The organism is Rhodococcus globerulus NBRC 14531, assembly GCF_001894805.1.
Lineage (GTDB): Bacteria > Actinomycetota > Actinomycetes > Mycobacteriales > Mycobacteriaceae > Rhodococcus_F > Rhodococcus_F globerula.
In genome coordinates, this window is sequence record NZ_BCWX01000007.1 from 1 (window position 1) to 56,911 (window position 56,911).

Genomic DNA, 56,911 nt, shown 5'->3' on the forward strand with positions numbered 1-56,911 from the left:
CCCGATCTACCGATCGTCTGATCTTCTGATCTTCTGATCTCAAAGGGACTGAACATGATCACACTCAAAGCAGCGGGAATGCTCGACGTCGACAGCGGCGAGATCGTCCGGCCGGCCGTCATCAAGGTCGACGAAGGCAAGATCGTCGGAATCGGCGGAACACCCGAAGGCGAAATCGTCGACCTCGGCGACCAGATTCTTCTTCCCGGACTCATGGACATGGAGGTAAACCTGCTGATGGGTGGACGCGGCGAAAAGCCGGTCTACTCAACGGTTCAGGATGATCCGCCGCTCCGGATGCTGCGTGCCGTCGGCAACTCACGTCGCACTCTGCGCGCGGGTTTCACCACTGTGCGCAACCTGGGACTGTTCGTGAAAACCGGTGGCTACCTGCTCGACGTGGCTCTCGGCAAGGCAATCGATGCGGGTTGGGTCGACGGACCGCGAATCATCCCGGCCGGCCACGCGATCACTCCCACCGGTGGCCACCTCGATCCGACGATGTTCGCGGCGTTTGCTCCCGGCGTGTTGGACCTGACTATCGAAGAGGGCATCGCCAACGGTGTCGACGAGTGCCGTAAGGCTGTTCGCTACCAGATCAAGCACGGCGCTCAGTTGATCAAGGTCTGCGTTTCGGGTGGAGTCATGTCACACACCGGACTACCTGGTGCGCAACACTATTCCAACGAAGAACTGCGTGCGATCGTGGACGAGGCGCACCGACGCGGTCTGCGTGTCGCGTCGCACACGCACGGCGCAGAAGCAGTGAAGGCGGCAATCGAAGCCGGCATCGACTGCATCGAGCACGGCTTCCTGGTCGACGACGAGGCCATCGCAATGATGGTGGAGCACGGCACCTTCCTGGTGCCGACCACGCGCTTGGCCGACGCCATGGATACCTCCAAGGCCGCGCCGGAGCTACAGGCCAAGGCAGCCGAAATGTTCCCGCGTGCACGACTTTCGGTCAAGGCGGCATACGACGCCGGTGTGAAGATCGCCGTAGGCACCGATGCGCCGGCAATCCCGCACGGAAAGAATGCAGACGAACTGGTTGCCCTCGTCTCTCGCGGCATGAGCAATATCGCGGTGTTGCGGGCGGCCACCACCGTCGCCGCAGATCTCATCAACGTCACCGACCGTGGCCGTCTGGCCGAAGGTCTACTCGCCGACATCATTGCGGTACCCGGAGATCCGTTGGAGGACATCACGGTTACCCAGCGAGTCGGCTTCGTCATGAAGGGCGGAAAGATTTATGTCAACAACTGACGAGATCATGGAGATCTCGCAACTTCTCGCTCGCTATGCGGTCAACATGACCAAGGGCGATGTCGACGGTGTTGTCGCTGTGTTCACTCCGGACGGCACGTACAGCGCTTTCGGCGACAAGTACCCACTCGACGAGTTTCCCGCTCTGGTTGCGGCCGCTCCCCAGGGGCTGTTCATGACGGGGACACCCGTCGTCGAATTCACCGGTGCCGACACGGCAACCGGAAGCCAGACACTGTGCTTCGTCGATCATGCAACGCACGACATGCGGATCGGCTACTACAGCGATACGTACCTGCGCACCGAAGACGGCTGGCGACTGCACACCCGCGCGATGACGTTCCTGCGCCGCAACGGCGATCATGATTCGGGTATTCCTCACGCTTTCGATCGTCCGGGGGCATGAACGTCCCCGAATTTCGGTCGGCCGTTCAGACCTGGCTGGCCGAAAACGATCTCTCCCCCGGATCCGATCATTCGCTCGACGGTCAGGTAGAACAGCTCGGCCGCGTTCGAGGTGCACTGTTCGACGCGGGTTGGATGCGGTACGGCTGGCCCGAGGAGGTCGGCGGGCTCGGTGGGCCCGCTGTCCTGCGTGCGGTTCTCGGCGAGGAAGTTGCCACTCGCGACCTCGCCGAGCCCGGCATCTACTCGATGATCGAAGTCCTTGCTCCCACGATGATTTCGTACGCCCGGCCGGAGTTGGCAGCGGAAATGGTTCCGCGACTTCTCAGTGGACGTGAGCAATGGTGCCAGGGCTTCTCCGAACCCGGTTCGGGTAGCGATCTCGCGTCGCTGAGCACCCGGGCAGTCCGAGACGGGGAAAACTGGGTTGTCAACGGTCAGAAAGTCTGGACGTCGCTGGCTCAGTATTCGGCACGGTGTGTCCTGCTCACCCGTACCGGGCCGGGCCACGACGGAATCACCGCCTTCTTCGTCGACATGGACACTCCAGGCATCACCGTCCGGCCGCTGCGCACCATGCACGGAGTCGACGAGTTTGCCGAGGTCTACTTCGACGACGTCGTCGTTCCGGCGGACCGCATGCTCGGCAAGCCGGGCGACGGTTGGCGAGTGGCGATGGATCTACTGCCCCATGAGCGTTCCACGTGCTTCTGGCATCGGATCGCGTACCTGTTCTCCCGTCTGGATCAGCTGCTTGCCGAATCCGACACAGACGCAACAGATGACGCCGAACTCGGCGCCGCCTACCTGGCACTGCACACCGTGCGAGCCCGGTCCCTCGCGACACAAACCCGATTGGCGGAGGGCGCAAAGATCGGCCCGGAGACATCGATCGACAAGGTTCTGCTGGCGACCTCCGAGCAGCAGTTGTTCGATACCGTGCGCGACTTGTTGCCTGGCACCATCGAACTCGACGAGACGCCATGGCGGTCGGAGTTCCTGTACTCGCGTGCAGCCACCATCTACGGCGGTACAGCTGAAATTCAGCGCAACATCATCGCGCGGCGGCTGCTGGATCTGGGGAAGGAATGAGCATGCACGACGACGAGCTGAATCTGCTCACCGAAACGCTCCGCAAGACAATGCTCAGTGTGTCCGGCAGCAAACTCGATGCCGCCATGACCGAACTCGGTTGGACCGAGATGCTCACCGAAATGCCCGATGTAGCAGTGCCTCTGGTATTTCGCCTGCTCGGCGAGACCGGCGCCCATGCACCACTGGTCAACGACGTGGTGTTGGCCGATACCGCGCTGAGTCTGCCCGTGGGCGGTACCGTCGCGCTGCCGTACTCCGGTGGGCGCTGGGTCCTGTGGGAACGGAGCGAGGTACCCGGAACAACATTGGACACCGATGTTCCGCTACGCGTCGTGGAGGCCGGTGATACCGTCCCGCTCGCGGCGGGTCGCCGGGCACTCGGATGGTGGTTGGTGGGTACCAGTCGCGCAATGCTCGATCTCGCCCGCACCCATGCCTTGAACCGCATGCAGTTCGGTAAGCCGGTGGCATCGTTCCAGGCTGTTCGTCATCGGCTTGCCGAGACGCTGGTCGCCATCGAGGGCGCGGAAGCAACGTTGAATACCGCCACCGACGACCTCGGCTCGCTGCTGGCGAAGGCCGCGGCCGGCAAAGCCGCACTGACAACGGCCCGCCACTGCCAGCAAGTACTCGGCGGGATCGGTTTCACTGCCGAACACGACCTTCACCGTCACGTCCGTCGGGCCATGCTTCTCGACGGATTGCTCGGCAGTGCACGAGAACTCACCCGTGAGGCGGGGGCAACCATCCGAACCCAGGGATTTGCTCCACGTCTGACCCAACTGAGCTGAGCTCACACAAGTCAGGTCGTCGGCGGAGGCGCGTCACGGAAGAGCGCCTCCGCCGACACCGCCAGGTGCCCGGCCACGGTGATCTCACCGCGAGCGCGGGTCTTCTCGTCCGCATCGGTCATCTGACAACCGGTGATCACAACGTCTTCGAAGAGCGGGAGCGGCTGGTGGTAGCGCACCACCAGTTCCTCGATCAGGGCAAATTCGTCCGGGTGTGCCAGGGCGAGTACGTGATCGAGCATCAGAGCAGACATCCCGCCATGCACAAGTCCCTGCGGCCCTTGGTAGGGCAGGCCGAGCGAGCCGGTCGCCCGGACAGTGCCGTCAGGCAATCTCTCCATATCCAGGGGCGGTGCGAGGGCATTGCCTTTCCCACTCACAGGGTCACGGAACTCCGCGGGTCCAGCGTTCTGCTCGAGCGCCGCTTCGATGCGGTCGAGTTCGTCGGCTACCGCCACCAGAGAGGGATCGTTCTCGTCCACCCTCAGGAGAAGGTCAGTCAATCGCCGCAGTCCGTCCGCCGCGTCGTCGATCGGTGACGGGTTAATCACGTCAGCCCTGTCGATCCTGGCCACGAGCCCCTCCTTCGCGCGGAACGATGAACAGTCCTTCTGCGCTCACGCACAGGTCGTGTTCCCACCAGATTTCTCCACGGCACCACGACTTTCGGCCGTCTACATACACATGCCAGGCCCGCACCGTCAGGTCGCAGCACACCGGCATCGGGTGGTGGTAGCGAAGCGTCAAACCTGCTGTCATGGCGGGGACTCCTGCTGCCATGTTCGCTTCCGCGAGAGCAACGTCGAGGACCATCGCAGCAAAACCCTCATGCACTACTCCGAGGGAACCCTGATGCGCGACCGAAAAAGTGACTGTCCCCTCGTTACCGTCGCCGATGTGACGCAAGTGGAGCGGAGCTGCAAGCACATTGGCGGATCCGACTACCGGACTGTATCGGACGATCCTGCCGATAGTGTTCATCTGATTCACCCGCTCCGCGGCAGAGCAGGAGCGAGCCTCGAGATCGTCAGCGAGAGCATGTATCCGCGAGGCCACGGCAGAGAGCCCCGGCATGTCGGAGCGGGCGGCCGCTACAGCCGCTGTCAGCCGCCGCACGGACGCAACAGCTCGGGCAACCTCATCCGAATCCTGCTGTGTCACCGTGTCCACGTCGTACCTCATTCGGTTCCTCCCGGAAGTTACCCTGTTACCGGAGTTGCCATTTCGGCGAGAAGATCAGTGGTCCGGCGGACGGATTCCTTCCGGTCCGCACCGACGGGGAAGACGGCAGCCCAGATATCGGTGGCGCCGGCGTCCACCAGGGACTGCAATTGTGCGCGCACCGATCGAGCGTTGCCGACAATCGCCACATCCGCTGGGCTGCTTGCTCCGCCGGCGTCGAGAACGCGTTGATAGTTGGGCATTCCGGCATACGCGGTGGCATTTGCAGCAACAGCGGCGCGAGCTTCGTCGGCATCGTCGTGAACCGCCACCGGCAACCCGGCGACAATTCGAGGCGCTGGGCGACCCGCAGATTCCGCAGCAGTATGGAGCGCGGGAGCGATGTGGGACTCGATCACCTTGCCCGACGCCATCCATAACACCGTGCCATCGGCGTATTGTCCTGCCACCCGCAACATGCGGGGCGACATGGCGGAGAGCAGCACCGGGACGTCGTGGACGACCTTGGCCATCCGGCCGGCACTGCGCGTCGACCAATCCGCGCCGCGGAAGTCGACGTCTTCCCCGCGAAGCAGTGCGGTGACGATCTGTACATATTCTTCGGTATTGCGACCCGGGCGGTCGTAGGACAAGCCGTACACGTCCCGGACCAGCGATTCGTGCGAAGGTCCGAGCCCCAATGTGAATCCCTTGCGTCCCATGGCCTCTGCTACGGCAGCAACGCGATTCGCCTGCAGCAGTGGATGGCACGGATAGGTCTGCAGAACAGCAGTTCCGAGTTCGATCGACGTCGTGGCCCGCCCGGCTACCGCAAGTGCAGTCAGCGGATCACCGGCGACCGTGCTGGCGTACCAGAGTGAGGTAAAACCGTCTGCCTCTGCTCGTTGTGCTTGCTGGACAATTTTGTCGGTGGACGAAGCGCCGCCGGTCAATCCGATTCGCATGATTCCTCCAATGTTGGAGTGGCTGATCCCGGCCACCGTCTGGCGCGAATAATGCTGCCAGAGAATTGGGTTGGCCTCGACGGAGACATATGACCGCCGGTCGAATCACGCCACGATTGGACTATACAACTGTATAGTCCAATGCGTCTATCGCGGCAGACTTCCCACCGACATCACATCAGCTGAAATGAGCAGAGGATGACCCTCGACAACTCCACCGAGACCCAGCAGCTCGAGACACTACAGAAAGATGTTCGCTATCTCATGGATCGCACCGCGATCCTGGACTGCATCAGCCGGCACGCCCGCGGATGCGATCGACACGACATCGATCTCATCACCGCCGCGTACCACGACAACGGCGTCGACGAACATGGGTTCGCAACCAATACGGGTCCCGAATACGGTGAATGGGCGAACACTGCCCACGCCGAAACCTCGCAGGTACACACGCACAACATCACCACGCACTCGTGCGACATCGACGGCGAGGTCGCACATGCCGAAAGCTACGTCATCGTTGTCCTCGTCGGCAATGACGGCAAGAGCGCGCAATTCATCAGTGGACGCTATCTCGATCGCCTGGAACGGCGAGAGGGTCAGTGGCGCATTGCAGTTCGGAGATCAACCGTCGAGGCAATGTTCATCGCCGACGCACGGGTGCTGCAATCGCCCTTCTTCACAGAAAAGGGCTACCTCGTCGGCACCCGCGACCTCGAGGATTTGTCATACGAACGTCCGCTGACGTTGGAGAAGCCTGCACCCGCAAGGTGGGAATAATCCTGTGCGCCTTTCCGGTAGCGCGAACTACCAGAAAGGCGCACAGGGCCGAAGGCCCTACTTGATCTTTTCCTTCATCTCGTCCAACTTCACCAGGATCGGGTAGCCCGAAACGCTGAGGGCATTGCCGTGACCGGTCTGGTGGATGTCGAACACGGACTGCACGGCAGCATAGAAGCCCTGCACGTCGAGTGTCTGGTTGACTGCGCGCTTGGCCTGACGGAGGCCGAATGACGGCATCTCGGCAATCTGCAAGGCCATGGCGCGCGCCTCGGCATCGAGCTGATCGCGCGGCACAACCTTGTTGACCATGCCGGTCTTCTCAGCCTCTTCGGCCGTCACCGGACGACCGGTGAAGAGGATTTCCTTTGCCTTACGGGCGCCGAGTTCCCAAGTGTGACCGTGGTATTCGACGCCGCCGATGCCCATCAGCGCAACCGGGTCGGAGAACAATGCGTCCTCGGAAGCAATGATGAGGTCGCACGGCCAGCACAGCATCAAGCCACCCGCGATGATGCGCCCCTGAACCGCTGCGATCGACGGCTTGGGAGTGTTGCGCCAGCGCAACGTGTATTCCAGGTATCGACGGCTTTCGGCGCGGTAGATCCATTCCAAGGTGATTTCCTTGGGCGAGGGCCAACGATCATTGAGGTCGTGACCGGCCGAGAAGTGCTTGCCTTCGGCGCGAACTACGATCACCGCGACGTCGTCGTCCTCGGCCGCACGGGTCCAGGCTGCGTCGAGTTCGTCGAGCAACTGCATGTTCTGGACGTTCGCAACTTCGGGACGGTTGAGGGTGATGGTCGCGATCTTGTCGGCCACCTCGTAGAGAATGTACATGTCAGGCTCCTCAGCTTCGGGGAAGGCCGAGCACGCGCTCGGCGACGATAGTGCGCTGGATTTCGGAGGTTCCACCGGCGATCGTGCCGGCGAAGCTTCGTGCATAACGTTCGAACCAACTCGAACTGAAGGCCTCGTTGTCCATCGGGTTGTACGCCGACGTCAAAGCCGGATGAACCAAACCTTCGGGTCCGGCGGCGATCAAGGCTTCTTCCGAAGAGCGTTGTACAGCTTCGGAACCGAGCAGTTTGAGTATCGACAGGGCGGCCACGTCCTGTTCACCGCGAGCAGCGCGCGCCAACGCTGCCGAACCAAGCAGACGCAGCGCCTGATGGTCCATCACGAGCGTCGCGTAGTGATCCCGGTCGATGTCCGTCGCCGGATGGAAGTCCGCCATCAGATCTTGCAGGCGATCGGCAAAGCTGAGCCACAACAGGTTTCGCTCGTGTCCGAGCGAACCGGTTGCCACTGACCACCCCTTGTTCAGTTCACCGATCAGGTTCTCTGCCGGAACTTTCACATCGGTGAAAAACACTTCGTTGAAATCGAGATCATCGTCTGCGCAGATGGATGCAAAGGGCCGGCGAACCAAGCCTGGTGAGTCGGTGGGGATCATCAGCACACTGATGCCCTGATGCTTGGGGGCGTCGGGATCGGTGCGGACGAAGGTCAGGATCACGTCGGCGTCATGCGCGCCGGATGTCCAGACCTTCTGACCGTTGACCACAAAATGGTCTCCGTCACGATCGGCACGGGTGCGCAGCGACGCAAGATCCGAACCTGCGCCTGGCTCGCTCATGCCGAGTGCAGCGGTGATCTCAGCACGCAAAATCGGTGCGGCCCACTGCTTTTTCTGCTCCTCGGTTCCGAACGAGAGCAACGACGCGGCGATGATGCCCAGTCCTTGCGGATTGAAGCTGTGATAGATCCGCCGCTTCGACAGTTCCTCCAGATGCACGTACTGCTCGAGGATCCCAGCATTGCGCCCACCGAATTCCGGCGGGTTGCCCGGTAACAGCCAACCGTTGTCGAACTGCAGACGCTGCCATTCGCGCGCCCACTGCGGAATATCCGCGCTGGATCCGGCGCGCTCCGCGGCCTGCGCCTCGCTGGGAAGATTCTCGTCCAGGAAAGCGCGGAACTCTGCCCGGAATTCCTCGACGTCGGCGTCAAAGTTGAGTTGCACGGTACTCCTCGGCGATCAGCGCCCGATGCTGTGCCGCACCGCCGAGCAGTAGCTCACCGGCTTTGGCACGCTTGAGCGCAAACTGTAGGTCGTTTTCCCAGGTGAAGCTCATCGCTCCGAACAGCTGCATTCCGTTGCGGAACACCAACGATTGGCACTCCCCGGCTGCAGCCTTGGCCATGGACGCGGCCAGCCGCCGTCTCGGGTCGTTCTCGGCAATCGTCAGCGCTGCGTAGTACGCGAGGGCACGGGCACGCTCGATTGCGAGGTGCATGTCGGCAGCTTTGTGCTGGACAGCCTGGAACGATCCGATGAGGGAACCGAACTGCTTGCGGTTCCGCACATGGTCGAGTGCAAGATCAAGGACGCGCTGACACGCTCCGACTGTCGTGAGCGCCATTCCGGTGAGCGCGAGGTCCATGGCCCGTGCCGGATCTGCGCTACTGCGCTGGTCGACGCCGACCCGCACGCCGTCGAACGACACTTCCGCAACATGAAGTACCGGATCGAAAATCGGACTGCGCGTCGCTGTGACGTCCGCGGCCGGAACAACAAAGACTCCCGCCGACGTGACGACGGCCAACTTCTCGGCGCGATCACCGTCGAGTACGCGGTGCGCCGTGCCGTCCAGACGCCACCCGTTTCCGTCACGGCTGGCACTGACGCCCTCGAATACTGCCGTTCCCGGCTGCTCAGGATCGATCGGCTCACTCGAAAGTGGAGCAAATTGTGTCATTGTCGCCAGGTAGGGAGTGGGATCCGTCGCTCGGCCCAACTCTTCCAAGACGATTGCCAATTCAACTGCGGTATCAGGATCGGTCAACTCGGTCCAACCGAGCGAAACGTAAGTTTTCCAAATTTGTATCGGGTTGGCGTCGTTGTCGACGACCTCCCGGATCAGCGACGACGGGCATTCCTTTGCCGTCACTTCGCGCACGGTGTTTTGCCATAGTCGCTGATCGGAGTCGAACTCGAAGAGCATCCCGAACTGCCTCCCTGTCGGAGCTGCGGTGCATTATTGTTTGAGAATAGCATTCTCGCTTAGCGATAGTAATAGTCTCGAAAATGTAAATAACACTTGGTCGTTCCACTGTGACACAGACATCTCCGGTACAGTGCAAACATGTTTTTGACAATCGGAAGGGGGCTGGTGCAGTGGTGACCACGCCCAGCGAAGAGCCGGCATGGAAGCAACGGTCGGTCGAGCGTTCCATCAAGACCGCAAAGCTTCGCGCAGAGCAACGCGTGCAGCGATTTCTCGATGCGGCACAGTCGATCATCACCGAAAAAGGCACCACCGACTTCACCGTGCAAGAGGTGGTCGACCGGTCCAAACTGTCCTTGCGTAGCTTCTACCTCCAATTCGACGGTAAGCACGAACTACTGTTGGCATTGTTCGAAGACGCCCTGAGCCGTAGCGCCGAACAGATCCGTGCAGCGACCGCCGGTACATCCGAACCGATGGACCAACTCAAGATCGCCGTCGAGCTTCTTTTCGAGTTCTGTCGCCCCGACCCGGCTGCGCAGCGTCCGCTGTTCACCGATTTCGCCCCCCAGTTGTTGCTGTCGCATCCGGCCGAGGTCAAGGTTGCCCACTCCTCGCTTCTCGCGTTCTTCGTCGAACTGATGGAAAAGGTGAGCGAAGCAGGACAGTTGCGCGAGGGCGTCAACCCCCGCCGAATTGCCGCCATGACCATGCAGACGGTGATGTTCATTGCGCAGTCCAGCGGCGCCCCGGACGACGCGACCGTCCATCCCATTTCCTCCGACGAGGTCTGGGCCTTCTGTTCACAGGGGTTCGCACACAAGGGCTGAAAAACAGGATTGAGAACTTCATTCTCAATTGAGGAAATTTTATATACACTCGGCCGATGTCCGAGTTATGGAACGACCTCCTCGCCTGCCTCGACCTGCAACCGCAGACCGGACGAACTGATACCGACGAGAATGCGACAACCCTCGTTTTCGAGGGTCCCAACCTGCATTTGACGTACCACCGACTTTTCGGCGGGCAAATTCTCGGTCAGTTCGTCCGCGCGGCCGAATTGACCTGTCCGAACAAGAGCATCAAGTCGCTTCATTCCCTGTTTGCCAGGGAAGGCAGCGCCGACGAAACCGTCCGCTATGAAGTGACGCGTCAACACGAAGGCCGTTCCTTCGCAACATTGACCATCATTGCGCGCCAATCCAAAGGCGTCATCGCCACGTCCCTGATCTCAATGCATGCTCCCGAGGACGGCCCGGATCGTCAGTCAGAGAACACAATTGCGTCGCCACTCGGCGAAGAGTTCCGGACCGACGTCGACCTGATCCCGTGGGAAATACGCACCGACGTCGACCTCAACTCCACCGACACCGGCGCGCCCGAGTTCGAAATGTGGATGCGCACCCCACCGGTCAGCCAGAACCTCGCGCCCGCCATCGCCACCTACGCCACCGACCTCACGCTGATCGGCACCGCCCTACGCCCGGTCGACGGATTGAGCCAACTCGGCAACGGAACCACCTTCACGTCCGCAGTCACCTCACACAATCTGTGGTTTCACCGACCCTTCACGACCGACTCGTGGCTATTGCTGCGTCAGGACAGCCCCGTGACTGCTCACGGGCGCTGCTTCGGCCGCGGCGACGTGTACTCCGAGGACGGCAACCTCGTTGCCTCGTATGCACAGGAAGCCCTGCTCCGCCTACCGTGACAACCGATTCTCGGTAGCACCGACCGATCAGTTAGGTGTGACATGAGTTCAAATACACTGTCCGACAGCTCTGTTCAGAGAATCTCTGCCGTGAGACCCTACCGGGTGGTTCAGTGGGCGACCGGCAACATCGGCACCCGCTCGTTGCGCGGCGTCATCGAACATTCAAATCTGGAATTGGCCGGGGTATACGTGCATTCGGCTGACAAGGCCGGTCGAGACGCCGGTGAACTGTGCGGTATCGACGACGCCGGGGTGGTGGCCACCAACAGCATCGACGACGTCATCGGACTGGCCGCGGATTGTGTGCTGTACATGCCACGCCAGTTCGACGCCGACGAAGTATGCCGCATTCTCGCGGCCGGCTCGAACATCGTCACCACTCGTGGAGAATTTCACTACCCTGCCGGCATGGACCCAGCACTGCGCGAGCGGATCGAAGCCGCGTGCCGAACCGGAGGAACGTCGATCCACAGCACCGGCAGCAGTCCCGGATTCGTGACCGAGGCACTCCCCCTGGTGTTGAGCTCGATTCAACGTCGCCTGAACCACCTCGCGATCAGTGAATTCGCCGATCTCTCCCAACGTAATTCACCCGGGATACTCTTCGATGTCATGGGATTCGGGCTCACCCCGACCGATTTCGACGAGAACCGAATCGCACACGTGAAGTCGAACTTCGGTCCGTCTCTCCAGCTGGTCGCCGAGTCGATCGGTATGCCACTGGACTCCGTCGACGCCCACGGCGAGCTGGCCACCACCCGAACTACAGTCCAGATCGCAGCGGGAACCCTGGAGGCGGGCACCGTTGCCGCTCAACGGATCACCGTGAGCGGCAAACATGCCGGCCGAGAACTGCTGAGCTTCTGCGCAACGTGGTACTGCTCGAGCGAACTCGACGTGGATTGGAAGATTCGTGACACCGGCTGGCACATCGACGTCGACGGCGATGCGCCACTCGACATCGATCTTCGTTTCCCCATCCCCTTGGAGAGGATGAGCGAGACCGCCCCGGCCTACACGGCAAACCGGGCAGTCAACGCCATTCCTTCTGTCTGTGATGCAGCTCCGGGAATTCGTACGACACACGATCTTCCGCAGATTGTCGCGCATCTGAGCTAGCTGGCTTTCCTACGTTCCGAGCAGTCGCGCCGCAGCGGTGTACGCATCGCTGCGGCCCGCTGCGACGGCAGCGGCAAGTTCGTCGAGGTCTGCGTGGGCACGCAACCTCGATTGCGCCAACGACAGAATCTGCACCCTTGCCCGAGCCGTTCGCCGGGCAAGGGTGTCTGCACGCTGGTGAGCGTCGATGGCATCAGCCAGTTCTTCCGCACCAACACCTTTGGACGCAATCAGCTTGAGAATGGGGACGCCGGCCTCGGCGCGCAAGTCCCGGACGGTCTGATCCGCGCCCTCTCGATCCGCTTTGTTCACTACCAGGATGTCGGCAACCTCGAGCAGTCCGGCCTTGGCCGCTTGAACTGCATCCCCCGCACCGGGATTGAGAACGACCACTGCGGGATCGGCGATGGCCGAGATCTCGATTTCGGACTGCCCGACGCCCACCGATTCGAGCAGAATCAGATCGTAGTCGAGCGCCGCGAGGAGGCGGATCGCTGCGGGTACGGCAACGGCCAGACCGCCCAGGTGACCGCGAGTGGCCACCGAGCGGATGAGGACGTCGGCGTCGTCGATGTGCTCTGCCATCCTGATTCGATCGCCCAACAATGCCCCGCCGCTGTACGGCGAGGAAGGATCGACCGCAAGAACGGCAACCCGCAGTCCGCGCTGACGGTAGGCCCGCACGAGGACTGCGATGGTGGTCGACTTGCCTGCGCCCGGCGGACCGGTCACTCCGACCACCCGCACCGGTCGTGAGCCGACGATGTCGAGAACTTCTTCTCTCCGACTACTCTCGACCAGACTCAACAGCCGACCCGCGGCGCGCAGTGAACCTGAGCGCGCCGCGGTGACAAGATCCTCGATCGTTGCAACAGTAATGACCGTCATCGATTACTCGAATACCTCTCGGTGCCAGTCGATATCCGGAGTCGACATCACGGAGCCGGAACCTCGATGACAACCGCCGAACCCATACCGCCACCGGCGCACATAGCTGCCACACCGATTCCACCGCCGCGGCGTCGCAGCTCGTGCACCAGGGTCACCAGCATGCGCGCACCGGTGGCTGCCACGGGATGCCCGAGAGAACATCCACTGCCGCTGACATTTACACGATCGGCATCGATTCCGAGCATCTTGATCGTCGCCACGCACATAGCTGCGAACGCCTCGTTGATCTCGAACAGATCCACGTCGGCCAGCGACATTCCCGCGCGTGCCAACGCCTTCGGAATTGCCTCGACAGGAGCCAGACCCGTGAATGCGGGATCGACCGCGACGGATGCCCACGACTTTACCGTTCCCAGTCCAGGCATCCCCAGATCGCTGCTGGCGATGGTGAGAACCGCAGCAGCATCGTTGGCGCCGCTCGCATTTCCGGCGGTGATGCTGAAGCCTTCGATCTCGGGGTGCAGCACCTTGAGCGAGCCGAGCTTCTCCAGGCTCGTCTCACGGCGCGGATGCTCGTCGACGGAGAAGAGTCCGTGCGGTGTGCTGATGGGCACGATCTCTTCTTTGAACCGCCCCTCGTCAATGGCGCTCACTGCCTTCTGGTGCGAGAGCAGAGCCCACGCGTCCATGTCCTCGCGCGAGACTCCGGCCTTCACCGCGGCATTCCAGCCCACCGTGATCGACATGTCCTTGTTCGGCGCATCGGGGCGATCCGGGTGCGTCGGGGACATCCACGGCACAAATTCGCCGTCGACGCGGAACAACGACCGCGGGCTGGTCGACGAGGAGTTGACGCCACCGGCGATGATCAGCTTGTCCATCCCGGAACGGATGGACCCTGCAGCGGCCTGCACGGCGCCCAGGCTAGCCGCACAGTGCCGGTTCAGTGCCAGGCCTGGCACCGTAGTCAGGCCCGCGGTAATTGCCGCGTGGCGGGCGATCACGCCGCCGCCGTACAGTCCCTCGGCGAGCATGACGTCGTCGATCTGACTCGCGTCGAGAGTTTCTGCTGCCGCCGCGACGACATGGTGCGCGAGGTCGTGAGCGGTGGTGTCTCGCAACGTTCCCTTACCCGCGGTACCGATGGGGGTTCGCAGAGCGGAGACGATAATTGCTTCAGGCATGGGTGTTCTCCAATTCGGCCAGCAGAACGCGGCGCAGTAGTTTTCCGGTTTCGGTCTTCGGGAGTTCGTGTCGGAACACGACGATGTCGGGAGTCTTGGACGAACGCAGTCGTTCCTTGACCCACGCCTTGATCTCTGCCTGATCGACCTCACCGACGAGAACAGCAACTATCCGCTGTCCCCATTCAGGATCCGGAACGCCGATCACAGCAGCCTCGATGATGGCGGGATGCGCAAGAAGCACGTCCTCGATTTCTGCGGGGGCGATGTTCTCACCCCCTCGGATGATGGTGTCGTCCGCGCGCCCCTCGATGAACAGGAAACCGTCGGAGTCGAGTCGGCCGAGATCACGCGTGGCGAACCAGCCGTTCTCGTCGAGGACGCTCCGATTTCCGTACTCACCGGAAATCTGCTCGCCTCGAACGAACACCAGGCCGGTAACCCCGGCACCGACCGGATCACCGTCCTCGCTGCGCACCTCGATTTCGATGCCCGGCAGCGTTTTTCCGACCGATCCGAGACGATCACGCACTGCCGGATCGGTAGAGGCAAACGCAATCCGGTGATCGTCGGGGCCGAGAACTGCCACCGACGACGCTGTCTCCGTGAGTCCGTAGGCATTGACGAATCCGGTATCCGGGAAGCTTCGCAGCGCGTGCTCGAGTACCGGCCGGGGTGTTCTCGATCCGCCGTACGCCAAACTTGCCAGCGAGGGAGTATTTGCATCGTTCTCCCCCAATTCGGCGACAACACGCGCCAGCATCGTGGGAACGAGCATTGCGTGAGTGACGCTTTGGCTCCGGACGGTGTCGAGCCACACGTTGGCGTCGAAAGCGGCCAGATAGACGATCCGACGCCCGGTGTAGAGGTTCGAGAGCAGGTTCGTCAGACCTGCGATGTGGTAGGGCGGAACAGAGACCAACGACGCGTCGCTCTCGTCGGCCGACGAGAACTCCATGGTGTTGAGCACGTAGGCGAGTAGATGCCGATGCCGAAGTATCGCGGGCTTGGGATCAGCGGTGGTTCCGCTGGTGTAGATGATTGCGGCGATGCTGTCCCCGTCCCACTGTGGAGCCGGAGCATCGGATGGAGCCGGAGCTTCGGATTCGGCCGAATCCTGCTGTATCGCTTCGATGTCGATCAGTTCGTCGAGATCGTCGAGACGCAGCACCAGTGCACCGGGGTGGCGGTCGATCAGGGCAGTCAACTGCTGATCGCCCAATCGGTAGTTGAGTGGCACGAACGGAACCCCGGCCATCGCGGCGCCGAACAGCGCGACGGGGTACGCGAGGTGGTTGGTGCCGAGGTAGAGCACGGCAGGGTATTGCCGGAATCGGTCGGCGGCGCGGCGGGCAAGGGCAAGGAGTTGCGCGGCGGTCAATGACCGATTTTCGACGGTCACTACGGCCCGATCGCAACTCGATGCGGCCATTTCTGCAATCATGGTGATGTTCATGAGAACATTATTCTCTCAACAGAGATCAATACTTGCAAGAAGGGAAATCAAAATGCAGATCAACGGTTGTTCCGCCATCGTCGTCGGTGGCACCGGAGGGCTCGGCGAGGCTACGGTTCGCCGTCTCCACTCGGAGGGAGCCAAGGTCGTCGTGGCCGACGTTGCCGACGACAAGGGCAAGGAACTCGAACGCGAACTCGGCGTTCGATACGTCCGCACCGATGCCGGCGACGAAGACAGCGTTCTTGCCGCAATCGCCGAAGCCGAATCACTGGGTCCGCTGCGCATCTCGGTCGACTGCCACGGCGGCCCCGCCGGTGGCGGCCGCCTGGTCGGCAAGGACGGCAGCGCCATGAGCCTCGAGGCGTTCACGACCACGATCAATTCGTACTTGATCTCGGTGTTCAACGTGATGCGCCTGTCGGCAGCAGCGATGGGTCGTCAGGAGGCTCTCGAGAGTGGGCGCGGCGTCATCATCAACACGGCGTCCATCGCCGCGTACGAAGGCCAGATCGGCCAGCTGCCATACTCCGCAGCCAAGGGCGGCGTTGTCGGCATGACTCTTGTTGCCGCACGCGACCTCTCGCCGCTCGGCATCCGCGTCGTGACGATCGCTCCCGGCACTTTCCTGACGCCCGCATACGGAAAGGCCGGCGATCAGCTCGAGGCGTACTGGGGACCGCAGGTTCCGCATCCCCAGCGCATGGGCCGCTCGCCGGAGTACGCCACGCTGGTCTCCTCGATCGTGGAGAACGACTACCTCAACGGCGAGGTCATCCGCCTCGACGGCGCACTGCGGTTCCCCCCGAAGTAAATTGCCGGACCGCGACGCCAGGGGGCGTCGACGCCAGTGCGACGCCCCCGACCGTTCGCGAAACACTATGAAAACCTTTGTTCTGCAATAACAATCAAAGATTCTGGTTATCCGACAACTTGAATGCCAGTCCCATACTGTGTCCGCATGACTTCCATACATTCGACAACCAGCGGCCAGCGTAGGGCAGAAGCATGAAATTCTGGACCGGCACAGCCTTCATGAACACCGCCGAGATGCCCTCCGTCGCAAAGATGCTCGACGAAAACGGCTACCACGGCGTCCTCGTATCGGACCACCTCATCTTCCCGCGTGAACTCAAAACACGTTATCCGGCAACGGAAAGCGGCGTGCCGTACTGGCAACCCGACACCGAGTGGCCCGATGCCTGGGTTCTCATCGGCGCAATGGCCGCGGTGACGGAGAACCTGCATTTCGGCAACAACGTCTACATCGCTCCCGCGCGCCCCATCCTCGAGGTCGCCAAACAGGTGGGCACCGCGGGTGCACTGTCCAACGGACGCGTGTCCATCGGACTCTCAGCCGGCTGGATGCGTGAGGAATTCGAACTACTCGGCCAGGACTTCGACAACCGTGGACCACGACTCAACGAAATGATCCAGGCACTGCGGGCCCTCTGGAAGGGCGGCTGGGTGTCGTGGAAAGGCGAGTACTACGACATCCCGGAAATGATGATCGAACCGCACCCGCCTGCCCATGTCCCGATCCTCTGCGGCGGCGAATCCGCTGCCGCCCTCAAACGCGCAGCACGTTACTGCGACGGCTGGGTCGGGACCGCGTACACGCTCGAAGAAGCCACAGTGTGGATCGACCGAATCAAGGGCTACCGCCGCGAATACGGACGCGAAAACGAGCCTTTCGAGATCATTCTCGGATTGTTCGACGAGCGGACACCTGACCTGTACAAGCGGGCAGAAGACATCGGGATCACCGGCGTCATGTGCTCACCGTGGGCCAACTGGGACCTCCAGCACAGCGGAGACCACTCGCACCTGAAGGGAAGCGCGGAGCAGTACCGAGCGCCGATCGAGAAGTTCGCCGAAGAGATCGTCTCCAAGTGCCTGTGACGTGAAAGAAAAGGCTGGGCACAGATCCCCTGGTGCCCAGCCTCTTCCACTTTCTCCGATTCAGCTCTTGACGGCGGTGAGCTTCGCGATGTTGTCCCGGAAATCCTCGCTCTGGAATGTCAGCTCTTCGGCCGTCGTCGCAAAGTCGAGTGTCGCGAGAATCGCCCGCTCGAGGTGCATGTTCAGCAGTCGCTTGGTGCTCTCGACGGCCTGACGCGGCTGCGAGGCAATCTTTTTCGCGCATTCGATGGCGTCGGCAAGTGGATCGAGCGACACATGGTTGGCCAGGCCGAGCGTGCAGGCCTTCTCCGCTCCGATGCGCGTCCCGGTCAATGCGTATTCCTTTGCCAGCAGCAGACTGATCTGCAGCGGCCACGTCAGCGGTCCACCGTCGGCGGCAACCAGTCCGACCTGTACGTGCGGGTCGGCCAGGTAGGCGGATTCTGCGATGTAGACGATGTCGCTCAGTGCAACGAGGCTGCATCCCAGGCCGACGGCCGGGCCGTTGACAGCCGCGATCACGGGGACACGGCACCGAGCCATTCCGAGCACCAGATCACGACCGTGCGCGATTGTGCGAGCCCGCATTTCGGAGTCTTCGGCCAACTCTGCGAGGTAGGCAAAATCGCCACCCGCCGAGAAAGCCTTACCGTTGCCGGTGAGTACTGCGGCACGGGCGTCACGATCCGCGCTGAGCCGTGGCCACAACTCCGCCAAGCCGGTATGCAGACTGTCGTTGACGGCGTTGAGCGCGTCCGGTCGATTGAGAGTGATGATCCGCAACGAGCCTTCTGCGCGGACGTCGATCTCTTCGGGCATGTCGTACATGTCAAACTCCCAATCCGAGAATGCGCGAGGCAATGATGTTCTTCTGAATTTGTGATGTCCCACCCATGACGCTCTGGGCGCGGCTGTACAGGTACGAACCGAGCATCTCGGTGTCGCGGCTACCCGCCTCCGTCAACGCTGCGTGCCCGACGGCCTGATCCACCCAGGTCATCAGGAGCTTGTCGAGCGAGCCCTCAGAACCGTGGGAGAGTCCGTCCAACTGCTCGGACAACCGGCGACGCACGTGTAGCCGCAACATCTCCGTTTCCACTGCAGCCCAAGCTAATTCCGTCGACGGCGGTCCGTCGCTCCTGGCTGCGAGCTGGCGGACCAGTTTGCCGTAGCGCGCCGCATAGCCCAGCGTGGAGGGTTCACGTTCGTGCCCGACAACCGTCATGGCCAACGCCCAGCCTTCACCGGGAGCACCGACCATCTGATCGACCGGCACACGAGCACCGTCGAAGAGCACCTGGCCGAACTCCTTGGTGACACCGTTCATCATCTTGAGCGGACGCTGCTCGATACCGGACTGGTCCATCGAGACGATGAATGCGGTCAGTCCGCGGTGACGCTTTGCATCGGGTTCCGTCCGCGCCAAGAGCAGGCACCAGTCGGCGACATCGCTGTAGCTTGTCCAGATCTTGTGGCCGTGTATGACGTACTCGTCGCCCTCACGGACGGCAGTGGTCGTGAGCGAGGCAAGGTCCGAACCGGCACCTGGCTCACTGAATCCCTGGCACCAGCGTTCGGTGCCGTTGATCATTCCGGGAAGGAAACGACTCCGAAGATCCTCACTGCCGTGCCTGCCGAGTCCGTGTACCAGGTATCCGAGGCTGGGCCGAGGCGGAGCACCCGCTATGGCCAGTTCCTCGTCGACGATGACGTCGTAGACGGGCGGCAGTTCCTGTCCGCCATATTCTTTGGGCCACGATGCGCCGAAGAATCCGCCGCTGTAGAGCGCCTGATGCCACTCGCCCTGCCGTGCCCAGTACTCGTCTCCCGAGCTCGGGAATGTCTTTGCCCGCTCAGCTGCCCATGACCGCAGTCGGTCTCGGAAAGTGGCTTCTTCCGGCGAATCACGAAAGTCCAAGGTCGATCTCCTCCAGCCTTACGGGAAACAGTTCGGTGGACGTCAATGCCCGCCGCAGGTACACATGCACGAGGCACTCCCACGTGTTGCCGATTCCGCCGTGCACCTGCACTGCGGTTTCACACACGGTTCGAGTTGCCCGCGCGCAGTAGATCTTTGCGATCCGCGCCGCTGCGATCGCCTCGGTCGGCGGCAGCTCGTCCACGGCCCACGCCGCGTACCGGAGCACACTCACCGATCCTTCGATCAGCGCGAGGCCTTCGGCTAGCAGATGTGCAACAGCCTGGTACGACCCGATCGCCGTGCCGTACTGCTCACGGACCTTGGCGTACTCGGTCGCAACATGGTGAGCACCCCGCGCCGTGCCGACCAGATCGGCACAGGTAGCGACGAGCGCAAGTGCCTCCCACCGCGTCACGTCGTCCGTCGATATCTCCCCGAGGGAATCCGTCGGATCGAGCAACTCGGCAAAACCTCTGGTCAGATCGGCGCCTGCAGCTACCGGTCCGACGCGGCCGGCAAATGCCTTGTTCTCACGCAAGACGAGAGCGTGGTCGAGACCGGTCGCGTCGACCGCCTCGTCACCGACAGCTATTGCCCACGTGAGCTGATCATCGGCGACATGACGACGTAGATCGTCGGCAAGCACCGGTCCGAGAAATGGAACGTCGACCAGTCCGCGGCCGAATTCCTCTGCGACGATAGCAACTTCGACGCCAGACGCTCCGTCCGAGCGGAGTGAACGCCAGCCGGTTGTGGCCACCGCCTTCTCCAGACGAGCGATGCGAGAGCCGTCCTCCAAATCGAGGACCGAACCCGGTCCCAAATCGTCGGCCAGTTTTGCGGCAGCGTCACGCAGCTGCCGCTGTTCATTAGTCAGACGTACGTCCATAGCGCTCCTTGAGTTCTCGGCGCAACACCTTGCCGGAGGGCAGGCGAGGAATTTCGGGCACGAACACCACTCGCCTCAGGCGTTTGTAGCCGGCCATCCGGCCGGCTACGAGTTCCATGAGTTCCACTTCCCCGATCGAGCCGCTTGTCGCGACAGCCGCGACGATCGCTTCGCCGTCTTTCGGGTCGGGGATTCCGAACACCGCGCAATCCGCGACGCCGGGGTGTCCGTGGAGGACTGCTTCGATCTCGGCCGGGGCTACCTGGAAGCCGCGTACCTTGATCATTTCCTTGAGGCGGTCGGTGATTCGCAGCCAACCGCCGTCGTCGAGATGTCCGACGTCACCGGTGCGGTACCAACCGCCGGCGAACGCACCGGCGGTTTCCTCGTCGGGAAGATACCCAGCCATGACCGAAGCCGACAGTGCCTGGATTTCTCCGGTCTCGCCGGTGCCGAGCACCTCGCCGGTTTCGGTGGACACGATTCGAAGGCTCACGCCCGGTGCCGCACGCCCCACGCCGTCGAGTTGTGCACCCTCGACGGGGTTGCACGCGATGACGGGCAGCTCGCTGGCACCGTACGCCGGCATCCACCCGACACCTGTTCGCCGCGTGACTTCCTCGGCAACGCTGGGTGTCACCGGCGTTGCGCCCCACATGATGTAGCGCAGCGACGAGAGATCGTACGATTCGAGTTTCGGATGCGAGGCGATTGCCAGAGCGATGGGCGCCACGGCCATTTCGACGGTAATCCGGTCTACCTCGATGTGGTGCAGCATCGTATCGAGATCGAATCGGCGGTGAAGCCGCAGCCATGCACCGGACTCGAGTGCCGTCACGATGTTGAGCAGCCCGAGTATGTGCGAAGGCGGAGTCACGATCTGCATGCGATCGCGTTCCGTCAGCTCCAGCACGTCTCGCCACTGCTCGACGGCAACGGCAAACGACGCATGAGTGTGCCGGACTGCCTTGGGTAAGCCGGTTGTTCCCGAACTGAAGACGAGAACGGCATCCGACGCGGGATCGGGCTCGCCGAACGTTTCGGTATCGGCGCTGCACGTGACCGACTCGTCAAGGCTCAGCATCGGCATCAGTTCCGCTAGCACAGGATTGTCTCCGATTGCATACACGGGGCTCGTTGTCGCCAGTGCGTGCGCAACCTCGACGCTCTTCCACGCCGGACTGATCAGCACGACAGCGGCGCCCGCGCGCCAGATCGCAAGTACCGCGACGACAAACTCCGGACGATTCGACGACATGAGAGCAACGCGTTGACCAGCAGTGACACCATCCCGAACCAGCCGCGATGCAAGCGCGTCGGCTAGCGCCTCCAGCTCGTCTCGGCTGTATTTCTGTTCGTCGAACACAAGGACGCTCTGCCCGCTCATCCTTGGCTCCTCACTGGGGGATGGGGGCTAGCGCATCCCCCGTCTCGCGTGTACAAATGCTTCATTGAGAAGATCCTATCTCGTTTGAGAGAATAGTATTCTCAAACTTATAGAATCTCAATATCAGCAGGAGGTAGCCATGGCGAGACCACCGTTGTTCCAACGAGCGACCGTCACCCGGATCGTCAAAGAGAGCTCCGACGCGCGCACATTTGTTCTCGCTCCGGCAGACGGTCCGTTCACCTACAGCGCCGGGCAGTTCTGCACGTTCCGCGTCGAGGTCGACGGCACCGAACTGTTCCGCTCGTACTCGATGTCGAGCTCACCGGACACCGACAACGAATTGATGACCACCGTCAAACGTGTTGCCGGAGGCAAGGTCTCGAACTGGCTACACGACAATGTCTCCGAAGGCGACGAGGTGGTCGTCACCAGGCCGGCCGGCACGTTTCGCCTTCGCGAATCCGAGGCGCCGTTGCTCGGGTTCAGCGGCGGCAGCGGCATCACCCCGATCCTGTCGCTCGCCAAGACCACTCTCGCCACCACCGATCGCGAGGTTCACCTTCTGTGCGCCGATCGTGATCACGACTCGATGATCTTCGAGCGCGTTCTCTCGGAACTCGTCGACCGCTACCCCGGTCGACTCACCGTCACACGCCACCTCGACGACAAGAACGGATTCCTCGACAAGGCCGCAGTACTCGACTTTGTCGGCAAGCACGTGGGAGCCGACAGTTACCTGTGCGGCCCCGAACCCTTCATGGACCTGATCGAATCGGCCCTACCCGGACCGGGCCGCGTCTTCAGCGAACGATTCGGCAGTGCGGCCGAACCGATTGTGGCCGAACCGATTGTGGCCGAACCGGTGAGCACCGGTGAATCTGCCGCTACCGAACCAACTTCCACCGAAGTCACCGGAACAGTGACCATCGTTCTCGGGCGAAAGAAGACCTCGGTACCACGACACCCCAACGAGACTCTGCTGGAAAGTGCTCGGCGCGCTGGACTTACGCCGCCGTTCTCCTGCGAAGCCGGAAACTGCGCAACCTGCATGGCACACGTCACCTCGGGAAGCGCCGTGATGAGAATCAATGACGCACTGACCGACGAGGAGGTGTCGGACGGCTACGTTCTGACCTGCCAGGCAATACCCGACTCCGAGTCGATCACGGTGAAGTACGAGTGAGACAGGAGATTCCAGGCCAAAAGTCGTTGTAAAACAACAGAATTGACGCATTCGCTCGGGGCCATCAGCTCGCCGACATGAGCAACATCGCCGCGCCCAATTTCGGCAGACACGCTGAGGGCGCTACTTTGAAGACCCTCAATCCTGTTGAATTACAAGATCATTAACTGGAAATCAGCGAACGTCGAAATGCACCAACGGGAGTTCGATCCAGGTTTCTCTTGCTATTCGCAGCGATCATTGAATATATTACAACAAATCCAGGTGCGCCAAGAGTGCGCATAATCACACGCAAGCTTCGTAACAGTCCAAAATCTCTGCATACAAGGAACTTTGGCCGTGCTTGCATGATGAAAGTCGAGTTGGATGATTCTCACAATTACGAGGCGTGTAGGCCGCAGCTTGGTGGTCGTCTTGTTGGTAGCGGCAGCAGCTGTTCTGCTGTTGAGCCTGGCGCCCGGGTCTGCCGCCGAGGTGATCCTGGGTGAAAACGCTACCCCCGAGGCCGTTGCGGCGATGGAAGCAAAGATGGGACTCGACGTTCCCGTCTGGACTCAGTACTTCAATTGGCTCGGTGACGCATTCCGCGGAGACTTCGGAACCTCACCGCTCACCGGACAGTCAGTCAGCGAGGCGATCGTCGAGCGCCTCCCTGTCACTCTGCAGTTGGCCGCTATGGGCCTGATCATTGCTCTGGTTGTTGCCGTCCTGATGGCCGTCGCCTCCGCGTCGCGCCCAGGAAGCAAGCTCGACCGCGGCATCAATGTCGTTTCGGCTGTGTGCCTCTCGGTTCCCGCGTTCATCGCCGGCCCGGTCCTGATCTACTACTTCGCGATCAAATTCCAGCTCTTCCCGGTGACAGGCTGGTCGCGTATGAGCGAAGGCCTCGGTGCAAACCTCCAGAGCGCACTGCTGCCCGCGATCGCAATCGCGTTGACCGAGATCGCCGCATTCCACCGTCTGCTGCGCACCGACCTGATCGGAACCCTGCGCGAGGACTACGTGGCAGCGGCTCGGGCGAAGGGAATGCCCGGGTGGTACGTGATGTTCCGGCACGCGCTCCGACCGTCGTCGTTCTCCCTGATCACCGTTGCCGGCATCAGTCTCGGTCGACTCATCGGTGGCACCGTCATCGTCGAAACACTCTTCGGTCTACCCGGTTTGGGACAGCTCATCTCCTCGTCCATCACGTCGCGCGACGTGATCATGGTCCAGGGAATCGTGGTCTTCATCGCGATTGTGTACGTGGGTATCAACACCCTGGTCGACCTCAGCTACGGATTGATCGACCCACGGGTCAGGAAGGTTGTCGGAGCATGACGCGATCAGTAGTCGAAGACCGGACCGGCTCGCAGGACGAGCAACCGTCGGACCCGCCGGCACCTCTGGTGCCACCGGCGAAGAAGTCACGATCCATTCTGGTGTACCTCTCCTTCGGTTGGCTCGTCACTGTGCTTCTCGCAGCGGCGCTGGCAAATGTCCTGCCCATTGCTTCCTACTCCGTTCCGGTTGGCGCACCGCGCCTTTCACCGTCGTTCGAATCCCTCGATCTGCTGCTGGGGACGGACACCCTCGGGCGATCGATGCTCTCCCGCATCATCTACGGCGCCCGTGTCTCGCTCCTTGTCGGCACTGTAGCCGGATTGATCGGATTTGTGGTGGGCTCCTTCATCGGCCTGATCGGCGGCTACTTCGGTAGGCGTCTCGATTCCGGCGTCACCCTCCTTGCCGACGCGATGCTCGCATTCCCGCCGTTGATCCTGCTGCTGGCGCTGGCGTCCGTCCTGACACCCTCCATTCCGACCATGCTGCTCGGACTGACCTTGGTCGTCATCCCCGGATTCATCCGTCTGGCCAGAGCCAACACAATGGCGTGGAGCTCGAGGGAATTCGTCCGGGCCGCACGGAACATGGGCGCCGGCCACTGGCGAATCCTGTTCAAGGAAATCCTGCCGAACGTCCTCGCTCCCCTGGCTGCGTTCCTGCCGATCATCATGGCCGCCCTGATCGTCGCCGAAGGCTCACTGAGCTTCCTCGGCCTGGGAATCCCACCGCCACAGCCCAGTTGGGGCGGAATGATCGGCGACGGCAAGAACTACATTGCCGACTACCCATACTTGGTCTTCGTTCCTTCGTTGGCGATCTTCTTCACGGTGTTCGCCCTCAATCAGGCAGGTGACTTCCTCCGCAACAAGTTCGACCGCACTCTGCACGACTGAACCTCGAGGACTGCACGACTGAACGACCAAGACCGTTTTCCCGCTCGACACGACGTACTCATTTCCACGTTCCACCTGAGAGGGCTTTCCATGATCCGAAAAAGACGCTTACTGACAGCGGTCGCGATGGTGTGTACCGCAGCATTCGTGCTGACCGCCTGCGGCTCCGATTCCGGCAGCAGCAACGAGGGCACCACGGCTGCAGGCGATCCCGTATCCGGCGGTGCCGGCCGCGCGATCATGGCGGGCGAGCCGCGGTCCCTCGACCCGGCCACGCTGTCCAACACCTGGGCACACCAGGGCATCCTCGGCAACTCGCTGTACGGCACGTTGATGATCAACGACACCAAGACCCTCGATGTCACGTACACCATGGCCGAGGACTTCTCGACCGCCGACGGTGGTGCCACGTTCAACCTGAAACTTCGCCCGAACCTGAAGTTCTCGGACGGAACACCTCTCGACGCCGAGGCGGTCAAGTTCAACTGGGAGCGCCTCAAGGACCCGGCTCTCGGTTCGACGTCTGCTCGCTACGTCGCACAGATCGCAAATTTGAGCGTCGTCGATCCGGCCAACCTCGCGGTCACGATGGTTACGCCTACCCCGCACTACTCGCAGACCCTCATCGCCAGCTCGATGAACTGGATCGCCTCACCGGCCGCACTGCAGAAGGGTCAGGCCGGATTCGACGAGAACCCCATCGGTGCCGGACCGTTCACGCTCACCAAGTGGGCGCGACAGGACTCCATCGAATTGGCAAAGAACCCCACGTATTACGACGCACCGCGCCCGTACCTGGATACCCTCACCATCCGTGTGGCCGCTGACACCAATCAGCGTTACAACACACTCTCGACCGGTGGCGCTGATCTGATCAACGAATCGAACTGGCAGACGTTGGATACCGCCGAGACCGCGGGCTTCCCGACCGAAATCGTTCCGATGGGCGGCGGCCAGTACTTGTCCATGAACTTCCGACGCGCCCCCTTCAACGACGAGCGTGCCCGTCGTGCAGTGTCACTCGCAGTTGACCTCGACGCCATGAACACCGTCGTCTACAGCGGCAAGGGCGAGGTCCCGGAGACCCTGTTCCAGGAATCCTCCCCGTTCTACGCGGACATCAAGTTGGGCGAGTACAACAAGGCCGAAGCGCAGAAGCTCTTCGACGAGCTCGCCGCTGAAGGCAAGCCTGTCTCGTTCACCTTCACGTCGTACCCGACGGCAGAGAGCAAGACCGCCGGTGAGGCACTGCAGGCACAGTTGAGCGCCTACAAGAACGTCGAGGCCAAGGTCGACGTGGTCGACTACGCCGCCGCTACCGCCAAGATGGGCACCAAGGACTTCGACATGGTGATCTCCTCCGCGATCATCCAGGATCCGGATTCCATGTGGTCGACCTTCCACAACAAGTCCCCTGGCAACATCATCGGTGTCGACGATCAGGAACTGAGCGACGCACTCGATGTCGGCCGTACCTCGCAGTCGCAGGACGAGCGCAAGGCCGCGTACACGACCGTGCAGGAGCGCCTCGCCGACCTCACCGTCGGACTCTGGTACATCCGCGCAGCACCGTCGACCGTGACGGGCAAGGACGTACAGGGCGTCACCATGTACGGCTCGGGCTCGCCGCTCACCGACGCTATGTGGATCGCGAAGTAGCCGAAAGCAATTCGACGCAGTAGCCGACTACAGATCAAAGGGCCGGATCACCATGAACTCTCAGCCACTCCTCGAAGTGAGGAACCTACGTGCCCACATCGGCACACCACGCGGAATCGTGCGTGCCGTGGACGGGGTCTCCTTGACCTTGGACCGAAGTCAAGCACTGGGAATCGTCGGTGAATCCGGCTCCGGCAAGTCCGTCATGGCACGGGCCATCATGGGCCTGATGCCACCGCGTTCGGGCCGATCAGGGGAAGTCACCTTCCAAGGACGCGATCTACTGTCGCTGACGAAGAAGGAAAAGCTCGAGATCTGGGGCAACCAGATCGCCATGGTCTTCCAAGATCCGGGCAGATCACTCAACCCTGTAGTCAAAGTGGAACGACAGATGACCGAAGGGATGCGCCGCCATCTCGGAGTCAGCCGTTCCGAAGCTCACAGTCGGGCCCTCGACCTCCTCAAGGAGGTCGGGGTGCCCGACCCCGAACGACGTCTGAGCAACTACCCCCACGAAATGTCCGGCGGCATGCGCCAACGCGTCATGATCGCGATCGCACTCGCGTGCGAGCCGGATCTGTTGATCGCCGACGAGCCCACCACGGCATTGGACGTGACGATTCAGCGCCAGATCCTGGACCTGCTGCGACGCATCCAACGCGAACGTGGCACCTCGATGCTGCTGATCAGCCACGACCTGGCTGTCGTCGCCGGCCGAACCGACCGCGTCTCCGTCATGTATGCCGGAAAGATCGCCGAAATCGGCTCCACCCGAGAAGTATTCGACGAGCCACGCCACCGCTACACCCACGCCCTCCTGGGAGCAACGCCCACCATCGACCACGAACGCCACTCACCGTTGCGTTTGATCGACGGATCGCTCCCCGACCCCACATCCCCACCCGAGGGTTGCCGCTTCGAGCCACGCTGCGGTCAGGCCGTCGCAGAGTGTTCCACTCCCGGCCTGCAGTTGGAATCAGTTGGCGCAGACCATGACGTGGCGTGCCTCAACCCGGTCGCCGTTCCGGCGTCGGCAATGTCCGGAAGGTAAAGAATCTCATGGCTGGTAGTGGTAGCGCCCATCTACGGGGCGACGACGCTCTCCTGAGTGTTCAAGATCTTGTCGTGGAATACCACACAAGTTCCGGAACCGTTCAGGCCGTATCCAAGATCAGTTTCGACGTCCTGCCCGGCGAAACCCTCGGCATCGTCGGCGAATCCGGTTGCGGAAAGTCCACCACCGGACGCGCAGTTCTGCGTCTGGACCGAGTCACCGCAGGCCGAATCCGCTTCGGCGAGGACTGGATCGAAAACGCCGACGAATCGCAGATGCGTAAACTGCGCCGCGACATGCAGATGATCTTCCAAGATCCGGTAGCGTCGCTGAACCCGCGGCGTTCCGTCAAGGACATCGTCGTCGAGGGCATGGCAGTCGCCGGCGCCCCCACCGCAGAAAAAGTCACCACCTCGGCATCGGTACTCGAACAGGTCGGCCTGTCCGGTACGCGGTTCGCAGAGATGTTGCCGCGCCAACTTTCCGGCGGCCAGGCACAGCGTGTAGCGATCGCGCGCGCACTCGCACTGAGCCCACGACTGTTGATCTGCGACGAACCCGTCTCCGCACTCGACGTCTCCGTGCAGGCACAGATCCTGAACCTCATCGAGGTACTCAAGAGCGAGTTCGACCTCACCGTTGTCTTCATCGCCCACGACCTCGGTGTGGTGCGAACGGTCAGCGACAACGTCATGGTCATGTACTTGGGCAAAGTCTGCGAATTCGGCGACTCCGTCGAGGTCTATGACGACCCCGCACACCCTTACACCCGCGCACTACTCGATTCCGTACCGCTGACCGATCCGGAGAAGGGCTTTGCCGGGCCAGCGCTGGAAGGGGATGTGCCGTCGCCGCTTTCACCGCCGAGCGGATGCCGATTCCGCACCCGGTGCCCCCAAGTCGAAGAACGTTGCGTTACGGAGGAACCTGAGATGAGAGAGGTTCGTCCCGGCCAGTTCGCAGCGTGTCACTTCCCCCTGGCTCCGGCGAGCAAGAACCTTCTGGTGGACAGCGTCGCCGGGTGAACTCGACTTGCCAGCTGCATTACTTCTGAAAGGTCGACCATGATCCGAACGAGGCGCGCACTAGCCGCGACTCTGGCCGCGGTGTGTTCCGTGGCAGTTTTTGTCAGTGCGTGCGGCACCAGCCCCGCAGAAACCACCGGAACCAGCGCCGATGCCGGTGACCCGGTAGCGGGTGGGGTGGCGCGCGCCATTGTCATCGGCGAACCTCGCACTCTCGACCCGGCTGGACTGGGTAATTCGTGGACGCGGCAAAGCCTTCTCGGAAACGCGCTGTACGGGACGTTGATGATCGAGGATCCCTCGACGCTCGACATGAAGTTCACCATGGCGACAGACTTCTCCACAGTCGACGGTGGATCGACGTTCACACTGAAACTTCGCCCCGGGCTGACATTTTCCGACGAAACACCGTTGGATGCGGCTGCCGTGAAGTTCAACTGGGATCGTCTGCGTGATCCTGCGAATCCATCCGATTCGATCAGGCAGGCGTCGCAGGTGGCGTCCACCGAGGTGGTGGACGCCACGACTCTGAACGTCGTGATGGCAGCGCCCAGTCCGGTCTTCCCACAGGCGCTGGTGACCGGTGCCATGAACTGGATCGCCTCACCAACTGCATTGCAGAAGGGGCAAGCCGCCTTCGACGAAAACCCCGTCGGTGCCGGACCGTTCACGCTGACGAGGTGGACACGCCAGGACGTCATGGAGTTGAAGAAGAACCCGCGGTACTGGGATGCACCGAAGCCGTACCTCGACGGGCTGACCCTCCGAACGGTCGCTGACGCCACGCAACGCCTCAACACGATGATCGCGGGCGGCGCAGACTTTGCCATGGAAACGAACTGGGCGAGCCTGGCTCAGGCGCAGGACGCCGGTTTGTCCACCGACACAGTATCGTTCGGCGGCGGACTCTACATGGGCATGAACGTGCGGCGCGCACCGTTCGACGACGAACGCGCCCGTCGGGCAGTCTCCATGGCTGTGGATCTCGAAGCAGTCAACACCGTGATCAACGACGGCAAAGGCGTTGTCCCGCAAACACTCTTCCCGGAAACGTCCCCGTTCTTCTCTGACATTCCACTGACGACCCCCAACAAGGAAACGGCGCAGAAACTCTTCGACGAGTTGGCCGCCGAGGGCAAACCCCTGTCCTTCACCTTCACCACCTATGCACTGCCGGAGAACAAGGCAACCGCCGAAACTGTGCAGGCGCAACTGAGCGCCTTCAAGAATGTGTCCATGGATATCGAAGTTGTGGATGCCGCGACCGGAAATTCCCGCAATGCCACTCACGATTTCGACATGATCATTGCATCGGCATTGTTCCAGGATCCCGATGCCGCGCTGTGGACCGCATTTCATTCCTCCTCGCAGGGAAACATCACCGGAATCAGCGACCAGCAACTCACCGGCGCCCTGGACGCCGGCCGTGTCGGGAAGACGATCGAGGAACGCCGCGCGGCGTACGAAACCGTGCAGAAGCGTCTGGTAGCACTCAATCCGGGTATTTGGTACGCAAAGTCTGCACCGTCGGTCATCACTGCAAAGAATGCACATGGCGTTGTGATGTACGGCTTCGGATCACCACTGCCCGAGGAGTTCTGGATGACCAACTGATCTTCCACAACTGAAGACACAACTATGGTCCCGCGAGTTGCGAACTCGCGGGACCATCTTCGTCGTCCGGCAAGGCCGAAGTCACAGGACACGCGGCGTCGATACATTCCAATGATTGTCTCGATACGAAATGTCTATTGGACGTACCGCCTGGCGCTGACTTGTAATAACAAGCACCCCTTGCCGATCAGGCAACTTCCCCGGCACGCGATTCCTCCGAAAGGCTGACGATGACTCGAGCGCAGCGAGTGTCTTTGAGAAAGTTTCGACCCACACGGCAAGCTAGAACGACACTAGTCTTGGCGTGTGCGGCGGTGCTCTTCCTGAGTGCTTGCGGCGGCGGAACTGCTGTCGATCAAACATCGACCACTGCAGGAGATCCGGTGGCCGGCGGCAGCGCAGCGCTCACGTACAACAGCGAGCCTCGCACCCTCGACCCTGCAGCACTGTCCAACACGTGGGCACACCAGGCGGTTCTGGGTAACGCACTGTACGGAACGTTGATCGTCAACAACGTCGATACCCTCGCGATCGAGTACAAGATGGCCACGGACTTCTCTACCACCGACGGCGGCCGGACCTTCATGTTGAAGCTTCGCCCGGGGCTTCAGTTCACCGACGGCACTGCGCTCGATGCCGCTGCCGTGAAGTTCAACTGGGACCGATTGCGCGACCCTGCGTTGGCATCGACGTCGCTCCGACAGGCCGCGCAGGTCGCGAGCAACGATGTGGTGGACGCAACCACACTTCGCGTCACCATGACCTCCCCCAGTCCGCACTTCCCGCAGAACCTGCTCGCCGGCGCCATGAACTGGATAGCCTCACCCACGGCTCTACAGAAGGGACAGGCGGCATTCGACGCGGAACCCGTCGGAGCCGGTCCATTCACCCTCGCCAAGTGGATGCGCCAAGATGTCATCGAACTGTCGAAGAACACGGGTTACTGGGACGCGCCACGTCCATACCTCGACAGCATTACCCTCCGCGCCGCGAGCGATAACGCTCAGCGACTCAACGCGGTCACGACTGGCGCTGTCGACGTCGCAGCAGAAACGAGTTGGGCGAACCTCGCAAAGGCAGAAGAGGCCGGATTCCCCACTCAGACGGTGCCGCTGGGCGGCGGCCAGTTCATCGGAATGAATTTCCGCCGAGCACCTTTCGACGATCCCAGGGCTCGCCGGGCAGTCATTCTCGCGATCGATCCGGAATCGGTCAATGTCGCCGTGTACAACGGCAAGGGGCAAGTTCCCGCCACCCTGTTCCAGAAGAACTCCCCCTACTTCACCGATATTGCGCTGCCGAGTCCGGACAAGGTCGAAGCTCAGAAACTGTTCGACGAACTGGCAGCCGAAGGCAAGCCTGTCTCCTTTGCCTTCACCACCTACCCGACGCCGGAAGCCAAGGCAACGGCCGAGAGCGTTCAGGCCCAGTTGAGTGCATTCGAGAACGTCGAAGCCAAGATCGATGTCGTCGACTTTGCTGCCGCCACGGCGCGCACCGCGGCGCACGATTTCGATATGACCATCACGTCTGCGCTCATCCAGGATCCGGATTCCGGTCTGTGGAACGCCTTTCACTCGACCTCACGCGGAAACACGATCGGCGTCGACGATCGAGAGCTCACCGCTGCGCTGGACGCCGGCCGCGTTGCCGAAGACCCGGCTGCGCGCAAGGAAGCGTACGAAACAGTGCAGAATCGTCTGGTCGCATTGAATCCCGGGATCTGGTACGTGCGGTCGTCCCCGTCCGTCATCACCGGCAAAAATGTACATGGCGCGCAAATGTACGGCCTTGGATCTTCACTACCCGAGGAACTCTGGTTCCAGAACTGACCCGTCAACACACCGTTCACCGAAGGAGTGGGATGTCCGCGAATGCGCACAGCCGCAAGGCACCAGAAGGTTCACCCAACGTCGTCGTCATCGTTCTCGATGATCTGGGCTTCGGCCAATTCGGCTGCTACGGTTCGGATATCGAGACTCCGAACATCGACAAACTGGCCCAGGGTGGACTGCGCTACAACCGATTTCATGTCACCGCTCTGTGCTCGCCGACGCGTGCCGCCCTCTTGACCGGGCGCAATCACCATGCCGTTGGAATGGGGTTTCTCGCCGATATCCCGACGTCGGATCCCGGCTACACCGCCAAGATTCCGCCGGAAGCGGCAACCGTCCCCCGCATCCTGCGTGACGCTGGGTGGAACACAATGGCCGTCGGCAAGTGGCACCTACTCCCGTCCGGTGAACGCAGCAGCGCCGGACCGTACGATCGGTGGCCGTCGGGACTTGGCTTCGAGAAGTACTACGGTTTCCTGCGCGGCGACGCCAACCACTGGGCTCCCGAGTTGGTCCGCGACAACTCGTACGTAGATCCTCCGAGCGGCCCAGAGGACGGCTATCACCTCACCGAAGATCTTGCAGACGAGGCTATTCGGATGGTGGTCAACCAGCAGGAGTCGGCGCCGGGCAAACCCTTCTTCCTCTATTTCGCCACCGGCGCCATGCATGCGCCGCACCATGTCGAGAGGAAATGGGCGGACGACTACGCCGGTCAATTCGACCTCGGCTGGGATCGATGGCGCCAGAACGTCTTCGAGCGGCAGGTGGCCGAAGGAATCGTCCCCGCCGATACGATACTGACGGAGCGACCGTCGTGGGTTCCGGACTGGGAGCAGCTCACCTCTGACGAGCGGCGCCTGTACTCACGTATGCACGAGGTGTACGCCGGGTTCCTGACACACACCGACGCTCAGATCGGCCGCGTCGTGGACAGTCTCGAGGAATTGGGGATCCTCGACAACACACTGATATTCGTGATGTCAGACAACGGTGCCAGTGCTGAGGGTGGGGTCGCCGGCACATCCAACGAACACCGGTTCACGCACCGCATTCACGACAACATCGAGGAGAGTCTCGATCAACTCGAGGATTGGGGTGGAATTCACGGATACCCGCACTACGCCTGGGGTTGGGCCTGGGCCGGTAACACTCCGTTCCAACTGTGGAAGCGATACACCTGGCTCGGCGGTACTCGTGTCCCGATGATTGCGCACTGGCCCAAGGGCATCAGCTCTGGCGGCGCGGTGCGTGGGCAGTTCGCGCACGTTATCGACGTCTTCCCCACAATCTTGGAAGCCTGCGGCGTCACCGCTCCCGATACAGTCGGAGGCGTCGCACAGCAGTCGGTCGACGGGGCAAGCCTGCTGTCGACGTTCAGCGACGCATCTGCTCCCGACCCGCGGACTGTTCAGTATTTCGAGATGCTCGGTTCACGATCGATCGTGGCGGACGGGTGGAAGGCAACAACCAATCACGTGTCGATGGGTGTGATGGACGAGGAACTGCTGATGGAGGGCAGTCGCGATTTCGACAACGACCGTTGGTCGTTGTTCAACCTGGAATCCGACTTCTCCGAAGCCAACGACGTGGCCGACGAATTCCCCGACGTCGTAGCGAAACTCGAGCAGCTGTGGTTCGCCGAGGCGGAACGGAACAACGTCACACCGATCGCCGACAACCTGCGGGGCCGCACTGCAAGCATTGTGCCGCGGGACTATCCCGTCGGCTCGGACATCACGCTCTATCCGAAGGGCGGTCCGGTCTCGGACGAGGCGATTCCCCGACTTTTTGCAGGCGGGCGTATCACCGCTGACGTCGATGTGGCAGCCGAGAATCCCGAGGGCGTTCTGTTTGCTCTCGGAGATTGGACCGGTGGCTTCGCGGCGTACGTCTGCGACGGGGTCCTTACCGTCACGGTGGCGACACCGGGCGGGGAGATCCTGCTCTCGGCCGATCGGAAACTCACCAGTGGACGTCATCAGCTCGGGTGTGTTCTCAGTCCTGTACCCGAAGGCGGTGCGCGCGTGCAGATTTTCGTCGACGGCAACATTGTCGGGACCGGGCACAGCGATCATTCTCTGCCCCATGCCTGGCAACACGGCGGCACATCGATGACGCTCGGGTACGACCGCGGCCTCCCGGTCAGTAACAGCTACCGTCCGCCTTTCGCGTGGAACGGAGTGCTGCACCAGGTTCGGATCGAGGCCGGTACGCAGATCATTCCGGAGAAGGATGTCATCAGAATCGCGCTCCAGGTCGAGTAGCGGGGCACCGTTCTACCTGCCGGGACACGACATCCCGGCAGGTAGACTCGCGCGCATGGAAGTACAGCAACTCCGCTGCATCGTCGCCGTTGCCGACTACGCCCATTTCACCCGCGCCGCACAGTCTTTGCACCTCACTCAACCGGCACTGTCCAATGCCATCGCGAAGCTCGAGAAGGAACTAGAGCTCAAGATTTTCGTTCGGACCCCGCGCGGGGCGGAAGTGAGCGTGGACGGCGCCAGAGTTGTCGATTCAGCCCGGCGAGTGTTGCACAGTCTCGGCGAATTGAATTCCGTCGTCGACAGCATCAAAGGCGTCACGACGGGTGCATTGCGGATCGCCACACGCCGGACGTTCATGCGTACGACCACCGAGTTGGTGCGCCGCTTTCACGAGAAGTACCCATTGGTCTCCATCGACGTCACGGATCCGATGACCGACGAGGAGGTCTTCGACGCTGTCGATCAAGGCAAGTGCGACGTGGGGTTCTGCCGGATCGGCGGACGTTTACCCGGGCTCGACTTCCAGGTCTTGTACGAGAGCGAACTGGTGGTGCTGAGCGCCGCTACTGCCGACGACTGCCCGCCGAGAGTTCTCAGTTGGCCAGACGTCGCGGAGTTGGAGTTGATCGCACCGTCTGCGGGCAGCCCTGTGCGGGTGGGGTTGGAGCGTATCTTCATCGAACAGTCATTGCAGATGAAGGTCTGCATCGAGAGCGAGAATTTCGAGTCACGCGTGGACATGGCACGAATGGGTTTGGGTTCCACGATTGCAGACCGAGTATCGGTACTCGGCTTGCCGGGGTTTCGAATCGACTCCATCAATCCCCCGATTCCCACGAAGATCGGAGTCATCAACCGAAGTCACTCGGTTCCCCCGACCGTGCACGCATTCAAATCCCTTGCGCGAGAATATTTCACGGACAACTTTCCGCAAGTAGCGCAATTCGAGCTCGGTGCACGGCCGGCGTGACATCAGATCCGAGCCGGAATGTCCCCGTGCTCACCGAGCAGGGGCGGCGGGCCGTACTCGGGTTCGTAACCAGCGACGCGGATCGGACTTCCGACCAGACGGTAGTCCCCCGCGGTCACTATCGCCTCCGGAAGCGCGTCGAGCGCGTCAGGTAGTGAACGCACTGCAGATGCGGGCACTCCTAATGGGCGCAGGCGAGATTCCCAGTTGGCGGCGGTGTCCGTGGCCAACACTTCGGTAACGGCGCCCAGTACCTCGTCTCTGCGCTCAGCTCGCTCAGCCATCGTCTCGAATCCCACGATGCCGGCTTCGCCGGCAAACGAGCGCCAGAAACCGTCGTGTGTGATGAACAGTGCGAGGTGTCCGTCTGCCGTCGGAAATAGTTGAGCGGGAACATAGTACGAATGCGCGCCTGAAGGGAGTCGACGCGGCTCCACACCGTCGTTGAGGTAGGACGACGCTCGATAGTTGAGCTGCGAGAGCATGACGTCTTGCAACGACACCTCGACCTGTCCCCCACTACCCGATACGATCTGCGCCAGAAGTCCAAGAGCCGCAGTAAGTCCGGAGGAATTGTCTGCCGAGGAGTATCCGGGAAGCGTCGGCGGACCGGACGGGTCCCCGGTCAGCGAAGCTACGCCGGTTGCTGCCTGAATGACGTAGTCGAAGGCAGGATCGTCACCGGCGGCCAGCCCGAATCCGGTAAGTGCAACGCATACGATTTGTTCGTTCCATTTACGCAGAGCCTCGTAGGTCAGGCCGTACCGGTGGATGGCCGACGGTTTCAGGTTTGCCAGCAGCGCATCGGATTCCTCCACCAATTCGCCGAGTCGCGCCTGCCCGGCCTCTGTCGTGAGGTCGATGCAGATACTCCGCTTGCCGCGATTGAGGCTCGCGAAGTAAGAATCGCTGACCTGGCGCGATATGTCTCCACTCGGCGGTTCGATCTTGATGACATCTGCGCCGAGATCAGCCAGCATCATGGTCGCGTACGGTCCGGCGAGCATGTGCCCGATCTCGAGGATCCGGATGCCTGCCAGCGGCCCGGAGGTCACCGGAACTCCGCTGCGATCTGTGCGATCACTTCGCGCGTCCGGTATTTGGAGGCGATCAGCTCGTCCCGGTTGTCACCGATGGGGAGTAGTCGCATCGAAAGATCGGTAACCCCGGCAGCCTCGTAGCTGCGGAATCCCTCGAGTATCGCATTCTCGTCACCCACAACGCACAGATCACCAATGTCCTTGGCGCCACCCTTTTCCAAGAGTTTCTGATAGTTCGGCGACACCTCGGCTTCACCGAGGATCCGGTTGGCTCGCTCGCGCGCTTTGTCGACTTCGGACGGACTGCACAGACAGACCGGGATGCCGGCGATGATGCGCGGATCGGGACGGCCGGCGTCGGCTGCTGCCTTGCTGATCCGAGGAACGACGTGATCTTCGATCGCACGCTGGTCTGCCATCCACAGTATGGTTCCGTCGGCGCGCTCGCCGGCGATCTTCAGCATGACTGGTCCGAGAGCGGCAACCAGAACTGGCATCGGAGATACGGGACCGATCTCGAGCGGATTGTGCACCGTGAACGTCGAGTTCTCCACGTCTACCGGACCGGGGCCGTTGAGGGCAGCGGCAAGGACCTCGAGGTAGTCGCGGGTGAGCCCGGCCGGCTTGTCGTAGGGCAAGCCGAGCATGTCCTCGATGATCCAGTGATGCGACGGACCGACACCGAGCGCCAACCGCCCGTCGGTTGCCGCGTGAGCCGAGAGTGCTTGCCGCGCCAGTGCAATCGGATGTTGTGCCTGCAGCGGAACCACGGCTGTGCCGATTTCGATTCTCGACGTCCGCGTGCCCATCAGGGACACAGCCGTCAACGCGTCGAAGTCGCTGGGAACCTGCGGCACCCAGACACTGTCGAGACCGGCGGCCTCTGCCCACTCCACGTCCGCCATCATGCGGGCGACCTTCTTCGCGGAGTCGCCCCGCTCGGGGCCGATCATCACTCCGATGCGCACGGTTCCTCCAGATTTGCTGTTGCCGATGTTTCAGTCAATGCGCGTACTCCGCTGACCAGTTCTTCCAGTGAAGCGCCGGTGGGAAACACTGCCGAGGCACCGGCCTCGAGCAGGCGCGGCACATCCGACTGCGGGATTGTGCCGCCTACAACAACTTTGATGTCTCCTGCGTCCGCAGCCCGAAGAGCCTCGACGGTTCGAGATGTGAGCGCGACGTGAGCACCGGAGAGAATACTGAGTCCGACAACGGCCACATCTTCTTGTAGTGCAATGGTGACGATGTCTTCGACCGTTCGCCTGATACCGGTATAGATAACTTCGAATCCTGCGTCGCGCAACGCTCGCGCAACGATCTTGGCACCACGGTCGTGGCCGTCGAGGCCTGGCTTTGCAACAAGAACGCGGGCGCTCATCAGAACACCACCGGCTGCTGGAATTCGCCCCATACTGCCTTGAGGGACGAAACCATCTCGCCGACTGTGCAGTACGCGTTGGCGCAGTCGATCAACTTGTGCATCAGATTGTCCGTTCCTTCCGCTGCTCGGGACAGTGCCGTCAGTGACCTCGCCACCTCGTCAGGATCACGGTCCGCTTTGACCCTCGCGAGCCGTTTCAGTTGCAGCTCACGCCCTTCGGCGTTGAGCTCGTAAGTCGAAATCTCCGGCGCGGGTTCCTCGGAGACAAACCGGTTGACACCGACAACCGGCTTTACGCCCGATTCGACGTCCTTGTGGAGTTGGTAGGCCTCATCGGCGATCAGCCCCTGCAAATAGCCGTCCTCGATGGCTCGAACCATGCCGCCGTGCGCCTCGAGATCCGCCATGATCTCGATGAGCCGCTCTTCCGTTGCGTCCGTAAGGGCTTCGACGAAGTAGGACCCACCGAGCGGGTCGGCCACCCGCGTCACTCCGGTCTCGTAAGCGAGGATCTGCTGGGTACGCAGGGCCAACGTTGCGGACTCTTCACTGGGAAGAGCAAAGGGCTCGTCCCAGGCCGCTGTGAACATGGACTGGACGCCGCCGAGTACCGACGCCATGGACTCGTACGCCACACGCACGAGGTTGTTCTGCGCCTGAGGCGCGTACAGCGACGCGCCACCGGCGACACAACCGAATCGGAACATCGACGCCTTGTCGGTGGTGGCGCCGTAACGCTCGCGGACGATGGTGGCCCAACGACGGCGTCCGGCACGATATTTGGCGATCTCCTCGAAGAAGTCGCCGTGCGTGTAGAAGAAGAACGAAATCTGCGGCGCAAACTCGTCGATGGTCATGCGTCCACGCTCGACCACTGTGTCGCAGTAGGTGACACCGTCCGCGAGGGTGAAGGCCATCTCCTGGACGGCGGTGGCGCCGGCATCACGGAAGTGCGCTCCGGCCACCGAGATTGCATTGAACCTGGGCACCTCGGCGGCGCAGAACTCGATGGTGTCGGCAATCAACCGCAGCGACGGCTCCGGGGGCCAGATCCACGTACCTCGGGAGGCATATTCCTTCAGGATGTCGTTCTGGATTGTCCCGGTGAGCTTCTCCCGCGGAACACCCTTGCGTTCAGCGGCAGCCACGTAGAACGCCAGCAGAATCGCGGCCGTTCCGTTGATCGTGAAACTGGTGCTGATCTTGTCGAGCGGGATGTCCTCGAACAGCACCTCCGCGTCGGCAAGGGTATCGACGGCTACACCGACGCGCCCGACTTCTTCGGTGACCTCTGGGTCATCGGAGTCGTAGCCGCATTGGGTGGGCAGGTCGAGGGCAACCGAGAGTCCGGTGCCGCCTTGCGCGAGGAGATAGCGATAGCGAGCGTTGGACTCTTCCGCGGTGCCGAACCCGGAGTACTGCCGAAAAGTCCACAAGCGCCCTCGATATCCCGAGGAGAAGTTGCCGCGGGTGAAGGGGTACGCGCCCGGTGCGGGCGGATCGACAGTCCTGTCCTCCGGTCCGTAGACCGGAGCGAGAGGGATGCCGGACGAGGTTTCCGTGAAGTCGTTCATCGTTGAATACGGTACTTGCAAAAAATGAGAATGCCAATACCATTCCAGAGAACGAGAACTTAGGAGAACGATGCCCAGCCAGAACGCACTCACCGATCGCACCTTGGTCATTTCCGGCGGAAGCCGTGGAATCGGCCTTGCCATCGCCACCGCAGCAGCCAAGTACGGAGCGAACGTCGTTCTGCTCGCCAAGACCGGCGAACCACACCCGAGACTTCAGGGAACCGTGCACACAGCCGTCGAAGGCATCCAAGCTACCGGCGGAAAGGCCGTTGCCGTCGTCGGCGACGTCCGGAAAGAAGAAGACGCCAGGCGCGCTGTCGCCGTCGCGGTCGAGAATTTCGGTGGCGTCGACATCTGCGTCAACAATGCGAGTGCAATAGCCCTCGAAAGCACGGAAAACCTGCCGGCAAAGAAGTACGACCTCATGCAGGAAATCAATTCGCGAGGCACGTTCCTACTCACACAGGCCGCCCTGCCACACCTGCGCGAGTCGGAAAACGCACACATCCTCACCATCGCACCACCGGTGAACATGAACCCGTACTGGCTCGGCGCACACCCCGCATACACGCTCTCGAAGTACGGAATGAGCCTGCTCACCTTGGGCTTTGCGGCGGAATTTGCCGACGCCGGCATCGCCGCGAATTGCTTGTGGCCACAGACGTACATCGCCACTGCAGCGGTCGCCAACATGGCCGACGGAGACAGCCTGCTGTCCTCGTCACGTAGTCCGGAAATCATGGCCGACGCGGCCGTCGAGATCTTCTCCCAGCCGTCCACGAAGACCACCGGCAACTGCTTCATCGACGCCGATGTACTCATCGAGTCGGGAATCACGGACCTGTCGGTCTACGGCGGCGGCGACAATCCGCAGCTTGATCTGTTCCTGGACTGATTCGAACACACTGCAGCGGGTGTATGTGATCGTAGGTAACATACACTCGTTGTGGCCGAAGCACGGCTGCCGACTGCGAGGGGACAGCTGTGTTGGATACGAGGCGTTTGATCACGAGTGCTCGTAACGCGTGGGGTCTGTCCTTCGGCGACGGAGTCGAAGGGCGCCGGCGCACCCCGTCCACCCTGATCTCCGAAGGTCCGCACCGCGATCTGTACCGCTTCGGAGAAATCCAGGGACGACCCGTACTCCTGGTGCCCCCGTTGGCTGTCCCCGCATATTGTTACGATCTCCGGCCCGGCCAGAGTCTCGCTTCCCATCTCGTTCGAGGTGGACATACGCCGTACGCGCTCGACTACGGAACGATGCAATACACAGATCGGCACATGGGATTTGAATCCTGGATCGACGGCATCATCCCCGATGCCATACGTGCGGTCTCCGAATTGCACGACGGCACAGATGTTTCCGTCATCGGCTGGAGCCTCGGTGGAACCATGACGCTGTTGACCGCGTCGGCTCACTCCGACCTGCCGATAGCGTCGATCACGGCGATCGGCACCCCGGTCGACTACACCAAAATTCCCACAATCAGCCCACTTCGGCTGATCGGTGGATACACCGGCGATCGCCCACTCACGACGGCCACCGATCTGATCGGCGGGCTTCCTGCTCCCCTGGTGCAAGCCAGTTATCGCGTGACCGCGCCGCAACGGGAACTACTCAAGCCGTGGTTCATCGCCAAGAACCTGCACAACACCGAGACCCTTGCCCGCATGGAATCGATCGACACCTTCATGGCGGACATGCCCGGCTACCCTGGGCGGGCATTCAGGCAGATCTGTAGGCAGCTCATCCTGGGAAACGGGTTGTACAAGAACACAATCGTTCTGGGAGGCCGAAGCATCGACCTGTCCGAACTGAATGTGCCGGTACTCGCCATCGGCGGAACATCCGATGTCATCGCACCCGCCGCCTCGGTGGCGGCAATCCGGTCGGTCCTGACCGGATCACCGTCCGTTCGATTCGAGGAGGTGCCGGGAAGCCACCTCGGCATTGTGGCCGGCCCGACGTCAGAGAACTCCACCTGGGCGCACATCGACAGCTTCTTGAAAGACGTTACCCAGCAGATGGTTACGGCTCTCTAGATACACGTTCACTTCGCCATGTCGAGCCAACCCACAAAGCCGGACGGGTCGTGGCGCCCCATGACGGCGTGTTCGAACATGCCCCACCCCTCGGACCCGTTGCAGGTTGCCCGCGCGATGTGGTCGATTGTTCCGTAGGGAAGCTTGGCAACGATCGCCGGGTCGGTGAGGTCGTACACCGACGACGAGCTCCAGTTACGGCCGCGCCATTCTCCATGCGTCCAGTCGCTGTCGCCGCCGTAGCCGGCACCGACGTTGAGAGCAACAAATCCGATGGTGTCGATATCGACAACCAGAGCCTCACCGGCTGGCGTAGTCAGGTGAATACGTGCGCTCTCGGGATGCCTGGTCCCGGGTCGGTACGCGATTTCGGTACGCGGCCAACCCAATTGCTCGACTCGTCCGTCCGGGAAGGTCCGCGTCGCGTGGCTCAGAGTGCGGTAGCCGTCGGGGCTTTCCTGCACGATGATCATCAGCGCAAAATCTTCGAATCGAAGCGGCACATACGTCCACCAGTGACCGCCGGGGGGCTCGTCGCCCATGCGGCCCGCTGGATCCGGCTCGCCGACGGGTCTGATCCCCCACGAGCGGTCACGACTTCCCGTCCACACTGCCGGATCGACGGCAATATCGGTGCCGCGCACGCTCATCATGCCGGACCAACTGCCGACCTGTGCAAAGCGGGTGGCGTCGAGGATCGCTCGCGGACCCGACATCAAAGTGTGGTGTTCCTCGAGAACCGAATCGAAGGCACCCTCCCATGTCATGTCGAAGGAAAGGTCTTCATGTTCGCAGACAACCCGCAAGGTCTGCAGCGGCTTGATCACCTCGACCCGGTACCCACCTACTTCGGTCTTCGTCGACGCACCGTCGTGTGCATCCGAAAATCGCACTGCCACTTGCGTATCACCGGTGCGGACGGTGGCAAATGCGTCGACGACGCCGAGGTTGGGGTACACCCCGAGTCCGGTCACGAGGAAGACGTCCCCGGTGCGGTCGTGGGCGTTGAAGTAGCATCGGTCGTAGAAATTGCGGTCCGTGCTGGCAACGCGCGCCATGGACAGCGGCGCCTGGTGCACCGGGTATTCGTCCAGATCGATCGGCTTCATTTCTTGTCCCATTCGTAGGTTCCATCGATGAGGTCGGCAAGCATGCGGTGATGCAGTACGTATTCGTCGGGATTCTCCGGAGCCTCTATCTCCCCGAAGTGGATTCGACGTCGAGCGATCTGTGACATGACGATTCCGTGCCGCAACGCCGCGTACACCAGATAGAAGTCGAGGTCACGAACCGTCACACCCGTCGCCTGCTCGTATTGTGCGACTACGTCTTCGCGTCGGAACATCTTCGGCAGTCCGGGCCTGGAGAACTGTTCCGCCAGGTCCTGGAACTGACGGTGGAAGAATATGAACCAACCGAGATCAACTTCGCGCGGCGCCCCGGCTGCTGATTCCCAGTCGAGGACCGCGACCGGAGTGGTTCCTTGGAACATGATGTTGCCAACCCGAGAGTCACCCCAGCACAACACATCTGCACTCGGCTCTTTCGGCCAGTGGGCTTCGAGCCATTCGAAAGCAGCTTCCAACAGCGGGATTCGTAGTCCGTCGTCGCGGCGGGTCCAGTCGTAGTATGCACGCTCGCCCTCGAAGTGTCGGCGCAGGCCTGACATGCCACTCAGAAAGGGCAGTTCTGCGTCGATGCCGTGAATCCGCGCCAGAATATCGATACTGCTCGACTGAACACGCGCCTGGTCTTCACTGCTCGATTCCAGAAGCCATCCACCAAATACGTAGGGCGGGTTGTCCACCGGGACTGCGCCGGTCACTCGGTCCATGACCAGGAACGGGGTCCCGAGGGCTTCTGGTGAGGTCTCGACCCAGCGAACGTGCGGGACGGGCACGTCACTTCGCTCGCGTACCGCGGTCAGGACATCGAACTGATATTGGAGGTCGTACGTGGGGAAAACAGGAAACGCCGAGACCTCAGGTGCCAGTCGCGCTACCAACTGTGCCGTCTGCGAGGTTCCGTCCTCGGTCCAGTCCAGATCGAACAGCACTGAGACACTGGACATTCCCGAATGGGCCGGCCTGCTCACGTTGTACACACGCACATCGGTGGCGGCGCCGAGCGTTCCGACAAGCCACTTTTCGAGTTGCGCAGAGACAACCTCGAGGTCGGTCTCCGTTGTGGTGATCGACGCTTCCACGTCGTCCGGCATGCTCGTTGTCACTTCAGGGAGCCTTCCTCCACTCGATTCACGTTCGCGCCGCATCTTCGACTCCGAGAAAATCGCCGGCAGCGTCAAAAGTTCCGTGATTGGGCTAAACTTTCTGTACTGCAGGCCAAATATAGACTTGAGTTTAGTTTTGTGGAAGGTTTTCGGGAGAATTGATGACCGACGAACAGATGCCGCTCTCACGCCGCGAGCGCAACAAGTACGAGACACGCCAGCGACTCCTGAGCGCAGCCCGCACATTGTTTGCCGAAAGGGGCGTTTCAGGTACCACCATCGATGACCTCGCCGAAGCAGCCGATGTCTCGCGCGCGACGTTCTTCAATTACTTCCCCAGCAAGGATGCGGTGGTCTCGGCACTACACGACGGCCACATGCAGAAGCTGGGCGTTCTGATCGACGGACTGCTCGAGCGTGAAATGACGACAAATGAACGGATTCGCCTCGTCCTCGAAGACGTCGCCGACGCAACGCACAGATTCAGGGAGTACCTCCGCGCCGGCGAACTCGAGCGAGACCCGGCGCGCGAACAGATCAGTCCCGAACGCACCGAACAGTTCCACGATCAAATCCGTCGACTACTCGATCGCGGAATCGTCGACGGCGAAGTGCGCACGGACTTCTCGGCCCATTTTCTCGCTCAGACAGCTGCTGCCGTGTATATCTCATCGGTTCAGTACTCGCGGCCGCCAGCAGCCGACAACACGGATAACACCGGCAGCTTCGACGACGCTCTACGTTTCATCGCCGAAGCACTCGAACCGCGAGACGCTATCTCGTGATTCCGGCTGCGACGGCACTCTTGTGCCAGTCCGGGAATTCGCTCAACAACCGTGAATAGAGCTCGGAGTCGGAAACGGAATCGATGTCGTCGAGGGCAAAGAACCCGGCGTTGTCGACCACTCGCCCGTCCATGTCGTCGAGCTTCTCGAGCACTCCGTACTTGGCCTTGCCGATCCCGACGAACTGCCAGAACGCCGGTAGCGCCGACGCGTCGCGCATCAGAGCCGTAATTTCCCGACGCTCGGTGAATCCTCCGTCGGTGAAGAAGAGGACAAGCGTTGGCGCCGTACCGGAGCGCAAGCCGGAGACGATTTCCGTCATGATCGGAATTTCGCGGTTGGACGCACCGATCGCGTCGTAGTCGAATCCGCCGTGCGATCCGCGCAGGTGCAGGTATTCGTCCGACCAGGATTCGGCGTCGTGCACCGATATCTCCGGAAGTTTATGGAAGCCAACCGCATACAGGTACGGCTCGAGCTTGCCGTCGTCGTCGAGTTGGATCGCGACGGGAACCATTCGCTCGACGACCCGGTGAACCACCTTCGACCTGTACTGCTTGCTCATGCTGCCGGTTTTGTCGATCACCAGGATCACGCGGGCTCGGATTCCGTTGCCGCCCTTGGTCAACAGCACCTTCGCGACTTCTCGTTTACGAAGATCGAGCTTCTCACGCTTGACCATCGACAGCTTGGCTTCGTCGGGAACGCTGCGAATACCGTCCGTCGAGGCTTCTGCAGGCTCATCGTCGACCGAGACCCCGAAAGTCGTTACCAGGTCCGCCAATCCCCCGTCCCACCCGGCTGAGACGTTGCGGATCTTCCATGCCTCACCGCGGCGGTAGATCTCGACTAGCACAGCCGCCCGTTCGGTGGTCAAGCCCAGCGCAGGGGCAGCGATCCGTTCACCGCCTGCCTGATCGCCCCCTGCCTGATCAACCATGGCCCCCAACTGCGGCACGTCGGCAAGAGCACCGGACACATTGCCGTCGAGCGCGACCGCAACGCTGAGTATCATGATGCCGGCCGGCACGCCGGCGCTGTCGATCTCGACAACTCCTCCGTCGCTCAGGCGTACCGCACCTTCCGGCGAATTCGGCTGATTGAAAAAGATGAAATCCGCGTCGCTGCGGACCTTGTTGTTGCCGTCGAGCTGGAAAACCATCAGGTCGACGCTGCCAGGGGCGGCACCCGTCACCGCCACTCTCAGCGTGTGTCCGTCGACCGTTGTGTTCGCTCCGCGTACCAACTCCATGCGGGAACACTATCGAGATCCGGACCTCTCAGAGCGTTCAGGAATAGATTCCGCCCTCCCAGCGTAATAGTTGAGTAAGCAATACTTGCGTAAGCAAATAAATCGAGGAGCGAGGGCGATGGACCAGGACAAACAGACGCGCGGCCGGGTGTGGCGCAATCTTGTCGTCGCGCACAGCGTCATCCTCGGAAAAATGGAGGCTGACCTGCGCGCAAACACCGGGCTGACGCTCGGTCAGTACGACGTACTGCTGCGACTGCACGAAGCCCCCGGCAATTCACTGCGTATGGGCGACCTCGCCCAGCAAGTCCTGGTGACCACCAGTGGCGTCACCCGAGTCGCGGATCGACTAGTCAACGCCGGACTGGTGGAGCGAGTGCGCCCCGACGCCGACCGACGGGTCGTCACGGTCTCGATGACGCCCGCAGGCAAGGAAACTCTGCGAGCCGCATCTGCCATTCATTCGCGCGGAATAGCGGAGTACTTCGCCGACCTGGTCGAAGCGGAAGAACTTCCGGTCCTCGATCGCTTCTTCAGCCGCCTCGCAGCTCACCACACCACAACAACTGACACCTGTGATGTCGGCGGCACGCGCCTCCCCATCACCCCCACGACACGATAGAGAGAATCACCATGGCATTCGAACTCGGCATCTACCATTTCGGCGAACTCACGCCCGACCCCGAAACCGGCAAGACGATGAACCCCGGTGTCCACCTTCGACATTTGGTGGAGCAGGCAACCGTTGCCGACCAGGTCGGGTTGGACGTCTTCGGAGTCGGCGAGCATCATCGGACGGACTTCGCGGTCTCGTCGCCCGCTGTGGTGCTCGCCGCGATGGCGCAGGCCACCGACTCCATCAAACTCTCCAGCGCTGTCACCGTACTCAGCTCCGACGATCCGGTCCGCGTCTTCCAGCAGTTCTCGACGCTCGACCTCCTGTCCGAGGGACGAGCGGAGATCATCGCCGGACGCGGGTCGTACACCGAATCGTTCCCACTGTTCGGATACGACCTGTCCCAGTACAACGAGCTTTTTGCCGAAAAGCTCGATCTGCTCCTGAAACTGCGGGACGAGAATCCGATCACTTGGGAGGGACACCTGCGTCCCAGCCTTGTCGACGGTGACGTAACACCTCGGCCTGACCGTCAGATCCCGGTGTGGATCGCTGTCGGCGGCACCCCGGCGTCGGTAGTTCGAGCAGCCAAGCTGGGACTTCCGTTGTCGCTGGCCATCATCGGCGGTAGTTACCAGCAGTTCGAACCCTTTGTCGACCTGTACCGCCGGGCCGCCGTGGAGTTCGGCCACGACCCGAAGAACCTGAAGGTTTCGATTGCGTCGCCAGGCTTCGTCGACACGTCGAAGCAGGCCGCTCTCGATACGTCGTACCCGTACTTCCAAGCCGGTTGGATGCAGAACCACCACCAGCGTGGCAACGGAGTTCCCATGCCGCGCAGGGCATACGAAGCGCAGGCGACAACAGCCGGAGCCTTCTTCCTCGGTGGTCCGCAAGAGATCATCGACAAGACAATGGCGCAGTACGAACTGTTTCACCACGACCGGATCATGATCCAGATGGGTTTCGGCAACGTTCCCCAGAAGGACATGCTCCGAGCCATCGAGATCCTGGGCACCGAAGTCGCTCCCGTCGTCCGCAAGGAAATCGAATCCCTGACACCAACCGAGAAGTAGGACAACTCATGACAACACCCCTGAAAGTTGTTGCCGTTGTCGGCAGCATGTCCAGGCCGTCGAAAACCCGGGCACTGGTCGACCTCGTCATCGAGACGATGGGAGACGTCGAGCAAGTCGACGCTCGGGTGATCGAGATCGTGGATCTGGTTCCCGGCTTGGCCGGCGCACTCGATCGTGACCACGTCGACGCAGCCACCGCCGACGCGCTGAACGCGGTCGAAAACGCAGACATCGTGATTGCGGCGTCGCCTGTGTTCCGCGGTTCGTACACCGGAATGTTCAAGCATTTCTTCGATCTCGTCGATCAATATGCTCTCGCGAACACGCCTGTCATTCTCGCGGCAACCGGTGGAAGTGATCGGCATGCACTGGTTCTCGAACAGGCACTGCGGCCACTCTTTGCGTTCTTCCAAGCATGGACGGCTCCTGTCGGCATCTATCTCAGCGCCGGTGATTTCGACGGGACGACCATCCTCAACCCTGAGGTATTCGAACGTATCGACATGGCCGTCAAGGACGTTCTTCCGGTAGCCAGGTTGCTCGCGGATCACACATCGGTTTCCGCCTAGTTGGGTTACTCCGATGATTCTCGAGCTGAATCGCAGTAGCGTCGAGGAGAACCCTCATGTCAGGAGCCCATCATGACAAGTTCGGAACAACCCCCTCGGTCGCAACCCACCGCTGCGCAACCCACGTCTGCAGCCTTCCCACGGAACCCCGACCGCCCACCGGTCAATGCCGGGTGGGCGGTGGTGTCCTTGCTCTTCTTCTGGCCGCTGGCCTTCTCGGCTTTCAACCACGCGTTCAACGTGTATCCGTTGTGGGCGGACGGCGACGCGGACGGTTCACGCTACGCATCGGACCGGGTCAAGAGGCTTGGACAGATATCACTCGTGATAGCGGGCGGGCTGCTGTTGATCTTCGTCATCCTGTACGCGATCGCGGCAATAGTGTGGTTCGCGCAGACCGGCGACAGCGATTTTCATCGCCGCATGCGCTAGCGCATTACTCGCTGCGTGAACTCGACAGTCTGATCCATCGATGCAATCACGGACTGACTGTGGGGGACTCCCTGGATTTCTTGATACTCGAATTGCGTACCTCTGGAACGTAGATCGACGAGTTGCGCCCAGGTGAACGGAATGGGGAGTGTTGTGTCGGCGGTGGACTGAACGATGCGCAACTGCCGGTCGTAACCGTCGACAGGAACCTGAAGCATCTCTCGCATCAATTCGTAAATGTGTGGCGTCCACAGCGATTGAGAAAAGAGAGCGCCCAAGGGAACCCTCTCGCTTGCAACAGTCTTACCGATATCGACCGCACACTGCGTCGCAGCCTTCTCCATCCACGAAATTCCGAGTGGCGAAAGATACTGTCGGACATTCTCTTCCGGGCGCTGATCATCGATCCCACCGAGAAGGTAGAGGACATAAACCACGAGGCCGGGAATACCCAACTCCGGGAACAACGGGCCACCGAGCGGGAACAACCCCTCCAGGTGAGTAGGTCCGGCAACAACCACTGTGCCCCGGAAATCCAATTCCGGTGCGCGGGAACTTGCTTCATGGCCGGCGAAGTAGGCAGCATGCCCACCTTCCGACAGACCCGCCACCATCCAGCGTTCGTCCAGCACGTCGCCGTACACCTCGTGCGCGGCGCGAACGATGTCGATTGCGTTGGCACCCGCGGCTGGGCCGTCGAGGTAGGCCAGAGCGCCCTCGGTCCCGAGTCCCGAGTAGTCCGTCGCCACAACTGCGTAGCCCTCCGCCAACCATCGCTCGATGGGGCGTCGTTCGGTCTCGTAGAACCCGGCCGCCGAAGGCGCGCAGCGATCAGCGCTGCCCACCGTTCCGTGGGCGTACGAGATCACCGGCCACCCACCCGTCGGCGGTGCCCCCTCCGGCAGGAATATCGAACCCGACGAGATTCCTTGCCGATCGGCCGTCCGAAGAGTTCGGTAGACAATCTGTTCGGAAACGGCGGCTCCAATCGGTAGCGTCGCCGCGGCGAGTGGCATATGAGAGACAACCGATCCCGCGATCGGTTCTTCCGCGCGCGCAACTGTCGCATTCAGTGACAGCGCTGTACACACAACCACCAGTGCCGCGCCGACCCTACTCGAACAGCCCATGTTTTCTTTTCTCCATAACAATGCCCATGACGTGTACTCGGACATCCCATCATCTGCCATAACAGCCGCGAATTGTGGAGCTTCGCGGCGCGAGGTTCCGATTTCGATCGCCGGCGCATCGGTCAGTAGGCTGGGTTTCGACCACCTTTTCACCGGGACGGCGCACTCGATACGGAGTACACAGATGAGCACCGAACACCTCGATGTACTGATCGTCGGTGCAGGCCTGTCGGGTATCGGTGCTGCGTATCGCCTTCAAACCGAGCTTCCCGGAAAGTCGTACGCCATTCTCGAGGCCCGCTCGAACAGTGGCGGAACCTGGGATCTGTTCAAGTATCCCGGCATTCGCTCCGACTCCGACATGTTCACGCTGGGGTATCCGTTCCGCCCGTGGACCGATGCCAAGGCAATCGCCGACGGCCCGTCGATCCTGCAATACGTCCGGGACACCGCCAGTGAGAACGGTATCGATCAGAAGATTCGGTACAACCAGAAAGTGACTGCGGCGTCCTGGTCGTCGGAAACGTCGGTCTGGACGCTCACTGTCGTGTCCGAGGATCGGGAACACACACTCACCTGCAATTTTCTCTATCTCTGCAGCGGGTACTACAGCTACGACGCCGGATACACACCCGATTTCCCAGGCTTGGAAACGTTTGGCGGAACCGTCGTGCATCCACAGTTCTGGCCGGACGATCTCGATTACACCGGCAAGAAGGTGGTTGTGATCGGAAGTGGCGCTACCGCAGTCACTTTGGTTCCCACGATGTCCAAGAGCGCCGAGCACGTCACGATGCTGCAGCGGTCACCGTCGTACATTCTCACGTTGGCGTCGAAAGACAAGATCGCGGATTCCTTCCGCAAGTACCTGCCGAGCAAGGTGGCACACAGCGTGGCCCGATGGAAGAGCGTCCTGGTCAATCTCGGCTTCTACCAACTGTGCCGTCGCAGCCCGGCACGCGCGAAGAAGCTACTGAGCATAGCCGCCAAGCGGCAACTCCCCCATGATGTTCCGATCGATCCGCACTTCACGCCCGACTATGACCCGTGGGATCAGCGACTATGCGTCGTACCCGACGGCGATCTGTTCAAGGCGCTGAAATCCGGCAAGGCCTCCATCGAAACCGATCGCATCGAGACGTTCACCGAGTCCGGGATCCGCTTGATGTCCGGCACTGAACTCGACGCGGACATCGTGGTCACAGCAACAGGATTGAAGATGGAAGCCTGTGGCGGAATGTCCCTCGACGTCGACGGTGAGCCGGTATCCCTTGGCGATCGATACGTCTACAAAGGCATGATGATCAGCGAAGTTCCGAATCTCGCGATGTGCGTCGGGTACACCAACGCGTCGTGGACGCTGCGGGCAGACCTGACGTCTATGTACGTGTGCCGCCTGCTCGCCGAGATGGACAAGCGCGGATACTCCACCTGCGTTCCGCAGGTAACCGAAGACATGGATCAACGCCCCATTCTCGATCTCGAGTCGGGATATGTGTTGCGTGCCGTCGAACAATTCCCGAAGCAGGGATCGAAGTCGCCCTGGAACATGCGTCAGAATTACATCCTGGATCGCTTCCACTCGACGTTCGGGAGCATCAACGACCACATGTCGTTCTCGAAGAACAACTCGCGCGCAAACAGGTAGACCAGTCGAACGAGTCCCACCACCACACCGATGAGAAGGCACATCGCGGAACCTGCGACAACAGCACACAGCGCGCCGAAAACGATGATGGTCAACGCCTCCACACATCGACCGGCGGTTTCCGACCCGAGCACATGTAGCTCGTCCCCCGCTTCGTCCATGCACCCATCCTCTCCCTACCGTCCGGACGGTTTGTAGAGACTTTGGTCGCAAGTTGGATGAAAGAGACCAATCGTTGCAGGTCAAACGTTCAGTTGGTGCTCCGGCATACTCCGCCCCGACACCGCTGCGTAGTGTGTTCGCAGAATTCGACAACGCAGAATTCGACAACGGGGGGCAACACAGATGAAGGTCGTAATTTTCGGGGCAACGGGAATGGTGGGCAACAGTGTTCTGCGCGAGTGCCTGACGGATTCGCGAATCGACACGGTAGTGACCGTCGGCCGTAATCCGATCACGATCGGCGACGCAAAAATAGTCGACATCGTTCATCGCGATCTGCTTGATCTCACGAGCATCGAGGGAGACCTCATCGGCGCCGATGCCTGCTTCTTCTGCCTCGGTGCCTCGTCTGCCGGAATGAACGAAACCGACTACACCCGGATCACCCGCGACTTCACGCTCGCTGCCGCGACGACACTCGCACGGCTGAATCCGCACATGGTGTTCGTCTACGTTTCCGGCGAGAGTGCCGACTCCACCGAGACCAGCACGACCATGTGGAAGCGAGTACGTGGCGCAACCGAGAACGCACTGCTGGCACTGCCTCTGACCGTCTACATCTTCCGGCCGGGGTTTATCCGCCCGCGCCCCGGATCACCGTCGAAGACGTGGTGGTACAAGGCGTTCTATCAACTGTCAGCGGGGTTGTACCCACTGCTGCGCATTGTGCTGCCGGCAAGCGTCACAACAAGTGAGAACATCGGTACGGCAATGATCACTCTCGCGTCGAACGCCCCTGATCTGCCCGATCGTGTCCTGCGCAGCAACAAGATCAACGAACTCGCGCAGCTCTGACTCGCCTACCTCGGTAGACGCGGCCTCGCGCAACCAACTCCACGGCAACAGCTACCGCGCAGGTTTGCGCCAACAACAACCCTGCCAATACAAGGATCTGCACAGCCCCGGCCTGCACCGCGGATCCCGTCGCAAGCAGAACGCCGACAAACGCTCCGGGCAAAGTCACCAGGCCGACGGTTCGCGTCTGGTCGACTCCTGGCAGCAAAGCGTCGGCGGCGGCAGTTCTCGCCACCTCCCACCGGGCGTCGCGCTGCGAAAAACCAAGGCTGAGGGCAGCTTCGACCTCACCGTATCGGGAGTCGATGGCGTCGAGTCCACGTTTAGCGGCCATCGATGTCGCGGTCATAGCGCCGCCCATCACGATCCCGCCGATCGGCACGATCGCAACCCCCTCCAAGGGAACCACCCCTGATATGAGCATGAGTGGGAGCACAACGGCGATGCCCGCGAGCACAGCGGCACTCAGCCAAACGCCGGAGCGACCGGAGTTCGATCTACGCGCAGCCGTGAATGACGCGGCCGCAAACATCCCGATCAGCACGAGTACCGCCGACCAGAGGTGAGCGAGAGCAGCAGCCAGGATCAAGGAAATCGCTGCCAATTGGATGGCGCCACGCACCAGCGCACCGGGGACGACACGAACACTGCCGATGCGAGTGAAGCGATAAACGAGCGCCGCCAACACCGCCATCGCCAGACAGAGCAGCCCGAGACGGATACCGGAGTCGGCTATCGACATGCTCATGACTCACAGTGTTCCGCACGCTGCGTCTGGTTCGGTCAGAACACCCATCCACGGAGGGCGACAAAGCGCAGGCCTCCGACGAGTGCGCTGACTCCGATCACGAGGCCGGCTTGTACAACGCCAGTTGCGCCGGGGAACAGGAAACCCAGTGCGCTGATGGCAGCCGAGCTGGCGAGCAGTCCGACAAGTGCCAGTCCGCCGCCTTCCCACTGCGCGGTGAACCAGTGGACGCGGTCAGCGGCGTGGAACGTGAGCCGCCGATGAAGTTCGTTGGCAAGAATAGTGCTGAGCACCGCGCCCACGGCGTTGGCGACAAGGACTCCGTCGCCATGCAGAGCAAGGAACGCGGCGAAGTACAGGATGTTACTGATGCCGCCGACAAGAGCGAATCGGATGAGCTGGATGAACGCACCGTCACCGGAGAGAGCCCGCAGTGCGCGGCCCGAGAAGCCGATATTCCGCGTACCCATCATCGAGGTCGTTTTACTCCCGACCCAGATGTCAGACGTGCTCATAAATGGCTTCTCTCGTGAAGTTAATCGGAACCATTCGTTCCGCTTAGCAATATAACACTAGCGGAACCGTATGTTCCGCTTAGTGTCGTAGACTGTGAGGATGCCGACAAGTCACCCCGATGCACTAGTGGGATCGTCGGACATTTGCGGACAGCCACGTCTGCGTGCCGACGCCCAGGCGAACCTCGAACGCATCCTCTGTTCCGCGCGTGAAGTCTTCGGAGCCCAGGGCCTCGATGCCACGCTGGCGGATGTCGCACGTCACGCGGGCGTCGGAGTCGGCACCGTCTACAGACGATTCGCCAGCAAGGACGAATTGATCCAGGCCTTGTTCGACTCCCGCTGCGCGGAGATCGAATCCCTTGCGACAACGTCACTCGAGATTCCCGGCGCCTGGGACGGGCTTGTCCACTACCTCGAAGCGATCTCGCGTCGTATGGCAGACAGTCGCGGATTCGGCGACATTCTGATGGACGCCCGTTTCACGTCCGACGCGTTCACCCGTGCCCGTGCCAGCATCACTCGCAGTACCGCCGCCCTCGTCAACCGTGCGAAGGATGAGGGCACCTTGCGCGACGACTTCGAAATCAGCGACGTTCCACTTCTCATCCAGACCATCAAGCTGTCGCAGAATTTCACGGGCGACGATGCTCCGGAGGCATACCGCCGCGTTCTCGGCTTCATCATCGACGGCTTGCGTGCATCGCGGACCACGCACCGTGAACTTCCCGTGCCGGCCCTCACGACCGAACAACTCGACCACGTCATGCACCGTTACGGAAGTGGACCGGACGGCCCCTGCTGAGTCGAGGAGGTCAGGGCCGCCTACTGACCAGTTCATTCAGACAGCGGCCCCGACCTTTGTCTCAGTGCACCAGAACCGGTTCACCCTCAGGTGCCGTCGGGAGTAGTCCGCTCCGAACAACCAATGCCGTCAGCACAGCGCCGACCGCAAAAATGGCTGCAGCCCAGTAGAACGTCGTGGTGTAACTTTCGACGGCGGCCTGCGCCTGCGTGATGGGGTTGACCTCACGGCCGACGAGGTAATTCGTAGACGCGGATGCCGCGATGGTGCTCAGTAGTGCTGTCCCGATGGAACCGCCCACCTGTTGCATCGTGTTGACCGTTGCCGACGCAACTCCGGCATCTTCGTAGCGCACACCCGAGGTTGCGCCCTGCATCGACGGCGCGAAGATGCTGCCCATACCGAGGCCGGTGACGACCAGTCCGGGCAGAATGTGGACGGCGTACGTGCTGTCCACCGAAATCTGCGCCAGAATTGTCATTCCGATTGCGGCGATCACCATTCCGCTGGTGATCAGGATACGAGGACCGAATCTCGGCAGAAGTACTGCCGTGGACAGCGTTGCCGCCGTGACGATTCCGAACACCATGGGCATGAAGGCCAGACCGGTCACGATCGGCGTGTATCCGAGGATCAACTGCATGTAGTACGTCAAGAACAAGAAGACCGCGAACATGCCTGCGCCGGAAAGGAAGATAGCCAGGTACGAGCCGGCGCGGATTCGATCGGTGACCACTCGCAGCGGGAGCAGCGGATGGTCGGACTTGGTTTGCCAGTAGATGAATGCGGCCATGAATACGACGCCCGCGGTCAGCCACGCAATGGTGGTACCGGCACCCCAACCGTTCGATTCAGCCTTCGAGAATCCGAAGACGATGCTGAAGAGGCTGATCGACACCAGAACGGTTCCGGGGATGTCGAGTTTCGGCCTGGCTCCGGTAGTGACGTGGGGCGCAAACAGCAGCACGGCTCCGACCAGCGCGATTGCCGCGAAGAACAGGTTCACGTACAGGCACCAGCGCCAGTCCACCCATTCGGTAAGCGCACCGCCGAGGAGCAATCCGATAGCGCCGCCGCCGCCGGCCACTGCGCCGAAGATGCCGAAGGCCTTTGCCCGTTCTGCCGGATCCGTGAAGGTCACCGACAGTAGTGACAGTGCCGCCGGAGCAAGTAGTGCACCGAAGACGCCCTGACCTGCACGCGCGGCGACCAGCATTTCGAAATTGACCGCCGCGCCGCCGATTGCCGAGGTAACCGCAAATCCGATCAGCCCGACGATAAAGGTGCGCCTGCGGCCGAACAGGTCGCTCAACCGGCCACCGAGCAGCAGCAAGCTGCCGAAGGCCAAGGCGTACGCGGTGATGATCCACTGACGATCGGAATCACCGAATTCCAATGAACGCTGCGCTGCCGGCAGCGCGATGTTGACGATAGTGGCGTCCAAGACCACCATGAGCTGCGCAATTCCCAGAACCGCGAGAATCAGCCACCGTTTTGCGTGGTTGTCCCCTGAAGGCGCCGGGGACTTGTCGATTTCAGTCCACTCAGCAGTTTCTGACATGTTCCCTCGCCCGAGCTATGCGGAGATGGCTTCTCCGGTTAGCAAAAACGCTACACCCAAATGGAGATCATGTCTCCACTTGGCGAGTAAACTGGACATCATGAGCACCGCAATGGAGCGCCCTCTTCGCGCCGACGCCGCCCGCAACAGGCGATTGATCATCGACGCCGCGCGTGAGTTGTACGCGGAAGAAGGCATCGACGTCACACTCGACGACGTGGCTCGCCGCGCGGGTGTCGGCGTCGGCACGGTGTACCGACGGTTCGCAAACAAAGAAGAATTGATCGACGGCGTCTTCCAGCAGAACTTCGCCGACATGGCCGCTGCCACCGAGGCGTCGCTCGCCAACCCGGACCCCTGGGACGCCTTGGTGACATTTGCCGAATTCGCTTGTGGCCGAATGTCTGTCAACCGCGGACTCAAGGACGTACTCAACGGAACAGACGAGGGATGCGAGCAGGTCGCGAGTCAGCGATCCATCATCGAACCTGCCGTCGAAGAGATCTTTCGGCGAGCACGAGACGCCGGAATGCTGCGCCCCGATGCGGTGTCCACCGACCTCTTCGGACTCATCTTCATGGTGGGAGCGGTCACCGAGTTCGCCCAACCCGTCAACCCGACGGTGTGGCGCCGGTTCCTGTCGGTGATGCTCGACGGACTCCGCGCCGAGGGCAAACACCGAGACCCCTTACCTTTGCCACCCCTGACGCC

At 61.5% G+C, this 56,911-nt stretch carries 56 protein-coding genes (1 of these 56 cut by a window edge); 31 read left to right on the top strand and 25 right to left on the bottom strand.

The genetic code is table 11. From position 1 onward, the window contains the following. Positions 1-54 precede the first annotated feature (54 nt). The 4 genes from RG2_RS26655 to RG2_RS26670 are packed head-to-tail and all read left to right on the top strand — an operon-like array spanning position 55 to position 3,557. The gene (locus RG2_RS26655) at positions 55-1,266 is read left to right on the top strand and encodes a metal-dependent hydrolase family protein (protein WP_033236973.1); all 1,212 of its coding nucleotides are present in this window, start codon (positions 55-57) and stop codon (positions 1,264-1,266) included. Further along, complete coding sequence (locus RG2_RS26660) at positions 1,253-1,672, top strand: nuclear transport factor 2 family protein (protein ID WP_033236974.1); 420 nt, start codon at positions 1,253-1,255, stop codon at positions 1,670-1,672. Before RG2_RS26655 ends, RG2_RS26660 begins: the two co-directional genes overlap by 14 nt. Continuing rightward, the gene (locus RG2_RS26665) at positions 1,669-2,763 is read left to right on the top strand and encodes an acyl-CoA dehydrogenase family protein (protein WP_033236975.1); all 1,095 of its coding nucleotides are present in this window, start codon (positions 1,669-1,671) and stop codon (positions 2,761-2,763) included. Before RG2_RS26660 ends, RG2_RS26665 begins: the two co-directional genes overlap by 4 nt. After that, positions 2,760-3,557 carry an acyl-CoA dehydrogenase family protein gene (locus tag RG2_RS26670; protein WP_033236976.1) on the top strand — a complete coding sequence of 266 codons (798 nt, stop codon included), beginning with the start codon at positions 2,760-2,762 and terminating at the stop codon, positions 3,555-3,557. The genes RG2_RS26665 and RG2_RS26670 overlap by 4 nt, the downstream gene beginning before the upstream one ends. An 11-nt stretch (positions 3,558-3,568) precedes the next feature. Here the strand turns inward: RG2_RS26670 and RG2_RS26675 are convergent, their stop codons facing one another. Genes RG2_RS26675 through RG2_RS26685 form a run of 3 tightly spaced genes read right to left on the bottom strand, consistent with a single transcriptional unit; the run spans position 3,569 to position 5,683 of the window. Then, a complete protein-coding gene (locus RG2_RS26675; RefSeq protein WP_072782744.1) occupies positions 3,569-4,132 on the bottom strand; it encodes a PaaI family thioesterase in 564 nt (187 codons plus the stop codon). Beyond that, positions 4,110-4,739, bottom strand: coding sequence for a PaaI family thioesterase (locus tag RG2_RS26680; protein ID WP_051730780.1), 630 nt, complete (start codon positions 4,737-4,739; stop codon positions 4,110-4,112). Before RG2_RS26680 ends, RG2_RS26675 begins: the two co-directional genes overlap by 23 nt. A 17-nt stretch (positions 4,740-4,756) precedes the next feature. After that, positions 4,757-5,683 (bottom strand): TIGR03564 family F420-dependent LLM class oxidoreductase, encoded by a 927-nt coding sequence (locus RG2_RS26685; protein ID WP_033236977.1) that lies wholly within the window; start codon positions 5,681-5,683, stop codon positions 4,757-4,759. 198 nt (positions 5,684-5,881) lie between these two features. Between RG2_RS26685 and RG2_RS26690 the strand changes: the two genes are divergently transcribed. Beyond that, positions 5,882-6,463 (top strand): nuclear transport factor 2 family protein, encoded by a 582-nt coding sequence (locus RG2_RS26690; protein WP_033236978.1) that lies wholly within the window; start codon positions 5,882-5,884, stop codon positions 6,461-6,463. Between the two features lie 57 nt (positions 6,464-6,520). On the opposite strand, the gene RG2_RS26695 is transcribed toward RG2_RS26690, so the two are convergent. From RG2_RS26695 to RG2_RS26705, 3 genes are read right to left on the bottom strand one after another with little or no spacing between them, the layout of a single operon-like run. Then, positions 6,521-7,303: an enoyl-CoA hydratase gene (locus RG2_RS26695; protein ID WP_033236979.1), complete on the bottom strand. Its 783-nt coding sequence runs from the start codon at positions 7,301-7,303 to the stop codon at positions 6,521-6,523. 10 nt (positions 7,304-7,313) lie between these two features. Then, positions 7,314-8,489, bottom strand: a complete 1,176-nt coding sequence (locus RG2_RS26700) for an acyl-CoA dehydrogenase family protein (RefSeq protein WP_033236980.1) — start codon at positions 8,487-8,489, stop codon at positions 7,314-7,316. Further along, positions 8,473-9,471, bottom strand: coding sequence for an acyl-CoA dehydrogenase family protein (locus tag RG2_RS26705; protein WP_033236981.1), 999 nt, complete (start codon positions 9,469-9,471; stop codon positions 8,473-8,475). Before RG2_RS26705 ends, RG2_RS26700 begins: the two co-directional genes overlap by 17 nt. Positions 9,472-9,647: 176 nt before the next feature. Here RG2_RS26705 and RG2_RS26710 point away from each other — a divergent pair, with 176 nt between their 5' ends. The 3 genes from RG2_RS26710 (at position 9,648) to RG2_RS26720 (ending at position 12,307) form a co-directional block, all read left to right on the top strand. After that, entirely contained in the window at positions 9,648-10,304 is a 657-nt protein-coding gene (locus RG2_RS26710) for a TetR/AcrR family transcriptional regulator (RefSeq protein WP_230590427.1), read from the top strand. Between the two features lie 56 nt (positions 10,305-10,360). Beyond that, complete coding sequence (locus tag RG2_RS26715; RefSeq protein WP_033236983.1) at positions 10,361-11,185, top strand: acyl-CoA thioesterase; 825 nt, start codon at positions 10,361-10,363, stop codon at positions 11,183-11,185. Positions 11,186-11,275: 90 nt separating this feature from the next. After that, positions 11,276-12,307, top strand: a complete 1,032-nt coding sequence (locus RG2_RS26720; protein ID WP_230590429.1) for an NAD(P)H-dependent amine dehydrogenase family protein — start codon at positions 11,276-11,278, stop codon at positions 12,305-12,307. Positions 12,308-12,316: 9 nt separating this feature from the next. On the opposite strand, the gene RG2_RS26725 is transcribed toward RG2_RS26720, so the two are convergent. The 3 genes from RG2_RS26725 to RG2_RS26735 are packed head-to-tail and all read right to left on the bottom strand — an operon-like array spanning position 12,317 to position 15,838. Continuing rightward, positions 12,317-13,195 (bottom strand): ArgK/MeaB family GTPase, encoded by an 879-nt coding sequence (locus RG2_RS26725; RefSeq protein ID WP_033236984.1) that lies wholly within the window; start codon positions 13,193-13,195, stop codon positions 12,317-12,319. A 47-nt stretch (positions 13,196-13,242) separates the two neighbouring features. Next, on the bottom strand, positions 13,243-14,382 hold the full coding sequence (locus tag RG2_RS26730; protein WP_033236985.1) for a thiolase family protein: 1,140 nt from the start codon (positions 14,380-14,382) through the stop codon (positions 13,243-13,245). Further along, complete coding sequence (locus RG2_RS26735) at positions 14,375-15,838, bottom strand: class I adenylate-forming enzyme family protein (protein WP_033236986.1); 1,464 nt, start codon at positions 15,836-15,838, stop codon at positions 14,375-14,377. Before RG2_RS26735 ends, RG2_RS26730 begins: the two co-directional genes overlap by 8 nt. 52 nt (positions 15,839-15,890) lie before the next feature. Between RG2_RS26735 and RG2_RS26740 the strand changes: the two genes are divergently transcribed. Both RG2_RS26740 and RG2_RS26745 read left to right on the top strand, forming a co-directional pair. Then, entirely contained in the window at positions 15,891-16,652 is a 762-nt protein-coding gene (locus tag RG2_RS26740; RefSeq protein ID WP_033236987.1) for an SDR family NAD(P)-dependent oxidoreductase, read from the top strand. A gap of 194 nt (positions 16,653-16,846) precedes the next feature. Beyond that, positions 16,847-17,740 (top strand): TIGR03619 family F420-dependent LLM class oxidoreductase, encoded by an 894-nt coding sequence (locus RG2_RS26745; protein WP_033236988.1) that lies wholly within the window; start codon positions 16,847-16,849, stop codon positions 17,738-17,740. 60 nt (positions 17,741-17,800) lie between these two features. Here RG2_RS26745 and RG2_RS26750 read toward each other — a convergent pair whose 3' ends face one another. From RG2_RS26750 to RG2_RS26765, 4 genes are read right to left on the bottom strand one after another with little or no spacing between them, the layout of a single operon-like run. Then, entirely contained in the window at positions 17,801-18,568 is a 768-nt protein-coding gene (locus RG2_RS26750) for an enoyl-CoA hydratase/isomerase family protein (protein ID WP_033236989.1), read from the bottom strand. Position 18,569: 1 nt separating this feature from the next. Continuing rightward, positions 18,570-19,658 carry an acyl-CoA dehydrogenase family protein gene (locus RG2_RS26755; protein ID WP_033236990.1) on the bottom strand — a complete coding sequence of 363 codons (1,089 nt, stop codon included), beginning with the start codon at positions 19,656-19,658 and terminating at the stop codon, positions 18,570-18,572. Then, complete coding sequence (locus tag RG2_RS26760) at positions 19,645-20,550, bottom strand: acyl-CoA dehydrogenase family protein (RefSeq protein WP_033236991.1); 906 nt, start codon at positions 20,548-20,550, stop codon at positions 19,645-19,647. The genes RG2_RS26755 and RG2_RS26760 overlap by 14 nt, the downstream gene beginning before the upstream one ends. Beyond that, entirely contained in the window at positions 20,531-21,937 is a 1,407-nt protein-coding gene (locus RG2_RS26765) for a class I adenylate-forming enzyme family protein (protein ID WP_033236992.1), read from the bottom strand. Before RG2_RS26765 ends, RG2_RS26760 begins: the two co-directional genes overlap by 20 nt. Before the next feature lie 139 nt (positions 21,938-22,076). Between RG2_RS26765 and RG2_RS26770 the strand changes: the two genes are divergently transcribed. The 10 genes from RG2_RS26770 to RG2_RS26815 all read left to right on the top strand — a co-directional run bounded on the left by RG2_RS26770 (position 22,077) and on the right by RG2_RS26815 (position 35,769). Beyond that, positions 22,077-23,123, top strand: a complete 1,047-nt coding sequence (locus RG2_RS26770; protein ID WP_033236993.1) for a ferredoxin--NADP reductase — start codon at positions 22,077-22,079, stop codon at positions 23,121-23,123. Positions 23,124-23,489: 366 nt separating this feature from the next. Further along, complete coding sequence (locus RG2_RS26775) at positions 23,490-24,443, top strand: ABC transporter permease (protein ID WP_033236994.1); 954 nt, start codon at positions 23,490-23,492, stop codon at positions 24,441-24,443. Continuing rightward, the gene (locus RG2_RS26780; protein ID WP_033236995.1) at positions 24,440-25,342 is read left to right on the top strand and encodes an ABC transporter permease; all 903 of its coding nucleotides are present in this window, start codon (positions 24,440-24,442) and stop codon (positions 25,340-25,342) included. Before RG2_RS26775 ends, RG2_RS26780 begins: the two co-directional genes overlap by 4 nt. Positions 25,343-25,432: 90 nt before the next feature. After that, positions 25,433-27,001 (top strand): ABC transporter substrate-binding protein, encoded by a 1,569-nt coding sequence (locus RG2_RS26785; protein ID WP_033236996.1) that lies wholly within the window; start codon positions 25,433-25,435, stop codon positions 26,999-27,001. 52 nt (positions 27,002-27,053) lie between these two features. Further along, entirely contained in the window at positions 27,054-28,052 is a 999-nt protein-coding gene (locus RG2_RS26790; protein WP_033236997.1) for an ABC transporter ATP-binding protein, read from the top strand. An 8-nt stretch (positions 28,053-28,060) separates the two neighbouring features. Beyond that, positions 28,061-29,080, top strand: coding sequence for an ABC transporter ATP-binding protein (locus tag RG2_RS26795; protein ID WP_033236998.1), 1,020 nt, complete (start codon positions 28,061-28,063; stop codon positions 29,078-29,080). A gap of 39 nt (positions 29,081-29,119) precedes the next feature. After that, positions 29,120-30,694 carry an ABC transporter substrate-binding protein gene (locus RG2_RS26800; RefSeq protein ID WP_033236999.1) on the top strand — a complete coding sequence of 525 codons (1,575 nt, stop codon included), beginning with the start codon at positions 29,120-29,122 and terminating at the stop codon, positions 30,692-30,694. 383 nt (positions 30,695-31,077) lie between these two features. Then, a complete protein-coding gene (locus RG2_RS26805) occupies positions 31,078-32,526 on the top strand; it encodes an ABC transporter substrate-binding protein (RefSeq protein ID WP_230590431.1) in 1,449 nt (482 codons plus the stop codon). A gap of 32 nt (positions 32,527-32,558) precedes the next feature. Continuing rightward, a complete protein-coding gene (locus RG2_RS26810) occupies positions 32,559-34,796 on the top strand; it encodes an arylsulfatase (RefSeq protein ID WP_072782747.1) in 2,238 nt (745 codons plus the stop codon). A 55-nt stretch (positions 34,797-34,851) separates the two neighbouring features. Beyond that, positions 34,852-35,769, top strand: coding sequence for a LysR family transcriptional regulator (locus RG2_RS26815; protein ID WP_033237001.1), 918 nt, complete (start codon positions 34,852-34,854; stop codon positions 35,767-35,769). Positions 35,770-35,771: 2 nt separating this feature from the next. On the opposite strand, the gene RG2_RS26820 is transcribed toward RG2_RS26815, so the two are convergent. From RG2_RS26820 to RG2_RS26835, 4 genes are read right to left on the bottom strand one after another with little or no spacing between them, the layout of a single operon-like run. Beyond that, positions 35,772-36,824 carry a CaiB/BaiF CoA transferase family protein gene (locus RG2_RS26820; RefSeq protein ID WP_033237002.1) on the bottom strand — a complete coding sequence of 351 codons (1,053 nt, stop codon included), beginning with the start codon at positions 36,822-36,824 and terminating at the stop codon, positions 35,772-35,774. After that, the gene (locus tag RG2_RS26825; RefSeq protein ID WP_033237003.1) at positions 36,821-37,777 is read right to left on the bottom strand and encodes an LLM class F420-dependent oxidoreductase; all 957 of its coding nucleotides are present in this window, start codon (positions 37,775-37,777) and stop codon (positions 36,821-36,823) included. Before RG2_RS26825 ends, RG2_RS26820 begins: the two co-directional genes overlap by 4 nt. Continuing rightward, positions 37,762-38,190 carry a cobalamin B12-binding domain-containing protein gene (locus tag RG2_RS26830; protein WP_033237028.1) on the bottom strand — a complete coding sequence of 143 codons (429 nt, stop codon included), beginning with the start codon at positions 38,188-38,190 and terminating at the stop codon, positions 37,762-37,764. Before RG2_RS26830 ends, RG2_RS26825 begins: the two co-directional genes overlap by 16 nt. Then, positions 38,190-39,767, bottom strand: a complete 1,578-nt coding sequence (locus tag RG2_RS26835; RefSeq protein WP_033237029.1) for a methylmalonyl-CoA mutase family protein — start codon at positions 39,765-39,767, stop codon at positions 38,190-38,192. Before RG2_RS26835 ends, RG2_RS26830 begins: the two co-directional genes overlap by 1 nt. 70 nt (positions 39,768-39,837) lie before the next feature. Here RG2_RS26835 and RG2_RS26840 point away from each other — a divergent pair, with 70 nt between their 5' ends. Continuing rightward, on the top strand, positions 39,838-40,665 hold the full coding sequence (locus RG2_RS26840) for an SDR family oxidoreductase (protein ID WP_033237004.1): 828 nt from the start codon (positions 39,838-39,840) through the stop codon (positions 40,663-40,665). Between the two features lie 89 nt (positions 40,666-40,754). Further along, positions 40,755-41,813, top strand: coding sequence for an alpha/beta fold hydrolase (locus RG2_RS26845; protein WP_033237005.1), 1,059 nt, complete (start codon positions 40,755-40,757; stop codon positions 41,811-41,813). An 8-nt stretch (positions 41,814-41,821) separates the two neighbouring features. Here the strand turns inward: RG2_RS26845 and RG2_RS26850 are convergent, their stop codons facing one another. After that, complete coding sequence (locus tag RG2_RS26850; RefSeq protein ID WP_230590433.1) at positions 41,822-42,934, bottom strand: Rv3169 family protein; 1,113 nt, start codon at positions 42,932-42,934, stop codon at positions 41,822-41,824. After that, positions 42,919-44,043, bottom strand: coding sequence for a phosphotransferase family protein (locus RG2_RS26855; RefSeq protein WP_230590435.1), 1,125 nt, complete (start codon positions 44,041-44,043; stop codon positions 42,919-42,921). The genes RG2_RS26850 and RG2_RS26855 overlap by 16 nt, the downstream gene beginning before the upstream one ends. A 161-nt stretch (positions 44,044-44,204) precedes the next feature. Here RG2_RS26855 and RG2_RS26860 point away from each other — a divergent pair, with 161 nt between their 5' ends. Beyond that, positions 44,205-44,828, top strand: a complete 624-nt coding sequence (locus RG2_RS26860) for a TetR/AcrR family transcriptional regulator (RefSeq protein WP_033237008.1) — start codon at positions 44,205-44,207, stop codon at positions 44,826-44,828. Here RG2_RS26860 and RG2_RS26865 read toward each other — a convergent pair. Further along, complete coding sequence (locus RG2_RS26865) at positions 44,818-46,080, bottom strand: vWA domain-containing protein (RefSeq protein WP_033237009.1); 1,263 nt, start codon at positions 46,078-46,080, stop codon at positions 44,818-44,820. The genes RG2_RS26860 and RG2_RS26865 overlap by 11 nt on opposite strands. A gap of 118 nt (positions 46,081-46,198) precedes the next feature. On the opposite strand from RG2_RS26865, the gene RG2_RS26870 reads away from it, so the two are divergent. From RG2_RS26870 to RG2_RS26885, 4 genes are all read left to right on the top strand, one after another. Next, positions 46,199-46,702, top strand: coding sequence for a MarR family winged helix-turn-helix transcriptional regulator (locus RG2_RS26870; RefSeq protein ID WP_033237010.1), 504 nt, complete (start codon positions 46,199-46,201; stop codon positions 46,700-46,702). Positions 46,703-46,713: 11 nt separating this feature from the next. Beyond that, a complete protein-coding gene (locus RG2_RS26875; protein ID WP_033237011.1) occupies positions 46,714-47,772 on the top strand; it encodes an LLM class flavin-dependent oxidoreductase in 1,059 nt (352 codons plus the stop codon). Between the two features lie 8 nt (positions 47,773-47,780). Continuing rightward, a complete protein-coding gene (msuE, locus tag RG2_RS26880) occupies positions 47,781-48,344 on the top strand; it encodes an FMN reductase (RefSeq protein WP_033237012.1) in 564 nt (187 codons plus the stop codon). 72 nt (positions 48,345-48,416) lie between these two features. Next, positions 48,417-48,776, top strand: a complete 360-nt coding sequence (locus RG2_RS26885) for a CD225/dispanin family protein (protein WP_033237013.1) — start codon at positions 48,417-48,419, stop codon at positions 48,774-48,776. Here the strand turns inward: RG2_RS26885 and RG2_RS26890 are convergent. Next, positions 48,773-49,906: an alpha/beta hydrolase gene (locus RG2_RS26890; RefSeq protein ID WP_116103725.1), complete on the bottom strand. Its 1,134-nt coding sequence runs from the start codon at positions 49,904-49,906 to the stop codon at positions 48,773-48,775. The two genes, RG2_RS26885 and RG2_RS26890, sit on opposite strands and share 4 nt — an antisense overlap. Before the next feature lie 184 nt (positions 49,907-50,090). On the opposite strand from RG2_RS26890, the gene RG2_RS26895 reads away from it, so the two are divergent. Next, positions 50,091-51,554, top strand: a complete 1,464-nt coding sequence (locus tag RG2_RS26895) for a flavin-containing monooxygenase (protein ID WP_033237014.1) — start codon at positions 50,091-50,093, stop codon at positions 51,552-51,554. Here RG2_RS26895 and RG2_RS31590 read toward each other — a convergent pair. Beyond that, positions 51,467-51,715: a hypothetical protein gene (locus RG2_RS31590; RefSeq protein WP_133637934.1), complete on the bottom strand. Its 249-nt coding sequence runs from the start codon at positions 51,713-51,715 to the stop codon at positions 51,467-51,469. The genes RG2_RS26895 and RG2_RS31590 overlap by 88 nt on opposite strands. A 184-nt stretch (positions 51,716-51,899) precedes the next feature. Here RG2_RS31590 and RG2_RS26900 point away from each other — a divergent pair, with 184 nt between their 5' ends. Then, positions 51,900-52,571, top strand: coding sequence for an NAD(P)H-binding protein (locus tag RG2_RS26900; RefSeq protein ID WP_033237015.1), 672 nt, complete (start codon positions 51,900-51,902; stop codon positions 52,569-52,571). On the opposite strand, the gene RG2_RS26905 is transcribed toward RG2_RS26900, so the two are convergent. Together RG2_RS26905 and RG2_RS26910 are read right to left on the bottom strand one after the other, a co-directional pair. Continuing rightward, positions 52,549-53,319, bottom strand: a complete 771-nt coding sequence (locus RG2_RS26905) for an ABC transporter permease (RefSeq protein ID WP_033237016.1) — start codon at positions 53,317-53,319, stop codon at positions 52,549-52,551. The genes RG2_RS26900 and RG2_RS26905 overlap by 23 nt on opposite strands. Before the next feature lie 35 nt (positions 53,320-53,354). Beyond that, complete coding sequence (locus RG2_RS26910) at positions 53,355-53,792, bottom strand: GtrA family protein (protein WP_045066699.1); 438 nt, start codon at positions 53,790-53,792, stop codon at positions 53,355-53,357. 142 nt (positions 53,793-53,934) lie between these two features. On the opposite strand from RG2_RS26910, the gene RG2_RS26915 reads away from it, so the two are divergent. Beyond that, positions 53,935-54,639: a TetR/AcrR family transcriptional regulator gene (locus RG2_RS26915; protein ID WP_045064834.1), complete on the top strand. Its 705-nt coding sequence runs from the start codon at positions 53,935-53,937 to the stop codon at positions 54,637-54,639. Between the two features lie 61 nt (positions 54,640-54,700). Here RG2_RS26915 and RG2_RS26920 read toward each other — a convergent pair whose 3' ends face one another. Further along, entirely contained in the window at positions 54,701-56,200 is a 1,500-nt protein-coding gene (locus RG2_RS26920) for an MFS transporter (RefSeq protein WP_033237018.1), read from the bottom strand. A gap of 100 nt (positions 56,201-56,300) precedes the next feature. Between RG2_RS26920 and RG2_RS26925 the strand changes: the two genes are divergently transcribed. Continuing rightward, positions 56,301-56,911: the 5' portion of a TetR/AcrR family transcriptional regulator gene (locus RG2_RS26925; protein WP_230590437.1), read on the top strand. 49 nt of this gene lie beyond the right edge of the window; only the first 611 of its 660 coding nucleotides appear in the window; the start codon lies at positions 56,301-56,303; its stop codon lies off the right edge, out of view.

Bases quoted from the DNA above. Each gene is read 5' to 3' on its own strand.
- RG2_RS26655 (WP_033236973.1), top strand. From the start codon at position 55: ATGATCACACTCAAAGCAGCGGGAATGCTCGACGTCGACAGCGGCGAG.
- RG2_RS26660 (WP_033236974.1), top strand. From the start codon at position 1,253: ATGTCAACAACTGACGAGATCATGGAGATCTCGCAACTTCTCGCTCGC.
- RG2_RS26665 (WP_033236975.1), top strand. From the start codon at position 1,669: ATGAACGTCCCCGAATTTCGGTCGGCCGTTCAGACCTGGCTGGCCGAA.
- RG2_RS26670 (WP_033236976.1), top strand. From the start codon at position 2,760: ATGAGCATGCACGACGACGAGCTGAATCTGCTCACCGAAACGCTCCGC.
- RG2_RS26680 (WP_051730780.1), bottom strand. From the start codon at position 4,739: ATGAGGTACGACGTGGACACGGTGACACAGCAGGATTCGGATGAGGTT.
- RG2_RS26685 (WP_033236977.1), bottom strand. From the start codon at position 5,683: ATGCGAATCGGATTGACCGGCGGCGCTTCGTCCACCGACAAAATTGTC.
- RG2_RS26690 (WP_033236978.1), top strand. From the start codon at position 5,882: ATGACCCTCGACAACTCCACCGAGACCCAGCAGCTCGAGACACTACAG.
- RG2_RS26695 (WP_033236979.1), bottom strand. From the start codon at position 7,303: ATGTACATTCTCTACGAGGTGGCCGACAAGATCGCGACCATCACCCTC.
- RG2_RS26705 (WP_033236981.1), bottom strand. From the start codon at position 9,471: ATGCTCTTCGAGTTCGACTCCGATCAGCGACTATGGCAAAACACCGTG.
- RG2_RS26715 (WP_033236983.1), top strand. From the start codon at position 10,361: ATGTCCGAGTTATGGAACGACCTCCTCGCCTGCCTCGACCTGCAACCG.
- RG2_RS26725 (WP_033236984.1), bottom strand. From the start codon at position 13,195: ATGACGGTCATTACTGTTGCAACGATCGAGGATCTTGTCACCGCGGCG.
- RG2_RS26730 (WP_033236985.1), bottom strand. From the start codon at position 14,382: ATGCCTGAAGCAATTATCGTCTCCGCTCTGCGAACCCCCATCGGTACC.
- RG2_RS26735 (WP_033236986.1), bottom strand. From the start codon at position 15,838: ATGAACATCACCATGATTGCAGAAATGGCCGCATCGAGTTGCGATCGG.
- RG2_RS26740 (WP_033236987.1), top strand. From the start codon at position 15,891: ATGCAGATCAACGGTTGTTCCGCCATCGTCGTCGGTGGCACCGGAGGG.
- RG2_RS26745 (WP_033236988.1), top strand. From the start codon at position 16,847: ATGAAATTCTGGACCGGCACAGCCTTCATGAACACCGCCGAGATGCCC.
- RG2_RS26750 (WP_033236989.1), bottom strand. From the start codon at position 18,568: ATGTACGACATGCCCGAAGAGATCGACGTCCGCGCAGAAGGCTCGTTG.
- RG2_RS26760 (WP_033236991.1), bottom strand. From the start codon at position 20,550: ATGGACGTACGTCTGACTAATGAACAGCGGCAGCTGCGTGACGCTGCC.
- RG2_RS26765 (WP_033236992.1), bottom strand. From the start codon at position 21,937: ATGAGCGGGCAGAGCGTCCTTGTGTTCGACGAACAGAAATACAGCCGA.
- RG2_RS26770 (WP_033236993.1), top strand. From the start codon at position 22,077: ATGGCGAGACCACCGTTGTTCCAACGAGCGACCGTCACCCGGATCGTC.
- RG2_RS26775 (WP_033236994.1), top strand. From the start codon at position 23,490: ATGATTCTCACAATTACGAGGCGTGTAGGCCGCAGCTTGGTGGTCGTC.
- RG2_RS26780 (WP_033236995.1), top strand. From the start codon at position 24,440: ATGACGCGATCAGTAGTCGAAGACCGGACCGGCTCGCAGGACGAGCAA.
- RG2_RS26785 (WP_033236996.1), top strand. From the start codon at position 25,433: ATGATCCGAAAAAGACGCTTACTGACAGCGGTCGCGATGGTGTGTACC.
- RG2_RS26790 (WP_033236997.1), top strand. From the start codon at position 27,054: ATGAACTCTCAGCCACTCCTCGAAGTGAGGAACCTACGTGCCCACATC.
- RG2_RS26795 (WP_033236998.1), top strand. From the start codon at position 28,061: ATGGCTGGTAGTGGTAGCGCCCATCTACGGGGCGACGACGCTCTCCTG.
- RG2_RS26800 (WP_033236999.1), top strand. From the start codon at position 29,120: ATGATCCGAACGAGGCGCGCACTAGCCGCGACTCTGGCCGCGGTGTGT.
- RG2_RS26810 (WP_072782747.1), top strand. From the start codon at position 32,559: ATGTCCGCGAATGCGCACAGCCGCAAGGCACCAGAAGGTTCACCCAAC.
- RG2_RS26815 (WP_033237001.1), top strand. From the start codon at position 34,852: ATGGAAGTACAGCAACTCCGCTGCATCGTCGCCGTTGCCGACTACGCC.
- RG2_RS26830 (WP_033237028.1), bottom strand. From the start codon at position 38,190: ATGAGCGCCCGCGTTCTTGTTGCAAAGCCAGGCCTCGACGGCCACGAC.
- RG2_RS26835 (WP_033237029.1), bottom strand. From the start codon at position 39,767: ATGAACGACTTCACGGAAACCTCGTCCGGCATCCCTCTCGCTCCGGTC.
- RG2_RS26840 (WP_033237004.1), top strand. From the start codon at position 39,838: ATGCCCAGCCAGAACGCACTCACCGATCGCACCTTGGTCATTTCCGGC.
- RG2_RS26850 (WP_230590433.1), bottom strand. From the start codon at position 42,934: ATGGGACAAGAAATGAAGCCGATCGATCTGGACGAATACCCGGTGCAC.
- RG2_RS26860 (WP_033237008.1), top strand. From the start codon at position 44,205: ATGACCGACGAACAGATGCCGCTCTCACGCCGCGAGCGCAACAAGTAC.
- RG2_RS26865 (WP_033237009.1), bottom strand. From the start codon at position 46,080: ATGGAGTTGGTACGCGGAGCGAACACAACGGTCGACGGACACACGCTG.
- RG2_RS26870 (WP_033237010.1), top strand. From the start codon at position 46,199: ATGGACCAGGACAAACAGACGCGCGGCCGGGTGTGGCGCAATCTTGTC.
- RG2_RS26875 (WP_033237011.1), top strand. From the start codon at position 46,714: ATGGCATTCGAACTCGGCATCTACCATTTCGGCGAACTCACGCCCGAC.
- msuE (WP_033237012.1), top strand. From the start codon at position 47,781: ATGACAACACCCCTGAAAGTTGTTGCCGTTGTCGGCAGCATGTCCAGG.
- RG2_RS26885 (WP_033237013.1), top strand. From the start codon at position 48,417: ATGACAAGTTCGGAACAACCCCCTCGGTCGCAACCCACCGCTGCGCAA.
- RG2_RS26890 (WP_116103725.1), bottom strand. From the start codon at position 49,906: ATGGGCTGTTCGAGTAGGGTCGGCGCGGCACTGGTGGTTGTGTGTACA.
- RG2_RS26895 (WP_033237014.1), top strand. From the start codon at position 50,091: ATGAGCACCGAACACCTCGATGTACTGATCGTCGGTGCAGGCCTGTCG.
- RG2_RS31590 (WP_133637934.1), bottom strand. From the start codon at position 51,715: ATGGACGAAGCGGGGGACGAGCTACATGTGCTCGGGTCGGAAACCGCC.
- RG2_RS26900 (WP_033237015.1), top strand. From the start codon at position 51,900: ATGAAGGTCGTAATTTTCGGGGCAACGGGAATGGTGGGCAACAGTGTT.
- RG2_RS26905 (WP_033237016.1), bottom strand. From the start codon at position 53,319: ATGAGCATGTCGATAGCCGACTCCGGTATCCGTCTCGGGCTGCTCTGT.
- RG2_RS26910 (WP_045066699.1), bottom strand. From the start codon at position 53,792: ATGATGGGTACGCGGAATATCGGCTTCTCGGGCCGCGCACTGCGGGCT.
- RG2_RS26915 (WP_045064834.1), top strand. From the start codon at position 53,935: ATGCCGACAAGTCACCCCGATGCACTAGTGGGATCGTCGGACATTTGC.
- RG2_RS26920 (WP_033237018.1), bottom strand. From the start codon at position 56,200: ATGTCAGAAACTGCTGAGTGGACTGAAATCGACAAGTCCCCGGCGCCT.